Raw genomic sequence first — 57,671 nt, 5'->3', positions numbered from 1 at the left:
AACGCGACTCAGTACCGAGCTCGCGGCACAGTATCGCGAAAAATACGGCATTTCGATTGCTGAATGGCGTGTCTTGGTAAACCTCGCCTATTCCGATAGCACATCAGTGCGTGACATTGAAAAACGTGTCAGTATGGAGAAATCTAAGGTGAGCCGCGCCGTCAGCCGCCTTGAAGACGCCGGATATCTGACCAAAGCGATTGATGACAATGACCGACGGTTGTTGCAGCTTGCGCTAACCGAGTCCGGAACCGACCTTGTCCGCGATCTTATCCCCTTGGCCCAAGACTATCAGGATGAACTAGAAGCAAAACTTCACGCCAAAGTTCCCGGACTTCAGGCCGCGTTGGACGATCTCATGAAGGACGCCGACATATGATCACCCTGTTTGATTACTGGCGTTCATCCGCCAGCTATCGGCTGCGCATCGCTTTGGGCCTAACTGATGAAGCGTGGCAAAGTATTCCAGTCAACTTACTGGACGCCGAACACAAGGCCGCCGACCATTTGGCACGCAATCCTCAGGGCTTGGTGCCTGCGCTGGAGATAGATGGTCAGATGTTGACACAATCGTTGGCCATCCTTGAATACCTTGACGAAACGCGCGCTCTCGGCCTTTTGCCCGGCAACCCGCTCCGGCGTGCCAAAGTCCGCGCCATTGCTGATGCCATTGCGATGGAAATTCACCCCGTTTGCAATTTGGGGGTCGCAAAATATGCCAGCACGCAGTCAGGTGGCTCGATCACAATGGCCAGTTGGATGCAGAACTTTATTACGCCCGGCCTTCTTGCGGTTGAACAGATGGTTGATGACGGTGATTTTTGCTTTGGTGACAACGTCACATTGGCCGATATTTGCCTGATGCCACAGCTTTACAACGCCCAGCGTTGGGAGATTGATCTAACCAAGATGCCAAAGCTGCGCCGCATTGGGGCGGCCCTTGCGGACATCCCGGCTTTTGCCGCCGCGCACCCGGACCAGACCCCGCATTAACCGTCAGGGCCATTTCCCCATTCCAGCCAATGACGTTGCGATGGCGTCAATAGCTGCGAAATCTTCGCGTCATAGGCCGCTAAATCCTCGGCGTTTAAAACACCTTCCCATTTGTTCGAGCGGGCGTTGTTGAAGAAGCCGGTATCGCTTTTCCAGAACCCCTGCCCCGCAGACGGGACAAACCGGCCAGCATTGGCACGCATCTTTTCGAACCGCGCGGCCTCTATCAACGCCTCCATCGTTTTGGGCGGGTGCTGTACGCCGATATGACTCGCGATCTGGGCAAAGACCCCTGCGAGGTCACGCTGCATATCCCGATAATGCAGTTGCAAAAGGGTACTTCGGGTGCGGCGCGCCATGGATGATTTGTAGTGATCGACAACAGAGTTTAACGTCACATGACCCTTTTTGACATCCAGAAACCTATGAAAACTGTCCCGCGCTGACCCGTGGATCGCAAACTTTTCGATATCAACCTGGATATTGTTTTCGTGATTTCTAAACGAGAAATGGACATCAATTGGGTGGCGATACACCGTGATGTAGCGGCCGCTCTCCCAATATGGTAAACATGTCAAAGGCGAATGGCTTTTGAGGTGGCGGCGGGTTGTTTGGGCGTCAATATTCGACAAAAGCTCTTCCAAAGGCCGATAGATCATATCAACCCAAGGCGCGTTTACCGAAACATTGGCGTTCACATCTGGGTCGCCAGACAGCAACAGAGCCAAAATTCCCTGCACCCAAGTGGTCCCTGACTTTGGCGGTGTCGTGACGATTATGTCGTCAGAACGTGGCGTTATTGCCTGCCACCTTGTTGAATCAGAAATGAAATCTCGGTGGGTCTGTTTTGGCTCTTCGACGGCAAACGGCATGGGAAAATCCTAGGGTGAATGCTGGTACGATGCCGAACCCGGCTCATTCAATCTATAGCTTACTTGGTGTGCCGCGCGCCAACCAACTGCTCTGGCGCGTCCAATGCTTTGAGCAGTGCAGTCATACCATCTTGCAACGATTGACGGGCCGCATCGTCCATCGCACCAAGAATTTCCATTGCCCGCGCATCAACTTGAGGCTTGATTTCATCAAACAAACGGCGCCCTTCATCTGTGCTCTGGAACAGTTTTATGCGCCGATCATCTGGCGAAACTCGTCTTGTTATCAGACCTTTGTCAGCAAGCCGCTGGGACGCTCGGGACAATTGAACCTTGTCCAAAGTAGTCCTTTGAACCAATTCATTGGAAGCAATTTTTTCGGCTTGCGACAAGAGAAACAACAATCTCCATTCTTCCCGGCTTAGCCCGTAAGCCTTGCCATACACTTCCATGAGGTTACGCGAAAACCGTTCCGCAGCCACGGCAAAACGGTAGGGAAAAAAGGCTTCTATTTGGCTCAAGGCATCTGTCATTTGGCAATCCATGACATCGTTTCATCTGCAACAATTTGATCTAAGTCAAATACAGAATGCCCCAGAACGTCAATCATTGCAATTGCAACGATATTTTCAGGAGGGAAAAATGACAGCGCTATTGAAAGTCGACCAAATCCATCATGTGGCCTATCGCTGCAAGGATGCCAAGGAAACCGTCGCGTTCTACACCAAGATGTTGAACATGGACTTTGTCTTGGCAATTGCCGAAGATCACGTCCCGTCGACCCACGAACCTGATCCGTACATGCATCTGTTTCTTGATGCCGGGAATGGCAATGTTCTGGCGTTCTTTGAATTACCAACCAAGCCGGAAATGGGCCGCGACCCGAACACACCTATTTGGGTGCAACACATTGCATTTAAAGTCAAAGACCGCGCCACACTGGTCGCGTTCAAAGAGCATCTAGAAGAAAATGGTGTGGACGTATTGGGCGTCACGGACCATTCAATTTTCCACTCGATCTATTTCTTTGATCCCAATGGCCACCGGGTCGAACTTGCCTGCCCCGATCCCGAAGAAGAAGCCATGCTCGCCAAATTGGACGCGGTCAAATGGGACATGCTCGAAGAATGGTCTAAAACGAAAAAAGCTCCTCAGCACGCGGCGTGGCTGCACGCCAAGGAGCTTGAAAAAGACTAGTTGGGCGGGGCTTTAGCCCCAGTCCATCACCACCTTGCCGGCCTCGCCCGACATCATCGCAGCAAATCCGTCTTCGAACTTATCAATCGAAATACGGTGTGTGATGAGGTCGGTCAGGTCGAGCCCGGATTGGACCAAAGCGATCATTTTATACCATGTTTCGTACATTTCGCGTCCGTAGATGCCCTTGACCGTCAGCATTTTAAAGATGATTTCGTTCCAATCGACGGCAAATTCGGTTGGTGCAATGCCAAGCAAGGCGATCTTACCGCCATTGTTCATCCGGTTGATCATCTGGCGCATCGCCGGGGCCGCGCCGGACATTTCCAACCCAACATCAAACCCCTCGGTCATGCCGATCTGGGGCATCAGGTCGGCCAGCGTTTCATTGCTAACATCAACCACGTGCTGAACCCCCAAACGTCGCGCAAGATCAAGCCGATAGGGCGCAATATCGGTGATCACAACTTTGCGCGCACCGACCTTTTGCGCCACCAAAGCCCCCATGATCCCAATCGGCCCTGCCCCGGTGACCAAGACATCTTCGCCAACCAGATCAAACGACAAAGCGGTGTGAACTGCGTTGCCAAACGGGTCAAAAATCGCCGCGATTTCATCGGGAATGTCGTCGGGAATGGGGACAACGTTGCTTTCGGGAATACAGAGGTATTCGGCGAATGATCCGGGCCGATTGACCCCGACACCTAACGTATTGCGGCACAGCTGACCACGACCTGCCCGACAATTGCGACACGTCCCACAAACCACGTGCCCCTCGCCGGACACACGTTGACCGATGGAGTACTTCACCGCCGCGGCACCGGTATCGACGATTTCACCACAGAACTCATGCCCAACAACCATCGGAACCGGCACAGTTTTCGCCGACCATTCATCCCACTTCCAGATATGGACATCGGTCCCACAAATCGCGGATTTCTTAACCTTGATCAGAACTTCATCGGGGCCGGGCTCGGGCACCGGAACGCGTTCCATCCAAAGGCCCGGTTCGGATTTGGCTTTGACCAATGCTTTCATTTCATTGCTCATTGTGCCGCCTCCGCAAGAATGTTCATGTCGTGACCAACCTCGATAAACGCATCAATGGCGCGGTCTAACTCTTCGCGGCTTAGGGCGGCGGACATTTGGGTACGAATGCGATCTTGCCCCTTGGGCACCACCGGGAAACTAAACGGCGCGACATATACCCCCTTGGCATCGAGCCGTTTCGCCATGTCTTGCGCCAGTTTCGGATCACGCAGCATCACGGGAATGATCGGGTGTTCACCGGGCAAAAGATCAAAACCCGCCTCAGACATACGCGCCCGAAAATGCGCGGCGTGTTCCATTAGCCGATCCCGGCGCTCGGTCGAGGCCGCAAGCATATCCAGAACTTTGATCGAGGTCTGTGCGATAACCGGGGCAAGCGTGTTTGAAAACAGATAGGGGCGCGACCGCTGGCGCAGCCAATCCACAACCTCGCGTTTCGCACAGGTATAGCCACCCGACGCACCGCCAAGGGCCTTACCAAGGGTCCCGGTGACGATGTCCACACGCCCCATCACGTTGCAATGTTCGATCGAACCGCGTCCGGTTTCACCAACAAAACCAACCGCATGGCTGTCATCCACCATAACCATCGCACCGTATTTATCAGCCAGATCGCAAACCTGTTCGAGCTTGGCGATATAGCCGTCCATGGAAAACACACCGTCGGTGGCGATCATTTTGAACCGTGCTCCGGCGGCCTCGGCGGCCTGTAGTTGAGCTTCAAGATCGGCTATATCGGAATTCGCATACCGAAACCGCTTGGCCTTGCACAAACGCACCCCGTCGATAATCGACGCATGGTTCAAAGCATCCGAAATGATAGCGTCCTCTGGACCCAGAAGCGTTTCAAATAGCCCGGTATTGGCGTCAAAACAGCTAGCATAGAGGATCGTATCCTCGAAACCCAAAAAGGAGGATAGGCGCGCCTCCAACTCTTTGTGCTCTTCTTGGGTGCCGCAAATAAAGCGGACGGACGACATCCCATACCCATATCGGCTTAGCGCGTCGCGGCCTGTCTCGATAAGGTCGGGATGATCGGACAGCCCAAGGTAGTTGTTGGCGCACAGGTTGATCACCTCTTTGCCAGTGTCCAATGCAACGGTTCCCGCCTGTTTTGACGTGATCACACGTTCGCTTTTGTACAGCCCGCTTTGCATCAACATGTCTAGCTCACGGGTCATATGGTCAATGAAGTCTTTGGTCATCGTCGTCTCTCCGCGTGTGTTGAAAAAGCGTTGTTGATACAGCCTGCGACATCCTGACCGCAGGTCAACTGCGTCATGTCCTCTGCTCAAAATTTAGGCAAGAGTGAAATCGGCATTGGGCACCCAAAACCGATGAATTTCTGTGATCGCTTCGATAAGCGCTTTCCCCCTTGGAGCGGCGGGCAAGCAGGGGTATCAAAACCATCCGACCAAGTTGGAGAATGAGTTTTGGATCAGACCGCCACCCGTATCGCCCGCACCATCGCCACCGAAATCGGAGCGGCAGCAAATCAGGTCAACGCAGCGGTTGAGCTGCTGGATGGCGGGGCGACTGTGCCCTTTGTTGCGCGGTACCGTAAAGAGGTGACCGGGGGCTTGGACGACACACAGCTTAGAACGCTGTCTGACCGTTTGTCCTATCTTCGTGATATGGAAGCGCGGCGAAAGACGATCCTGCAATCGATCAAGGATCAAGATAAACTCACCGACGAATTGACCCGCGCCATTGCCGGAGCCGACACCAAGTCGGCGTTGGAAGACATTTACCTCCCCTACAAACCCAAGCGACGCACCAAAGCGATGATCGCCCGTGAAAACGGGTTGGAACCGTTGTTGCAGGCGATTTTGAGCGACAGGCAAGCAGACCCCGAGGTTTTGGCGCAAGGCTACCTGTCAGACGCGGTGGTCGATGTGAAAACAGCTCTCAATGGCGCGCGGGATATTTTGGCCGAACAGTTGTCTGAGAATGCCGAACTTTTGGGCCGTTTGCGAGACTACATGAAGCAAGACGCGGTGATCTCGTCACGCATCGTTGAGGGTAAAGAACAAGCCGGGGCCAAGTTTAGCGACTATTTCGACCACTCCGAAAAATGGGCCAACATCGCGCCGCACCGCGCTTTGGCGATTTTGCGCGCCTCCAAAGAGGAAATTGTTACAATCGACATCGCCCCGCCAGCCGAAACAGGGTCAGAGCGGGCCGAGGCGATCATCGGATCAGCCATTGGTATGCGTAGCGATGGTCCCGGTGACGCTTGGCTTCGCAAAGCCGCAAGTTGGACATGGCGGATCAAGCTGAGCCTGTCGATGTACATGGATCTTTTGACCGATTTGCGTCAACGCTCTCATGAAGAGGCGATCACGGTGTTCGCCCGCAACCTCAAAGACTTGCTTCTTGCTGCCCCCGCCGGGCCGCGTGCGACACTTGGCCTTGATCCCGGCATTCGAACCGGCGTCAAAGTGGCCGTGGTGGATGCCACCGGCAAAGTTTTGGACACCGCGACGATCTACCCGTTCCAACCCAGAATGGATGTGCGCGGCTCTGAGGCTAAGATTATCGAGCTTATTCAACGCCACAACATTGATCTGGTCGCGATCGGCAATGGAACGGCCAGCCGCGAGACCGAAAAGCTGGTTGGCGATACTTTGAAATTACTGCCACCGGCGGTGAAGAAACCTACAAAGGTTGTGGTCTCCGAAGCCGGTGCCTCGGTCTATTCGGCCTCTGAATTGGCGGCGCGCGAGTTCCCCGATCTTGACGTGTCATTGCGGGGCGCGGTCTCGATTGCGCGACGTTTACAAGATCCGCTTGCCGAACTGGTGAAAATCGAGCCGCAATCCATTGGGGTCGGCCAATATCAGCACGATGTTGATCAACGTCGTCTTGCAAAATCGCTAGAGGCCGTTGTCGAAGATGCGGTGAACGCCGTTGGTGTTGATCTCAATACCGCCTCCGCCCCGTTGTTGGCGCATATCGCCGGGCTTGGTCCTTCGCTTGCGCAATCCATCGTCGATCATCGGGATGGAAACGGGGCCTTTGCCTCGCGCAAGGCGTTGCTCAAAGTGGCCGGCTTGGGGCCGAAGGCATTTGAACAATGCGCCGGGTTCTTGCGTATCCGTGATGGATCGGAACCACTCGACAGTTCCTCTGTTCACCCCGAGGCCTATGATGTGGCTCGAAAAATAGTAGCGGCCTGTGGCCGTGATCTTCGCGCCATCGCTGGTGATGCCAAAGCCTTGACTGGCCTCAGGGCAGAACAGTTTGTCGACGACAAATTCGGCCTTCCTACCGTGCGTGATATTTTCCAAGAGTTAGAGAAACCAGGGCGTGACCCAAGGCCCAGCTTCAAAACAGCGAGCTTTGCCGACGGTATCGAGGACATCAAGGATCTGCGCCCCGGCATGTCCTTGGAGGGAACGGTCACCAATGTCGCCGCCTTTGGCGCGTTTGTTGACATTGGCGTTCACCAAGACGGTCTTGTCCATGTCAGCCAATTGGCGGACAGATTTGTCAAAGATCCCCATGAAATAGTCAAAGCCGGGGATGTCGTCAAAGTGCGCGTGACCGAAGTCGATGTTCCGCGCAAACGTATTGGCCTATCCATGCGCAAGGATGGTGGTCAGGCTTCACAGGGAAAAGCGCACGAAAAATCACGCTCGAATTCCGGCCAACGGCAAAACAAGACTAGTCGGACGCATGTCAAGGCGGCTCAACAAAAGTCTGCCCCGCAAAACAACGCCCTCGGTGCAGCGCTTCAGAACGCTATGAAGCGGCGTGATCCGAAATAACCCCCGGCCTCCCTTTCTTTTCGGCGACACGGGCCAAGGGAGGCTTTGCCCCGCTTTGGCATCCGATTCTCATATCGCTCCACGCATGGCGGCGATATATTGCGCATATTCCGCACCAGAGCGCCCAATTTTTCAGCAAACCAACCGAGCCAGCAATCAGGACTCGGTTCCAACCCAACCACCCGAAACCGCAGAATTAACTGTTGCTCAGGTGTCGAAACATCCGAAAAATGTTAGTATTCAGATGCCCAGCTTTGTGATGTTGCTTACCAAACAGCCGCTCAGGCAACTTCAGGACAACCCTAAGGTAAAGCTCCAAAAAACCTCTCGGCCAAAAGTAGAGACACACAGGGCTCGCGCAGTTTATAGTTAACGTATTATTAATTGACATAGGAGCCACCCGCCTACTATCTCTTGGCAGGAGTACAATTTTTTTGTTGTTTTCCTTTTTTGAATAAGTCTTTCTGGGGGCACCCAACTATGTTTGATGTTTCGTTGCTTGACTCATCTCTGAACGCGAAACCGTTCGGGTCCAATAATAAAGCTTTTGTAAGCGATTGGGCTTTTAAAATTGCCAAGCGCCTTTTCGATATCATTGTCAGCCTTGCCTTGTTGCCCGGTCTTGTAGGCGCGATTGTCGTGCTCTTAGTTCTGAACCCGTTTTTGAATCGCGGGACGATATTTTTCGTGCAGGAGCGCATGGGTCGGAATTGCAAAAGTTTCAAGGCAATCAAGTTCAGGTCAATGACAGCAACGTCGAACATCACGCGCGCTGCCAACGATCCGCTTGAAGTAGAACGGATTACACCTCTTGGACAGTTTTTACGCAAGAGCCGGCTGGATGAGCTTCCTCAAATTCTTAATGTGCTTTTGGGCGACATGAGCTTGATCGGACCAAGGCCCGATTATTACGATCATGCCATTGAGTACCTCAATACCATCCCGGGATACCGCGAACGTCACATCGTGCGCCCTGGGATAAGCGGTCTTGCGCAAACTGAGCTCGGCTACATCGAAGGTACTGACGCTACGAAGCGAAAAGTCAAAGCTGATTTATACTACATCACACACCGAAACTTCGCTCTTGAATCTTGGATTTTCTGGCGGACATTGTCTGTGGTTGCGCGTCGCGCAGGTGCCTGACCCGGCAAATCCTTGCACGGAAGTAAGTTCTCCAAACTCCTCTGGTGCCGAAAATCGGCGCGTCGTTGGCCGCTTCACCTGTTGCAGTTTTAGCTCAAGCGCGCGCAAACGTCTTTGACCTCGCACACATAATGTCGTGGCCTGCTTCGTGACGATGTATTCATGTAGACATTTACGAGCACCTTCGGACCGATTTGGTCCCTTTGGCAATGCGAACACATTTGGGGAGTTCACAGTGGTTACGCTACCGATGAATCCAAGGACCACTAAGCAGACCAGTTTTGTGAATGGGTTGAAAAACAAATTGATCCAAAGCTTTGCCTTGGTTGCAATTTGTGCGACCGCGGGTTGTGGCATCAGCTATCAAAGCCCCAAAGTGACAGAACGCGACGATGGCTCACCTGTTGATGTTGTACCGCTTTCTTCTGAAACGGTTTCTCGCGCCAACGCCTCCCCTTACACGCCGCGTGCTCTACCGGCGGTTTTCTATGCCGCCGCTGGAAACGGCAGTTCAACAACCGGGCTCGGGGCGGTTCCCTCCTCACCTTATTTGCCATCCACCACCCCCAAACGACAAGACTTCCGACCTTTGCCCGATGTCTCCCCCGAGGCGTACCGCATTGGTGTCGGCGATGTTTTGCTTTTGGCGACGCGCGGAACGGGGTCCACAGTAGAACAATTGTCCGGATTGTTGGCGGCCCAGAACCAGCGCCAAGGATATACAGTCCGTGACGACGGATCGATCGCGATTCCCGAAATCGGCCCGGTTCAGTTGTCGGGTTTAACCGTTCAAGAGGCCGAAGATCGGCTTTTCCAAGTTCTGGTTGAGCAACAAATTGACCCCTCATTTAGCCTTGAAGTTTCGGAATTTCATTCGAAACGCATTGCCATTGGCGGCGCGGTCAAGAAACCGACATTGGTCCCTATTACGCTGAGCAAACTTACTTTGTCAGAAGCTTTGACTCAGGCTGGTGGCGCGACAATTCGGGACAAACAGTTCGGTTCGATACGAATTTACCGAGATGGGAACCTATATCAAATCCCTCTCTCTTTGTACCTTGAGCGTCAAGATCTTCAAAAGAAGGTCTTGCTGAACGGGGATGCGGTCTTTGTTGACTCCAGTTACGACTTGGACCGCGCAATGGAGTTTTACAAAGCTCAAATTGACGTGATCTCTTTGCGTACATCCGCACGAAGCGCTACGCTCATGGCGCTGGAAACTGAAGTCTCTTTGCAGCGGGCCGCCCTGACGGAACGGCGCCAACTGTTCGATCTTCGCGAAAAGCTGGGCGCAGAGAAACGTGACTATGTTTACTTAACAGGTGAGGTCAAAAACCAAAGCCGGTTTGTCCTTCCCTATCAGCAACACGCGACGCTGGCCGATGTCCTGTATTCAGATGGTGGCTTTGACACCACTACTGGAGATCCAAGCCAAATCTATGTCCTTCGCGCCGAGGGCAGCGGCGAGGACGTCGGTCAAATCACAGCGTTCCACTTGAATGCAAAAAATGCCGCCGACATTACAATCGCAACACGGTTGCAGATGCGTCCAAACGATGTGGTCTTTATCGAAGAACAAGAGATTACAAAGTGGAGCCGAGCGCTCCAGCAGTTGTTCCCATCACTCATCAGAACCGTTGAAGGCGCTCTTATCCGCTAGAAGCGCGCCCGATCAGGCCGACAAAAAACTGACACGGCCCTTTTCGACGAGGGCCGCGGTCAGTCTTCCCGTCGCGTAAGCACCGGTATCTATGGAGATGCGTCCATCCTTGGCCTCAGCGGCATCAACAATCGTGTGCCCGTGAACTACCCAAACGCCATCTTGGCGAAGCTGATTGTCAAAATCGGGATGACCCCAGAGCAATTCCATTCGCTTTTGATGCGTCATTGGCAAATTGGGGTTCGCACCGGCGTGAACGACCGCAACGTTACCGGTCATCCAGTGTGCGGGCAACGTGCGCAACCATGCTTCTAAATCTTCGCCGAGGGCCTCTTTGAATCGGTCACGCAAGTCATGCCATTGCCCACCCTCCGCATTCGCGCCCGGAAGAGATGAGATCTTGAAACTGGCCAGAGTTTGCAAGCCGCCGTAGCGCAGCCATCGCGCCCCATGTTGAACAGGATCATCGAGGAAATTAATCATCATATGTTCATGGTTGCCCATCAAACAAGTCATCAGCCCACCGGCTTCGGATTGCATGGCAAACAACCGGCGAAGCACCTGCTCACTTTGCTCTCCGCGATCGACGTAGTCTCCGACGCAGATCAGAACCGCCTCAGGATGCGCAATATCTGACAACTTACCGAGAAGCGCTTCGAGGTGTTGATCGCTGCCATGAATGTCGCCAATGGCAAAGAAAGGCACCTCTGGTGCGAGTTCCGCCTTGAAAGAAGGCCGTTCAACCGTGCGTTTTCTAAATAACCTCATGCCAACTATCTAGGCTGGCCCATCCCGGTCGCCAAGGAGAAAATCCCTCATTTTGAACGGTTTCAACACTCTCAAAACTCGCAACTGTCCGACCTTTACTCCGCAAGCTTGACACCAGCATCTTTCATATCAGAAAGGGCTGCGTTCAATGACCCATCAAGATCAATGGCACGACACAAGCCCGTCTTGACAGTAACGTCAAAACCCAATTTCGCCGCATCAATGGCCGAATAGTTCACACAAAAATCCAAGGCCAAGCCGACAAGAGTGATCTGGGTGACCCCGCGCGTTCGCAGATACCCGTCTAGGCCGGTCGGGGTTTTGTGATCATTCTCAAAAAATGCTGAATAGCTATCAATTTGGGGTCGAAACCCTTTGCGAATGATAAGGTCCGATGCTTTGGTGTTCAGATCACCATGGAACGATGCCCCGCCTGTGCCTTGGACACAGTGATCCGGCCAAAGAACTTGGGGACCATAAGGCATTTCAACAAGGTCAAAGGCGGCCTTCCCAGCATGCGATGATGCAAAGGAGCTATGGCCAGCTGGGTGCCAATCTTGCGTTAGAACCACCGCATCGAACCCGTCCATAAGCGCGTTAATAGGCGCAACTATTTCGTCCCCTCCTGGAACCGCCAGCGATCCACCCGGACAAAAATCGTTTTGGACATCAATGACTATCAACCCTTGCATCACGCGCACTCCCAAATCGTTGTTGCGCTCACTTTAGGCCGATGGAAAAGGAATTGCCATGTCGCCATAGCTTGGCTATTTGAGCCCCTTTCAAAGGGGGCGCGCATGGCCAGATTGGGATTGGATTTCGGAACGTCTAACACAGCTGCCGGTGTTCTTGCCGGAAGCAACCCGTTTGCGATTCCGCTTGAACCAGATCATCAAACTCTGCCGACGGCGGTCTTTATCGACTACGCTGACAAGCACTATGTCTATGGCTCCGCGGCTGCTCGTGCGATGATGGACGGGGCCGAAGGGCGTTTTTTGCGCGCTTTGAAGAGTATTCTTGGCACGCCTTTGGCACGGGAATCCCGGTCGTTTCTCAATGAGCGGATCACTCTCATTGAGATCATCGCGCGGTTCTTGTCAGAAATCAAAACCCGGTCCGAAACCTTTACTGGTATGACATTTGATACGGCCCTTTCCGGCCGTCCGGTGCATTTTCACTCCGCCTCAACCGAACGAGACGCCCAAGCCGAACTGGATTTGCGCGATGCCTATATGCTGGCCGGTTTCAAGGACGTGAGTTTCCTTGCTGAGCCAGAAGCGGCCGCACTTGCCGTTGCGGGTCATGGGCGCATGCTTATCGTCGATATTGGCGGCGGCACGTCCGACTTTACCCTATGTGACCGCAAGGACGATAAAACCGAGGTTTTGGCAAGCCGAGGTGTGCGCATTGGTGGCACCGATTTTGACCGTGTTCTCAGTTTGCGCCATGCCATGCCGTTGCTGGGGTACGGAGCCCAAATTGGGGCCGAACTAAGCTCCAAAACACACTCTGCTCCCAAAGCCTTGTTCCATGATCTGGCCAGTTGGGAAAAGATCGCATTCGTTTATGACCCGGCATTGCTGCGCGAAGTGCGGCGCTGGGAACGCGTTGCCCAAGAACCGCTTTTGTTTGAACGTCTTGGCGAGGTCCTCGAAGCCCATTTGGGACACGATATTGCCTATGCGGTTGAGGCGGGAAAGATCGCCGCAAACGGCGCAGACTCCGGCGAAATCCTTCTCGATATTATTGAACGTGGCCTCTCGGTCGATTTACAACGTGACGCGATGCAATTGGCTTTGTCCGATTTTGCGACCGAGATCGGAACAAATGCATTGGGAACCCTCGCCGATGCGGGGTGCGCCCCAGATAGTGTCGATCAGGTGGTCTTTGTTGGTGGGTCCAGTTTGATGGCCATCATCCGAGAGCAACTTGGCACCGCGCTGCCCAATGCCCGGCATGAAGACGCCGAAGTTTTTACCGCAGTTGTCCACGGGTTGGCGATCGCCGCCGCGTAGCGCTTGCCCGTTGGCTCACAAATGCGTATCCGGGTTTTATGTTTACTGTCTGCGCCCTCTACCACTTCACCCGCTTTGAAAACCCGGACGCATTGCGCGAACCGCTTTTAGACATATGCCGTGCCCAAAGCATCACCGGCACGCTTCTTTTAGCACAAGAGGGTATAAACGGGACGATCGCCGGCCCGGCAAGCGGGATCGAAGCAACTCTGACGCATATCAGATCGCTACCCGGTTGTGACACCCTCGAATGGAAACTGTCGTCCGCCCAAGATCGCCCCTTTGCCAGAATGAAAGTTCGGCTAAAACGAGAAATCGTGACCATGGGGCAGCCAAATGTAGACCCCAAAACCGACGTCGGAAACTATGTCGATCCCGCCGATTGGAACGATCTTATCTCTAGTCCAGACGTCGCGGTTATCGACACGAGAAACGACTACGAAGTGTCAATCGGAACGTTTGACGGCGCGATTGATCCGAAAACGGCGACTTTCCGTGACTTCCCAGAATGGTGGGGACGAAACAAAGATCGCTTTCACAACAAACGTATCGCAATGTTTTGCACCGGTGGAATCCGGTGCGAAAAATCGACCAACTGGCTGAAACAGCAAGGTGTTGAAGATGTCTACCACCTTAAGGGTGGCATCCTTAAATACCTCGAAGACATTCCATCCGAGCAGAGCACATGGAATGGCGAATGCTTTGTGTTTGATGGGCGGGTTTCTGTCGGGCACGGGTTGCAAGAAGGCCCACATCAGTTGTGCCATGCCTGCCGAAAACCGATTTTGCCAGAAGACACAAATCGGCCGGAATATGAGCATGGCGTCTCTTGTCACCTTTGCATTCACGAAACTTCTGAAGACGACAAAACGCGTTTTCGCGAACGGCAAAAACAAATTGCCCTCGCATCCGCCCGAGGAGAACGGCACCTGCACGCGGATGTCACGGAAGAACCCAAAAGAAAATAGCCGTTAGCGGTAACTCTGGGTGTTTGCGTTTTGGTCTGTTAAGCCTCGGGCAAAGCCATGTGAGAGACGCCATGACCGATAAAATCCAAACTGCCGTGCTTGAAAACGATATTGCCCGGATCACGGTTTTGTCGATGGGCTGTAGCATCCAAGACTGGCGCGTTCATGGCCGCCCGGTTGTTTTGGGTTATGCGGATGTCGAGACCTATCGCACAAACCCCTGTGTCATGGGGAGTATTGTTGGTCGGATGGCCAATCGCACGGCGGGCGCTGCTTTTGAGCTGGACGGGCACCTCTGGCGCCTTCCCGCCAATGATGGGCCCAATCACATTCACGGCGGGCCAGGTGGACTCGCTTGGCGAAACTGGTGTTTGCGTCAACAAAGCGCGACGTCGGTCACATTGACGCTAAGGTCCGACCATCTGGATCAAGGGTATCCGGGTCATGTGGATTTCAAAGTTCGTTTGACCTTGGATGGTGCGGCTTTGACCTGGGATATGACCGGGAAACCCGATCGCGAAACGCCTATCAACCTTGCGCAACACGTCTATTTCAATCTAGCCGGTGCGGGTAACGTTCTCGGGCATCAAATTCAGATTGGTGCAAGTTTTGTAACCCCAACCGATCAAGCGCTGATCCCCACCGGGGACCGTTTGAACGTCGAGAATAGCCGGTTTGACTTTCGTCAGGCCCAAGTGATTTCAGAGATTGATCCTGACAATACCGGCTACGATTTGAACTTTGCCTTAGATCAAACGGATGCACCGAATGCCACAGTTGTCTCTCCAGATGGAATGCGGTTGCAATTGTGGACCGACCAACCGGGTCTTCAGCTGTACACAGCCAAGCATTTGTCACGCCACGGCGTTGCCTTACCCGGTGCAAAACACGACCCTGACTGCGGGTTTTGCCTAGAGGCGCAAGGCTTTCCCAATTGCATTAACCAATCAGGTTTTGGATCCATTCTGTGCTCACCAAAGTCACCATATCACCAAAAGACCACCATAGAAATTGCTCCGAGCGTCTAGAAGTATCCGCGAACCAAGCTGCCGGCAATGAGCGCCCAGCCATCCGCGATCACGAAAAATGCAAGTTTAAACGGTAGCGATACGATCGCCGGTGGAACCATCATCATACCCATCGACATCAATACGGCCGCGACGACCAAGTCGATAATCAGAAATGGTAAAAATATCAGGAAGCCAACTTGGAAAGCCCGCGCCACTTCTGAAAGCATAAAGCTCGGGATTAGAACCGATAACGGAGCCTCAGGTTCTAAGACAGTTTGGGCGGCATCGGGCCGTAAATCAGCCATTGCACGATATGTTTCCGGATCTGCACGCGATGCCATGAACACTCGGAATGGTTTCAAAATTTCAATTGCGGCGGCTTCGACTTCGACCTGCTCATTGATCAGTGGCTCAACCCCTGCCGTCCAGGCTTCGGTGAACACCGGTTCCATGACGAAATAAGTTAGGAATAGTGCCAGGCTGACAATGAGCATGTTTGGCGGAGATTGCTGCAAACCCACCGCTTGGCGCAGAATTGCCAAAACAGTAACCATAAATGGAAAGCAGGTGATCATAATCGCAATGCCAGGCGCGATGCTTAGCAACGTAATCAGGATTATAAGCTGAATGCTTGTTCCCGTTATCGACCCACCTTCGCCCAGATTGAGCTCAAGGGATTGCGCAGCTACTTCTGTTGCTAACACAGTTGAAAACACGGCCAATAAAACCGCCGAGATTACCGTCCGGATATTCATACCTTAAGCTGAGTTGTTGAGTTCTGAAACTTCCGTAAGACGCACGGCAAGCTGCCCTTGCCCATCCCCTTCCATCACTTCCAACACGCCAATACCAATCAGTTTTTCCCCGACATACAGCTCAACCGGATCATCCAACTGTTTGTCCAAACTGAGGACAGATCCAGCCGCCAATTGCAGCAAGTCTCGCACCAGCGGCCTAGCCTTACCTACTGAAACAGTAATTTCTATTGGAACCGATGTGAAAGCAGTAGCTGCCTCACCTCTTGTTGTTTGCGGATTATCCATTCGCCAATTTCCTCCGATTGTCATGGGAAAAACCATCAACCGCTTCGGATACCGACGCGATCAAATCCCCAAGATCAATTTGTTTTTCTGTTTGTCCCAAGCGGATGTCCGCCTGCTCGTCCGCGAGAGTATCATCCTCAATCAGCTGAATCGGGAAACTGAATTTCCCTTCTAGCAAGGGAGCAACGGATTCAGTGTTAGAGGGTGCGACAGCTACAATGACCTTAAGCGCCCCAACTTCCTGAGCCATGCTTTGCAATTGCTCTACGATGTGGTGCCCTAAGGTTTCGCGAGCTATTTGCGGCAAAAGCGCTGCCACCATTTCATCCAGCAAAGGCGTCATCGCGTTCATTACTTGGCTGTAGGCTTCGTGATAAGTAAACGATAGGTCTTGCAAATGCTGACCAAAAGCACTGGAAATCCGACTTCGGTCATCCGATTGCGCTTTGACAGCATCATCCCAACCAGCACGATAGCCGTTTTCGAATGCCTCCAGCTTCTGACCTTCTAAATCCGCTTCATTGAAAGTAACCACCGCAATATCAGGTGATTGAGCGGGGATTTCTGAAAAGTCATCTAAGAGCTGGTGCAGTGCGTTCATGACGTTTCCTCTTTGTCTTCTTCTAGCCAGCTACGTAGAATTTCCACGGTCTCTGTTTTGCGTTCCTCAATAAGGTTTCTCAGCCGATCGACTGGATCTTCGCTCCCACCGCTTCCATCGGACATATCAAAATCGACCATGCCCATGCCGCCAAACCCGCCACCATCGGACACCATTGGCAAATCTTCAAATCCGCCTGCAGGTTCAATTTCTCCTTCTAAAACGGGCGAAGATTCATCCAGCGGCGAAGGAAGAGCGCCGGCCGCCCCATCAGTCAAGGCAGGAACGCCGTTTGAAGATGCCAAAACCGGACGCACAACAAACAAACCGAGGATCAGGGCAACTACGGCTAAGACGCCCATCTGCAACAACCGCATGGTGTCAATGTTTCCAACAAACATACTGGGTTCAATTGGACCGGTACCTAACCCTTCCGGGCGTTCGAATGGCAAGGATCGAATGGTAATTTGATCACCGCGGTCTTCTTCAAAGCCGACTGCAGATGAAACGAGATCTCCCAGTGCTTCAATTTCTGGATCCGGTAATGGCACAAATGTTTGGGAACCATCTGCAGCGGCTTCATAAGTTCCATTAACCAAAACAGCAACCGTGAGACGTCTAATCGCACCTGGGACACGCGTGATTTCCCTCGTTGTTTCAGATACTTCATAGTTAACTCGCTCCCGGGTTTCTGCCTTGGAAGACGAGGAGGCGTCAGCCCCGCCACCATCGCCGTCAGGCAAATTGGACGCCACAGTCACATCACCGCCCCCATTGCTATCGGCTTTGTCATTGCGCTCCTCTGTGTCGGTTGACACAACGACTCGCCCTTCTGGATCAAAGCTGCGCTCACGGATCAGTTGGCTTTCAGTGACTGTGTCAACGCTAACTTCAACAACTGCGTTGCCAACACCCACGCGGGCTTCCATCAAGCGTTGGACGCGGTCGCGCAATTGAATAGCCTTGTCATCGGCCGTCGGACCAGTTGGACTATCGGCATCCGCGCCAATTAAACCACCTTTGCCATCAATAACCGCCACATTCTCCGGCACTAATCCAGGAACGGCTGACGACACGAGATACTTAAGGGCTCTTGCTTGTTGTGGGGATATTGCTCCCCCACTTGGTGTAACTGATATGGAAGCAGAAGGAGTAACATCTCTCTGAAATGGATTCGCACTACTGTTTGCAATATGAACTCGAGCACTGGCTACTGCGGGATTGGCAACAATTGTTCGGGCAAGTTCACCCTCTTTGGCTCTCCAATAGGCCGCATCAAACATTTGAGATGTTGTCCCAAAACCAGACAATCCATCTAACAGTTCGTAACCCTGGCCACTGTTTGCAGGCAGCCCTTCACTTGCCAATGTCAACCGCAGTGCGTCGCGTTCAGAGTCTGGAACAAAAATCGCTCCACCTCGAACATCAAACTCTACCCCATGGCCTTCCAAGGCTTTGACAACATCACCTGCCGCACCGTTCTCCAGGCCTGCATATAATAGTGACATGTTTGGCGCTGATGCCAAACGGGTCAAACCCAAAACGGCAACAATCATCGCAATTGTAGCCCCAACGACCACTATTCTTTGACGAATGCCCAAGGCACCCCAGACTGAAACAACCTGCTGCAAGACTAACCTCCGCTCCAAACATTCTGTTCGGTTGTTCTGACTTTGGCGCATTCAGCTTAACAATCAGTTAGCCCATTTCTGTCAAAACGGTTTCACGGACAGAAAAGAGGTTTAACATGTCTGATGCCACCGTTGACGATGAAAACGTCGAAGAGAAGAAACCGTCCAAACTTCCAATGATTATTGGGCTCGTACTGGCATTGGCCGGTGGCGGTGGCGGATTCTTCGCTGTTCAATCAGGTCTACTCGGAGGGACTAAAGAGAGTGCGGCGCATGATTCGGCTTCGGAAGCCCACGCAGAAGAGGAAGGTGTTGAAACCGCTCCTTTGCCAGATGTATCCTTTATAGAAGTCCCTCCACTTGTGATTTCACTAGGCCCTCGGGCCCAAGCCAGTCACTTGCGGTTTAGAGCGAGTCTGGAAGTCCCAAAGGAATACACGGTTGAAGTCGAAGGTATTCTGCCGCGAGTTCAAGACGTTCTAAACAGTTACCTTCGCGCCTTAGAACCTAGGGACCTTGAGGCTCCCGGCGCTCTTATCAAACTACGCGGACAAATGCTGCGCCGCGTCAAACTCGTGGCGGGCGAGGGGCGTGTACGCGACTTGTTGGTGCTTGAGTTTGTACTGAATTAAAAAAAGGGGACAGGAATGGAAATGATCGCAGATATTTTACTTGTCGCGGGCGCTTTGGGTGCAGGATTCTACTGCTTCATTCTTGCTCGGCGGCTCACTAGGTTTACCGATCTGGAGAACGGTGTTGGCGGTGCGGTCGCTGTGCTTTCTGCACAAGTCGACGATCTCAGCAAGACTCTTTCTAGTGCACAGAAAAGCGCGGGCGATTCGTCGAAATCATTGAGTGAACTCACTGAGCGGGCGGAGGATGTCGCCCGTAGACTAGAGTTGTTAGTTGCTTCCATGCACGATTTACCGCAATCGGGCACACCTCCTAGCGCTCATCCAACCACGACACCGGAAAATGCGGATCCAGTGTTTGTGCGCCACCCACGCAACTGAGGTGAACAATGTTTAAGAAAAAAGCTCTCGAAAAAAAGAAACGGCCTCGGCGCAAAGCCAAAGGCGCGCTCTCTGCGATCGGAGCACTGCTGCTCGCATCTGCGGCTCTTAGAGTTGGAGTTGGAGCAGGGGAGGCTCTTGCTCGCGAAGGCGGTGATGACGGCGCGCCTACAGCGGCTTTGACGGAGGTTGCTAAAGAACAGGAACCAGAGCAAGTCGCCTCGAACGAAATTGCTGACGAAGACATTTCTCCATTGCTGAGGGCGCTCAATGAGCGAGAAGCACACGTTAATAAACGTGAGCATGAAATTGCTATGAGAATGAAAACATTAAGCGTCGCAGAGCAGGAAATTGAGCGCAGACTTAAAGCTTTGAAGGACGCTGAAGAACGATTGCGGGCGACGATGTCACTAGCTCAAAGCGCCGCCGAAGACGACATCACTCGATTGACGGATGTCTATGCAAATATGAAGCCAAAACAGGCCGCAGCGTTGTTTGAAGAAATGGACCCAGAGTTTTCGGCGGGCTTCCTAGCCAGAATGAGACCAGACACGGCAGCTGGTATTATGGCTGGGCTCAGCCCCTCGGCGGCGTATACGATCAGCGTTGTATTGGCCGGTCGAAATGCTGAGGTTCCAAAAGAATAAATAATCTTTCTGGAAACTGGCAAAGTCTCGCTGGAACACGGCAACGTGACTCACCTAGTCTCGATCCCGGGATTGATTTTCAAGTGAATTTGCGCAAGATGAACGCCGTTTACCAATTTAGGAATTGTGCAGCCATGATCACTCGTCGAACTTTCGTCGCCGCCGCCGCGTCAACAATAGCGATGCCTGCGCTCGCATTCGAAGTTGATCCTGTGTTCCGCCCGCAAACTGTGGGTATCAAAAAGGATCTTGAGCCCGGTCAAATCTTAATTCTACCGCGCGCACACTTTTTGTACTTTGTGACCGATCATGGGCAAGCACGCCGCTACGGTGTCGGTGTCGGTAAGGCCGGTCTGGAATTCACAGGTACTGCAAAAATTGGCGCCAAGAAAGAATGGCCAACTTGGCGCCCCACCAATGAAATGATTGAGCGTGACCCGCAGTTGTATGGCAAGTTTGCAGGTACCGACTATGTCCAACCCGGTGGACCGGGTAACCCGTTGGGGGCTCGAGCGCTTTATCTTTTCCAAAACGGTCGCGACACTTTCTTCCGAATCCATGGTACGACCGCTCCGCGCTCCATTGGTCGCTCAGTCTCGAACGGGTGTATTAGAATGCTTAATGAGCACGTCGAAGATCTGTACGAACGGGTGCCTATTGGTTCAAAAGTAACTGTACTCTAGGCACAAGACTTGCTTGTTCATCGATTGGAAGCCGGGCCGTTTCGTCCCGGCTTTTTGTTTTAATTTTTCTTGGCGCGGCACATTTTCGCCAGCGCCACTCCACAATCCCGCCACAATCAGAACGCTTTAATCATTTGGCAAGACCTGAGGCACTATCGTTACTCAGGATGGAGGCGAGGAAATGGCAGTCGTGGCAATTCTAGTAGGAAGCGTTTTGGGGTTCTTTGGCGGATTGTTCGGTTTTTTGTTTTTCGACCTCTCGCTCGTGTCGGCTTTTTCTCTTTACCTCATGTGCGGGATCGGAACGGGTTTAGTTACAACTCTCTGTACAGTACTTGCATGCATACTGGGTTCAAAATTCCAGCTGTCTCCGGCATGAACCCTCGACTATTGTAGGCGCGACAACAAAATTTCAACTTTGGGTCCGACAACATCAACAATTTTCTTAACGCCCTCGGGGTTAGGATGAATACCATCGGTTTGCATGAAATTCGCCACCGTAACTGGCGTTCGCTCCTCTCCTAGCCCCGCAAAGAAGCTGTCCAGAAAGACTGTACCGTACTTAGTTGCAAGCTCCGGATACAGAGCATCAAATTTCAACTTGTAGTCTGTGCCAAAGTTACCGGGGGCTTCCATGCCAATTAGCAACACCTCCAAGCCATGATTTTGAGCCACTTGAAGGATCCCCTCAATATTGCGCCGCGCTTCTTCGGGGGCAACGCCACGCAGCAGATCATTGCCGCCCAAAGTGACGATTATTGCGTCAATATTTGAGGTCAATGACCATTCGACGCGCGCCAATCCGCCTGCCGTGGTATCACCAGACACACCACCATTTACGACAGTGACATCATGCCCATGATCGGCCAACCAGAGCCGCAATTGAGGGACAAATCCATCTTGCTCAAAAAGACCATAGCCCTGCGTTAGACTGTCGCCCAAGGCCAAAATGTCTATAGTTTCTGCCACAGCAGTGGTGGCCGACAGGAAAACTCCTACAATGGCGGCCTTGCAGCCTGTACTTATCAACCCATATCTGAAAAAACGCATCATCGTCGGACCCTTCCCCATGCCTGATCCCGTACTCTCTCTCCAAGATGTCACTTTGCGCCTGCGAGGCAATGCCGGAGAGGTCGAAATTCTGCATGGAATCACTTTGGATGTCGAAAAAAGCGAAAGTTTGGGGCTTGTCGGGCCGTCTGGCTCAGGCAAATCTTCGCTCTTGATGGTAATGGGCGGTTTGGAAAAGGCTTCGGGTGGAACCGTTTCTGCGCTGGATCAGGACTTGACCGCGCTAGACGAAGACCAATTGGCCAGGTTCAGACGCGATCACATGGGCGTTGTTTTTCAATCCTTTCATTTGATTCCAACCATGACTGCCCTTGAGAATGTGGCCACTCCGCTAGAGTTGGCGGGCAACAAAGATGCCTTTCAACGCGCCCAAGCCGAGCTAGAGGCCGTTGGACTTGCGCATCGCGCTGACCATTATCCGGCTCAGATGTCGGGTGGCGAACAACAACGTGTTGCCTTGGCTCGCGCGCTTGCCCCCCGCCCCGACATTTTGTTGGCTGATGAACCGACTGGGAATCTGGACGGTCAAAACGGCCAAGCCATTATGGACTTGATTTTTGGGCTCTCCGAGCGCCATGGCACCACACTTGTTCTTGTCACCCATGCGCCTGAATTAGCCGCACGGTGTGATCGAACGATCCGATTGAATGATGGTCTGATCGACCATGCTCAGAAAGCTGCAGAATGAGCTGGCGTGTTTCTGCCCGCTTTGCCCAGCGCGAGTTGCGTGGTGGGTTGCATGGATTTCGAATTTTCATCGCCTGCCTGGCCCTTGGCGTTGCGGCGATTGCGGGCGTCGGGTCGGTCAGATCGGCCATTCAGCTCGGGTTGACTGAACAAGGTGCTGTCTTGCTTGGTGGCGACGCCAAGGCAGAGTTCACCTATCGTTTCGCCGACGAAACTGAACGCGCTTGGTTGGCAAGCATCTCAGACACAATTTCCGAAGTGACTGATTTCAGATCAATGGCGGTTGTCAATCGAGATGGCGTCGATGAGCGGGCGTTGACCCAAGTTAAATCTGTCGATGATAGTTACCCGTTGTTGGGTGAGGTCGTCTTGGACCCACCTATGCCCATTTCAGACGCTATATCAGATCGAGGTGCCCTTATGGCACCCGCTTTGGCGGATCGTCTTGGCCTAGCCCCCGGTGATAGCTTTCGATTGGGGACCCAAGACTTCACCCTAAGCGCCATTCTTGTGCGGGAACCTGATGACGCTGGGGATGGGTTTGGCCTAGGCCCCCGAACAATCGTCAAAACCACGGCTCTAGAAGGGTCAGGGCTCTTGGCCCCCGGTTCACTATTCGACACCGAATACCGCATGACGCTTCCGGTGGGCACCAATCTTGATGCCCTTGCCGACAAAGCCAAGGCTGAGTTCGAGCGCACCGGTTTGAAATGGCGCGACGCACGAAATGGAGCGCCCGGAGTTGCACGATTTGTTGACAGACTTGGGAGCTTTCTCGTTCTGATTGGCCTATCCGGTTTGGCTGTTGGTGGCGTCGGGGTGTCGGCGGCGGTACGCGCCTATTTGGCTCGAAAAACCTCGGTCATTGCGACTTTGCGCACATTGGGCGCAACGCGGTCGGTGATTTTTCAGACGTATTTCTTGCAAATCGGTGTCTTAAGCTTGGTCGGCATTGTTTTAGGCCTGCTTCTTGGCGGGCTGGTCCCAATATTATTGGGCCCGTTAATCGGCGCGGCGCTCCCTATTCCAGCGGTCTTTACGCTTCATCCCGGCCCCCTCACCGAGGCCGCGCTTTATGGCGTACTGACTGCTTTGGTCTTCACGCTTTGGCCACTGGCCCGCGCGGAAGAGGTGCGCGCGGCGACCTTGATGCGTGACGCCTTGGAAGGGGCAAATCGCTTGCCTGCCCCTAGATATATCTTTGCCACGTTGGTCCTTCTTGGCCTGCTGGTTGGGGCGGCAATGCTGTTCTCCGGCAATGCGTTTCTGACCATCTGGACAGCGGGGGGAATTCTTGCGGCTCTGCTCGTTCTGACGCTGGCCGCGCAACTGATCCGCGCCATAGCGCGTCGTTCGGCGCGTCACCTGCGTGGGCGTCCGATTTGGCGATGGGCATTGGCCGCGATTGGCGGACCAGGGGAAAGCGCAGGGGCGGTTGTTATATCACTGGGGCTCGGGCTCTCTGTTTTGGCCGCTGTTGGTCAGATCGACGGCAACCTGCGCGGGGCGATTGCCCGCGATTTGCCCGATGTCGCGCCCTCTTACTTCTTTGTCGACATTCAAAAAGAGCAGATGCCTGGCTACCTTGATCGCCTAGAAAATGACCCGGCTGTTTCGCGCATTGATAGCGCTCCGATGCTGCGAGGGATCATCACTAAGATCAACGGCCAGAATGCCGTGGATGTTGCGGGTGAACATTGGGTCGTGCGCGGCGATCGCGGCATAACCTACGCTGCCGAACCGGACGACCGCTTTACCATCACGCAAGGTGAATGGTGGCCCAAAGACTATAGCGGTCCGCCCCAGATTAGCTTTGCCGCCGAAGAAGGCGAAGAGTTGGGGTTGGAACTGGGTGATACGCTCACCCTGAACATCCTTGGTCGCGATATCACGGCCACGATCACAAGCTTCCGCGAGGTCGATTTCTCGACCGCCGGTATTGGCTTTGTCATGACGTTGAACCCCTCGGCGCTGCAAGGTGCGCCACACTCCTTCATTTCCACGGTCTACGCCGAAGAAGAGGCCGAAGCGCAGATTTTGCGCGATCTGGCCAATACCTACCCAAACATCACGGCGATCCGTGTACGCGATGCCATTGATCGTGTTTCCGAAATGCTGGCCGGGATTTCCGACGCTGTGCGCTGGGGGGCCGGGGCAAGCCTTTTGACCGGTTTCCTTGTTTTGATTGGGGCCGCTGCCGCCGGAGAAGGGGCCCGCACTTACGAAGCCGCAGTTCTGAAAACCTTGGGGGCGTCGCGCCCGCGCATTTTGGCAAGCTTTACATTGCGATCGGCCCTCTTGGGTGCCTCCGCTGGGTTAGTGTCCCTTGGGGCCGGGATCGCCGGTGGTTGGGCCGTTCTCACATTTGTGATGGAAACCGAATTCACGGTGATTTGGGGCTCTGCCTTTGGTGTGATCGTGGGCGGTATTTTCGCAACTTTGCTTGCTGGCCTCGGATTTGCATGGCGACCATTGGCGCAGAGGCCTGCATCTGTGCTTCGAACGCGCGAATAGTCACCTTGAATCAGCTGGCCGAGGCTGGCAATCACTTTGCAACTGCAGCAATTACCGGACGGACCCATGACCGATTCCCTGCCTATGCCGATTACCGCCCCGCTGACCAAAGCCCAGCGTACTCAGTTGTTGAACTTGGTGCGCCGCGCGGCCAAAGCCGAAATCATGCCGCGCTTTCGCCAGCTAGGTGCCCATCAAATCGATACCAAATCCGGCCCTCAGGATTTGGTGACGGATGCCGACAAAGCCGCTGAGGCGATGATCACACGCGGCATTCTTGGCATGTTCCCGCATGCTTTGGTGGTTGGCGAAGAACACGCATCCGACAACCCCAAAATCATCGACAAGATCGCCGAGGCCGAGCTTTGCTTTACCATTGATCCCGTTGATGGCACTTGGAATTATGCCAATGGGCTGACGTGTTTTGGCGTGTTCGTTTCTATTTTGCGGTTTGGCAAGCCTGTTATGGGTCTGCTTTACGATCCTGTCATGAACGATGTGATCATCGCGGACGAAGAGACACCTACAATTCTCGTCGGCCCGCGCGGCATGCGCCGCAAGGTCAAAACGTCTGACGGTGGTCCCATTGAAACGCTCAAGGGCTACGTCCCGCTATCTCTGCTTCCAGAGGACAAACAGGCCGACATGGCGGCAACCTACCCCCGGTTTTCGCGCGTGAACACGTTGCGCTGCTCGCTACACGAGTTCCGCATGCTGGCGCAGGGCAATGTTGACTTCATCCTATCCGCCAAGCTGACCCCTTGGGATCAACCCGCTGGCGTCGTTGCGGCGCGTCAGGCCGGGGCGCATGTGGCAATGCTGGATGGCTCCGAATATCGTGGCGACACCCGCGAGGGGTACCTGTTGTCGGCATGTAATGTCGAAACATGGGGCCGGGTTCGCGACATGTTTGATTTCCTGATCGACAAACCCGTCCAAGAACCCGATGCGGATCAGGACCCAGAAGGCGACAGCGCCGATAGTTAAAGCAAAAGCCCCGGAATTCTCCGGGGCTTTCTTTTTAGTCGTCTTCGAAATCCGACATTGGCGGACAGGTACAGATCAGGTTTCTGTCTCCATAGGCATTGTCGACCCGGTTTACAGGTGGCCAGTATTTGTCGACTCGGAAGGCACCGGGTGGGAAACACCCTTGTTCGCGCGAATAGGGACGGTCCCAATCGCGCACCAAGTCTTCCATTGTATGTGGAGCAAATTTGAGAGGGTTGGCCTCTTGATCAATCTGCTTGTCTTCGATTGCGCGAATCTCTTCGCGGATCGCCAGCATCGCATCACAGAACCGGTCCAGCTCGGCCTTGGTTTCGGATTCTGTTGGCTCAACCATCAAGGTGCCTGCCACTGGCCAGCTCATGGTTGGTGCGTGGAACCCGCAATCTATTAGACGTTTTGCAATGTCTTCAACCGTCACCCCGGCGCTATCGGCAAAGGGGCGCACGTCAAGAATACACTCATGCGCCACGCGCCCGTCCGTGCCGCGATACAACACGTCATAGGAGCCTTCGAGCCGTTTCGCGATGTAATTGGCGTTCAAAATTGCCACCCGCGTCGCCTGAGTAAGGCCCTCACCCCCCATCATGAGCACATAGGCCCATGAGATTGGTAACAAGGACGGCGACCCAAACGGAGCCGCGCTCACTGCGCCGTTTTCAGTTTGCGGATCACCCGGAAGATGCGGCACCAAATGCGCCTTGACCCCGATTGGTCCCATGCCGGGGCCCCCGCCGCCATGCGGAATGCAGAACGTCTTGTGCAGGTTCAGGTGACTCACATCGCCCCCCAGATCACCGGGACGGGACAGCCCGACCATGGCGTTCATATTCGCGCCATCGATATAGACCTGACCGCCATGTTCGTGGGTGATCTCACACACTTCGGTGACGGTTTCCTCAAACACACCATGGGTGCTGGGATAGGTGATCATGCAAGCGGCAAGGTTTTCCGAATGCTTTTCCGCCTTGGCGCGGAAATCGGCAACATCAATGGAGCCGTTGTCGTCGCATTTCACCGCCACAACTTTCCAGCCAACCATATGCGCGCTTGCCGGGTTGGTGCCGTGGGCGTTTGTCGGGATCAAACAAACATTGCGATGCCCTTCGCCGCGTGCGGTTTGCCAATCACGAATGGTCAGCAACCCGGCATATTCTCCCTGCGCACCAGAATTCGGCTGCATGGAAAAGTCATCATAACCGGTAATCTGGCATAGCTTATCGCTTAGATCGCCAATCAACTCGGCATAGCCCTGCGCCTGATCCAGTGGAACATAAGGGTGGATCATCGAAAATTCACGCCAGCTCACTGGCATCATTTCCGCCGCCGAGTTGAGCTTCATCGTGCAAGACCCAAGTGGGATCATTGCCCGATCCAACGCCAAATCGCGGTCGGCGAGGCGACGCATATAGCGCATCATCTCGGTTTCAGCGCGGTTCATGTGGAACACATCGTGCTGAAGGTAATCCGTTTCGCGGATCAGCCCTTGGGGAAGCATATATTCGGCGGTGTAATCGTCATCCTTGCGCACAAGGCCAAAGGCCCGCCAAACTGCTTCGATGGTTTCGGGGCGGGTGCGTTCGTCCAAAGTGATGCCCACTTTGGTTTTGCCGACACGACGCAAGTTAATGCCTTCGCGAACTGCAGCCTGAAGAACGCCGCGCTGGAGCAAGCCCACATCAACGGTGATCGTGTCAAAGAACGCTTTGGGTTCCACGGCGAAACCTGCGGCCTCAAGCCCTTTGGCCAGTCGAACCGTTTTGCGATGAATACGCTGCGCGATGGCACGGAGCCCTTGGGGCCCATGAAACACCGCGTAAAACCCGGCCATAACAGCCAACAATGCCTGTGCGGTACAGACATTCGACGTCGCTTTTTCGCGGCGGATGTGTTGTTCGCGGGTCTGAAGCGATAGGCGATAGGCCCGGTTGCCATGGCTATCAATCGACACCCCAACAATCCGCCCCGGCATGGCGCGTTTAAAGGCATCGCGACAGGACATATAGGCCGCGTGCGGGCCACCATAACCAACAGGAACGCCAAATCGCTGGGTCGATCCAACAGCGATATCCGCGCCCATCGCACCCGGTTCTTTCAACAGACACAGGGCCAGCGGATCAGCAGTGACAATCCCAATGGCCTTGTTGGCATGCAAAGCCTCCATTTCGGCCGTGAAATCACGGACCTGACCATGGGTACCCGGATATTGGAAGATCGCGGCGAAAACCTTATCGGCCTCAAGGTCATCAGGCGATCCAATAATCACCTCAATGCCTAAGGGTTCGGCCCGCGTTTTCATCACGGCGATGTTTTGCGGGTGGCAGTTTTCGTCAACAAAAAACGCCTTGGCTTTCGACTTGGCCACGCGCTGCGACATAGTCATCGCTTCGGCACAGGCTGTGGCCTCATCCAACAACGACGCGTTGGCAATTTCCAAACCGGTCAAGTCGCTGACCATGGTTTGATAGTTCAACAACGCCTCTAGGCGCCCTTGTGAAATCTCGGGCTGGTAGGGCGTATAGGCCGTATACCACGCCGGATTTTCCAGAATATTCCGCTGAATCGCCGGAGGGGTCACTGTGCCGTGATAGCCTTGACCAATCAGCGACGTCAGAACCTTGTTCTTCGAGGCTGTGACCCGCATCCGGTGGATCAATTCCCGTTCGGACAACGGGCGGCCAAAGTCCAGAGGCTCGGTTTGGCGAATGTTTTCAGGCACAGTTTGCCCAATCAGCTCGTCCAAATCACGAACACCTAATTCGTCAAACATTGCCTCCATTTCAACAGGAGACGGGCCGATATGACGCCGGTTGGCAAAGTCATAGGGCAAATAGTCAATCGGATCGTAGGTCATAGCGTCCTCCTCCAGTGGGCTTGCACCCCTGGTTTCTTCTTTCCCAAAATATCCCGGGGGAACACCCGAATGGGTGTGGGGGCAGCGCCCCCAGTTCCGCGTTACGTCAACCGATAAAGTTCTTATAGGCCGCTTCATCCATAAGCTCGTCGAGCGCGCTCATGTCTTCCAGCTTCATCTTAAAGAACCACGCTTCGCCCTCGGGATCTTCGTTCACCTTGCTCGGCTCATCCACGATAGGAGAGTTCACTTCGACGATTTCGCCATCTAGCGGGGCAAGAATATCAGACGCCGCCTTGACCGATTCGATCACCACGACCTCTTCGTCTTGGCTGACTTCGGTACCAGCCTCGGGAAGCTCCACAAAGACCACATCCCCTAACTGTTCCGCCGCATGGTTGGTGATCCCAACCACAACAACATCACCTTCTACCCGCAACCATTCATGCTCTTCGGTAAATTTCATCACGCTCTCCCTATTCAGCGTTTGAAGCCTGGTTTGACAAACGGCAATGCAGCAACCTGAACCGGTTGACGCTTGCCGCGTAATTCTCCGTACACAACCGTGCCCGGTTCTGATTTCTCGGTGGGTACATAGCCCATCGCCACTGGGCCACCAACTGTTGGGCCAAAGCCACCCGATGTGACCTTGCCGATCGGATCTCCGCCCTCGGCCTCGGCAAATAATTCCACGCCTTCGCGCATCGGGGCGCGACCTTCGGGGCGCAATCCAACTCGGGCGTTTGCAGCGCCCTCTGCGAGTTCCTTTAAGATGATGTTGGCACCGGGAAATCCGCCTTCGCGGTCTCCGCCGGTGCGACGAATCTTTTGAATGGCCCATTGCAGACGCGCCGCCACAGGGGTCGTTTCGGTATCAATGTCATGACCATAAAGGCAAAGCCCGCCTTCAAGCCGAAGGCTATCGCGGGCACCAAGACCAATTGCCTCGACACGCTCATCGGCCAGCAACGCCTCGGCCAAGGCCACAGCCGTCTCGTTAGGCACCGAAATTTCGTATCCGTCTTCGCCGGTATAGCCAGAGCGCGACACCCAACAGGCGGCCCCCAGCAAGTCGACCGTCGCGACATCCATGAATTTCATGTCCGCAACCGTTGGGTTCAGCGCCGCCAGAACCGCTTCGGATTGTGGCCCCTGCAAAGCAAGCAAGGAGCGATCATTGATGTGCTCGACGGTGATGCCTCGTGGCTCTAGCGTCGCACGCATATGGGCAATATCGGCGTCTTTGCACGCCGCATTGACCACAACAAACAAGTGGTCACCGCGATTGGCAATCATCAGATCGTCTTCGATCCCACCGGCATCATTTGTGAAAAAGCCATATCGCTGACGGTTTTCAGCCAAGCCAGCAACGCTAACGGGAACCAAGGTTTCTAGCGCCAAGGCCACATCCGGCCCGCGCAGAATCACTTGCCCCATATGGCTGACATCAAAAAGACCCGCCGCCGCGCGGGTGTGCAGGTGCTCCTTAAGAACCCCTGCCTTGTACTGAACCGGCATCGAATAGCCGGCAAACGGCACCATCTTGGCCCCAAGACCAACATGCAGATCGTTCAGCATGGTTGTTTTTAAATCGTCGCCCATAACGTCGCCCAAGCGCCCCCAATTGGTTCCCCGAACCAACGCGCGCGTGGTCAGGCATCACCGACACGAGTCATCCGTGCCGCTCATGCCCCCTCTGTCCTGACGCCTGAGATCGCTATCCCTTCGGCGGACGCTTGCGCGCCTCTCTCCAGAGTGTGTACCCCATGGCGGTCCTGAAGCCTGAGAGTTTCCGGGGCGGTTGCTCCTTCGGCACTGACCTTTCGGCCAGTTCTCCCGTCATGGTGGGTATCTCTTAGAGGATTGCCTGAGCCTTCGCAACAGAATCGTCAGAATGCGTCACATTGCACCGAATTTCCGGTGCCATGATCTCTAGTAGACCAACATTGTCGCAAACCAAGGCGTCCAACGTGATCGGATCCAACGTTTCATAGAAGGCATTTGACGCATCGTGTAGCGCGCTGCGCAACCGGCACGATTCTGTCAAAGGACAGGTGTTATCAACATCGGCAAAGCATTCAGCAATCGGCACCGGTGCTTCAAGCGCACGGAATATATCGCCAATCACGATTTCACTGGCAGAACGGCCAAGCTCAAGCCCGCCATTGCGGCCACGCTGGGTATGTAGATATCCCATCTGCGCCAGCTGATTGATCACCTGAGCCAAATGGTTCTCTGATGCATTGCATCGAGCGGCAATTTCGGATTTGGTCACAAGGCGACCAGTGTTTGCGGCGCAATACATCAGCACCCGCATGGCAATATTGGTTCTTTTGGTTACGCGCACAACGGATACTCCGGGCTGCTTCAGTTAGCGTCGTTATGACATTCTCACCAAAAGATGGGTTTGACTTACGTCAATCAGAGGAAATAATTGCGATATGACACATGCATATTTCTTTGGTTATGGGAGTTTGGTTGATCAACGCACGCATGATTACACCCCAACCCACCCAGCAAAAGCCAAAGGGTGGGCCCGCACATGGTGCGCCACACCGGACCGAGATCTTTGTTTCCTATCCGCGATTCGCGACACCAACTGTACGATCTTAGGCCTCGTCGCCCCGGTACCGGGTGCCAATTGGGACCTATTGGACGAACGCGAACAGGCCTATGAACGCCATGAGACACGCGATGACATTGATCATCCTGACGCCGGCTCATCGGTCGCTATCTATTCAGTCGCCGACCATCGCAGATCAAAACCAACGGACAAAAATCCAATTTTGCTTTCATATCTCGATGTGGTTATCCACGGCTACTTGCAGGAGTTTGGCCAAGATGGGGCCGCGCATTTCTTTGCCACGACCCAAGGCTGGGAGGCCCCCATTCTCAATGATCGACACGCCCCAATTTATCCGAGATCGCAAAGCTTGGGGGACGTCACACAAGCAACGGTCGACAGAGCCTTAGCTGCATTCCGCAGCACCATCCTCACCGCCTAGCCCCACGCCAAGGTCTTCTTCTTTCACAAAATATCCCGGGGAGTCTCAGCCATGCTGAGACGGGGCAGCGCCCGCCCCCGGTCCAAATCGCGCCTTAGCTGGCCAAAGACCGCGCAGGGACCTTTTGCAAAAGCTGCATCACATCGGCCATTTCTGGCCCACGTTCCTGCCCGGTCATCGCCTTGCGAAGCGGCATAAATAGACCTTTGCCTTTGCGACCCGTGGCCTCTTTGACCGCCTTGGTCCAATTGCCCCAGGTGTCGCCGTCAAATGGCCCTTCGGGCAACAAGGACATCGCTTGCGCGATAAACTCTTTATCCTCATCGGCAACCAGAGGTTCGGCACCGTCACTGAACAATGTCCACCATCCTGCTAGATCACCTCGCACGGTGATGTTCTCACGGCACACCTTCCAGAACAGCTCGGCTTTTTCGGCCGGAACACCCGCCGCCGCGACATCATCTGCAACATCCGACAATGCCAAACCATGCAGCTTGCGCGCCGTTAGTGGGAACAAATCCTGGACATCGAACTTCGTCGGAGCGGAGCCAAATTGCGTGGTTTCAAACCCGTCGGCAATGTCTTCGAGAGACAGGCGTAGCTCAACCGGCTGGCTCGACCCAAGACGCGCCATCAGGCTCAGCAAGGCCTCGGGCTCGACCCCTTGTTCACGCAGATCGCGAAGCGCCAGCGTTCCCAACCGTTTGGACAGCGATTCGCCCTGTGGCCCCGTCAGCAATGAGTGATGGGCAAATTCCGGCGGAGTTCCACCAAGCGCGCGGATCATCTGAATCTGCGTTGCGGTGTTGGTCACATGGTCATTGCCGCGCACCACATTGGTCACGCCCATATCCATATCGTCACAAACCGAGGCAATAGTGTACAAAACCTGCCCGTCGGCCCGGATCAGGACCGGATCAGAGACCGATGCCGCATCAATTGACACATCGCCCAGAATACCATCGTTCCATACGATCCGCTCGTGATCGAGCTTGAACCGCCATACGCCGTTACCACGCTCGGCGCGCAGCGCTTCTTTCTCGTCTTCTGACAGATCCAAAGCTGAACGGTCATAAACCGGTGGCTTGTGCATGTTCAAAAGCTTCTTGCGCTTGAGGTCCAGTTCGGTCGGCGTTTCAAACGCCTCATAAAACCGACCCATCTCGCGCAGCTTATCCGCGGCATCGGCATAACGATCCAACCGGCTAGATTGGCGCTCAATCCGATCCCATGTCAGGCCGAGCCATTCCAGGTCCTGTTTGATCGCATCCACATATTCTTCTTTCGAGCGTTCAGGATCAGTGTCGTCGATACGCAAGATGAATTGCCCGCCGGACTTGCGGGCAAGCAGATAGTTGAAAAGCGCGGTGCGCAGGTTGCCCACGTGGATATAGCCGGTGGGCGAGGGTGCAAATCTTGTAATGGTCATGAGCGGCCTCCTGTCAGGGGCGTGGTTTCAGGGGCAATGTTTCAGGCGCGTGTGTTTTCACAGGTGCACGGGTTTGTCCAGTTCTGCCTGACACCTATACCGGGATTCTAGCCTTTCCTGTGCGCGCTTGTCTTGGCATGTTGGCGTTAACAAAGAGGTTACCATGACTGCGATTCTCACCGTTACGCTCAACCCTGCCCTCGATCTTGCCACATCCGTTGAGCAGGTGGAGCCCAATCGCAAACTGCGCTGTGGACCGGAAACGGCGGAACCGGGTGGCGGAGGTGTAAACGTTGCCCGCGCTGTCATGCAGTTGGGTGGTCAGGCCCGTGCCCTGGTGGCTTTGGGTGGTCATACCGGCAAGGCGTTGGGCTCCTTGCTGGCGGAACAAGGGCTCGACACAATCCGAATCGAAGCCCCCGCTGAAACCCGTCACAGCTTTGCCGTCACCGATAAAAGCAGTGGTGAGCAATTTAGGTTCGTCTTGGCCGGGCCAAGTTGGAGTGATGCCCAGCTGGATCACATGCTTGATCAACTCGACAGGGTCGCACCGCAAAACGCCTATGTCGTTCTGTCAGGAAGCATGCCCCCCGGCGCAACTCCGGGGTTTGTTTCACATGCCTGCGTGCGGCTTGGTACGGGCCGCAAATTGGTGGTTGATACATCCGGTGCGCATCTCGAAGCCCAAGCCAAAGGCCCAAAACCTGCGCCTTATGTCCTACGGATGGATAGCCATGAGGCCCAAACCTTGTCTGGTCTAACCCTCGAAACCCAAGCCGAAAGCGCCGCTTTCGCCGAAGAACTGCGGCAACGCGGGGCTGGCACGCTGGTGATCATCGCGCGGGGCAAAGACGGGTCGGTCATGGCCGATGGAACCGGGCTTTGGCATGTGAATGCGTCAAACGAAACAGTGGTGAGCGCCATTGGTGCCGGTGACAGTTTCGTAGGAGGCTTTGTCATGGGGCTGGCGCAGGGAGAAACGCCCCCCGAAGCCTTGCGGTTTGGAGCCGCCGCCGCATCCGCCGCCGTTATTAGCGAAGGCACGCAGCTTTGCCGCCAGAGCGATTGGGATCGCCTTTTGCCACTAACCACAATTACCAAGCTCTGACACGGTCGCTTTTCGCTCAATGCTATCTGAGTAAAAATGGTCGGAGTGAGAAGATTCGAACCTCCGACCCCTGCCTCCCGAAGGCAGTGCTCTACCAGGCTGAGCTAAACTCCGAAACCGGCTGCGAGATAGACCGCTACCGTTGAAATCGCACGACTATTTCGGGTCTTTTGTGGACGATTTCATAAGACTCCCGACCCTCGGGCCAGCAGGCAAACCAATCCTTGTCCGCGTCCTAAGAACAGGCCTATTTGAGGATACATCGCTGTCGGATTCTCTGCGCAAAATGTAGAGCCCGCTTAGGATGATAATACCTGCACCGATAAAGGTCGCTGTGTCGGGAACTTCGTCAAAAAACAACGCGCCAAACAACGCCGCCCACAGGATTTGCGAATACTGCATAGGCGCAACCATGACAGCCTCGCCACGTTGGTAGGCCATAATGAGCAGAAACATCGCGACCAATACCATCGCGGACACAATCGCCATCAACCCTAAATCACCAATCAAAACAGGACGGTACACAAAGGGAAGCGCAATGGCCATGAGCACAAAATTGGTCATCATCGGGTAAAGAATCATCACCACGGTCCGCTCATTCGCGCCAACTTTGCGCACAACGATTGAGTTGAGGGCACCTGTGATTGCAGAAATCAACGCCGCTGCATGGCCAAGGCCAAATTCAGCCCCACCCGGTCGCAGCACAACCATAACCCCACATAACCCAGCCAAAACAGCCAGTCCGCGGCGCAAGCGGACTTTTTCACCAAGGATCGGAATTGCCAGGACCGTGATCAATAGCGGAGCCGCAAATAGGATTGCATAGACTTGCGCGAGAGGAAGGACCGAGAACGCGTAAAACGCCCCAAGGGCCGCGAATGACCCCGACACACTGCGCAACGCGATCCAGCCAGGGTGGTTGGGGCGCAACGTTCCGGGCTGCACATCGCGCATCATGATGACGCTGATGATTGGAAAGCTGAACAGCGCGCCGAAAAACAGGATTTGAACAGCCGAATAGCTACCGCCCAAAAGCTTGATAATGACGTCATGCGTGGCAAACACGGCAAAAGCAGCCAGCCCCAAAAGGGCGGCATGCAGCGACGAATTTGAAGAGGCAGTTTGTTGAGACATGGCAGACCTGAGACAAGACCGTTACCGCAAACTGGTTACAGTGTTCTCGTTGTCACCTGCAAGAACAATACGAGGGTTCAGCAATCTATTGCTGGGTGTGTGCGGGTCGCCGCCCCCCGAATTCACAAAAACGGGTGCCCAAGTCAGGCACCCGCAAAGTGTTTTCGTTGTAAGACTGAGCTTACAGGCTCGCATCCAATGCTGCGATGATAATGTCGCCCATTTCGCTGGTAGAGACAGGTGTAACACCCTCTTCACCAAGAAGATCCGCGGTACGCACACCATCAGACAGGACTTTTTCAATCGCAGCCTCAAGGCGGGCCGCTTCGGCCCCTTGGTCAAAGCTATAGCGCAGTGCCATGGCAAAGCTGAGGATACAGGCGATTGGGTTGGCTTTGCCTTGACCGGTGATATCCGGTGCGGAACCATGTACCGGTTCGTACATCGCTTTGGGGCGACCATTGGCCATCGGCGCACCGAGCGAGGCCGACGGCAGCATGCCCAAAGAACCGGTCAGCATTGCTGCGCAATCAGACAGGATGTCACCAAACAGGTTGTCGGTCAGGATGACGTCAAACTGCTTTGGGGCGCGGACCAACTGCATTGCGCCGTTGTCGGCATACATATGACTTAGCTCGACCTCAGGGTAATCAGCGGCAACGCGACTAACCACTTCGCGCCACAAAATGCCCGATTCCATAACGTTGGCTTTTTCCATCGAGCACAGCTTTTTGTTGCGGCGCATGGCAAGCTCAAAAGCACTTCGGGCGGCACGTTCGATTTCGGATTCGGTATATCGTTGGGTGTTGATGCCGACGCGCTCGTTGCCCTCTTCAAAGATGCCACGCGGCTCGCCGAAATACACGCCCGAGGTCAGCTCGCGCACAATCATGATGTCGAGACCGGCAACAATATCGCGCTTTAGGGAGGAAAAATCAGCCAAGGCGTCAAAGCATTGGGCCGGGCGTAGGTTGGAATACAGGTCCATTTCCTTGCGCAGGCGAAGAAGGCCGCGCTCTGGCTTGACGCTAAAGTCTAAGTCATCATATTTCGGGCCGCCAACCGCCCCCAACAGAACGGCGTCAACGTCCTGTGCTTTGGCCATAGTGTCGTCGTGCAATGGCACGCCATGCGCGTCATAGGCGGCACCACCGACCAGATCTTCGCTCACATCAAAAGCCAGATCACGCTTGTCGCCAAACCATGTGATGATCTTGCGTACTTCGGCCATTACTTCGGGGCCAATCCCGTCACCGGGGAGGATAAGAAGCGAGGGGTTGGTCATGAGAGCTGTCCTTTGTCCTTTAAGTTGCCAAGGGCCTAGCCCGCAGCGCCCGCAGGGTCAAGAAACGCTGGGCAAAAGGCCGACCGCAAGGGCATCCCAGACACGTTTTATGCGCGGAGTAGAGCGAACGGCCTCATGTGCAGCGAGCCACAAAGGCAGGGTCGGCAACGGAAATTCGGCAAACAAGCGCTCCACCTCTGGTTGCGTTTCGCCAATGCAGACCTGAGCAAAGCCAACACCGCACCCCGCCCGGATCAACTCCCAATAGGCTGCATGATGGTCACACCGTGTTGTAAACCATTCGCGCTGCGCCTCAAAACCAAGGTCGCGCATACCACGCAAAATATCATCACTCTGGTCATATCCAACAAGATCGAATTGAAACATATCTTCAAAACTGCGCGGTCTACCGACGCGTTCGAGGTAAGTTTTGGCGGCATAAATCCCCAGCTCCAACTCACCCAAATGGCGCGTGATAATGTCAAGCTGGGTTGGCTCATACATGCGAACGGCGATATCGGCTTCGCGGTACAAAAGATTTTCGGTCCGGTCTGAGGCCACAAGGTCAATGCTAATGTCGGGCTCTTCGGCGCGCAGCTTGGCCAATATTGGCGGCAATTGATACTGGGCCGTAAACACGCTGGCTGTGATACGCACTGGTCCAGAAAGCTTTTCTGACCGCCCTGCCGCCGTCAAACTAAGCGCACGAAGACCATCCGCCATGATTCGTGCATGAGGAAGCAAAGCAGAACCGGTATCCGTCAATGCTAAGCCTCGGGGTTGTCGGGAGAAAAGCGAAACTTCGAGGTCGGTTTCGATCTGCCTGATTTGGCGACCAACCGTGGGTTGAGACACGCCAAGCTGACGCGCCGCCCGAGATAGGGAACCGGTTTCCGCGACTGCGAGAAAGGATTGGATCAATGACCAATCGAGATTTGAAAGCGCTGCATCCATTCATCCATGAATACATGCAATACGAAAATTGGCAATTCCCCATTTAAAATGAATAGGCCACGCTAGGGCAGCGACAGAAAATGAGGTCATTGTGATGGGAACGGTTTTGATATTGGGGGCCAATGGCCGGTTTGGTCGCCATGCCGCCGAGGCATTTTGGAACGCTGGCTGGCGTGTGCATCTTTTTGACCGCGGACGGGACGACCTTGCCCTCGCATCAACCGGTGTGGATGTCATCGTCAATGCTTGGAACCCTCCCTATACGGACTGGGCTGCTCAACTGCCTGAGCTGACCGCCGACGTGATTTCCGCAGCAAAAGCAAATGGTACAACGGTGCTTTTGCCCGGAAATGTGTATGTTTTCGGTGCGGGCACATCGCAAAAAATGGATAGTCACTCTCCCCATGAGGCAACCAATCCATTGGGTCTACTGCGCCGTCAAATGGAAGAAGCATATAAGACTTCAGGGGTCCAAACCATTATCTTACGCGCAGGGGATTTTCTTGACACAGAAACTTCCGGGAATTGGTTCGACAAGGTCATGGCACCATCATTGCGCAAGGGCGTTCTTACTTATCCCGGCGCGCAGGACGCTCCTCATGCCTGGGCCTATTTGCCCGATCTTGCACGCGCAGCAGTTGCGCTGTGCAATAGACGCGCCGATTTGCCCAGCTTTTCAGATGTCCCTTTCCCGGGATACACCTTGACCGGCAAAGACCTTGCTCGCCTATGTTCATCTGCGATGAACTCAGAGGTTCGCGCCGGCAAGATGAGTTGGCTGCCGCTTCAGCTTGCTCGACCGTTTTGGCCCTTGGCCAAACACATACTTGAGATGAGGTACCTTTGGGATATGCCCCATCATCTTGACGGGACGGAGTTTGAAACACTGCTTCCAAATTTTACAGCAACTTCACCAGAGGCGGCTTTGCAAAAGGCGATTGCACCTTTCAATCCAGTGTCACATCCACCCAAACAAGACGATGAGGGCCTGCATTCGGTTCCGGCGGCGTAACCTCTGCATTCACGACCGCCAGCGCTTTGTCAGGCAAGACATAAGACACGCGCATTTCCCCCACCCGTTCCCAAGCAACCGTCGGAAAATCCGGAAGCGGATCTTGGAAACGCGCATGTGAGAGCACTTGCTTGACGGCGGCACGAAGCCCGTCGCCCCGATCAGGATCAAGATTGAAATTGCCCGTTAAAACAACCGGGTCTTCAAACATACCCGTGTCTTGAGCTAAGGAATGCATCCACAGCAGCACTTCGTCGTGATTTCGGCGACCATTTCGATCTTCGGGACCGTCAAAAACGGGAGGAGTCGCCGCAAGAGTAAGCAAAGTAATTGCGCGATCATTCACGCTCACCTTAACGGCCCAATGAGCCGAAGACGAAAGGCGTTGGGCTTTGCCGACCGGATCGTCCGGTAAGATCAAACTATGAGGCACGTCGCCCCATGCGAGCTTGGATTTGTCAGCGGTTAGCTCTAAGGGATAGCGCGACAAGATCGCTTGTCCGCCTTGACCGGAAAAATACCCAAACCCTTGCGCGTCGCGTGGCCCGCCCCGTCGTCCATCACCATCAACGTCGACCCCCGTTGGCAGGCCAGTGTTCGGCTTGTTAGCGAACAAATAGTCTAGTGAAACGCCTGCCTTGGCGAGCCGTGCTTGCAGCGCTTTGAGAGCAACTTGCCCGGCATCATAGTCGATATTTGTCAAATGCAAGATATCGGGTTTTGCTCGAACAATAGTCTCGATTCCTGCCACCGGCTCATCGCCAACAAGTTCGCGAAGCATAAGGCCCGGCCCCTTGCGGCTAAAGTCACCATGCCATGTGGCTATTCTAATCGGGTCTGCAAATGCGGCCGCGGCAACCAACAAGTAGCTGGCAAGCAGGATTAGGCCACCTGCAATTCGGCCTGCGCATAAGCGCGTCTGCGCTTTTCTTCGATCAGGTCGGCGATGCGCATCAAGGCAACCCCTCGCATGATCAAACTTACCGGCAAGAAGGCCCATGCGCTCATTGTCCAGATCAGTGTTTGCGGGTCGGTCAATGACAGAGACACCGCAAAGACCGAAGCGGCTTTGAGCACCGCTGGGATTAAAAATGGCAGAAGAAAGCCTAAAGCGACGTTAACATGGCTATCTCTTTTCAGCCGTCGGAGCACGTCGCCCCCTGCAGTTGGGTCAAACAACGGCAAATTCACCCAAAAGTTAAAGGCCCCATGACCGAGTGGCCAGTCCATCACCCGCACTAGGACCACGAAAACCAGCAACATCAACAGGGAGGTCAAATAGGAAAACCCAGCATGCATGCGCACCTGATCGAGTTCAGGCGGCGTCGCTGCATCCGGGGCCAATAGCACCATAAGACGAACAGGCGAAAACGGGAAATCCATCGCGTGGCCAACCCCGTCGCCCAGCGTCGTTAGCAACAAGCTAACAGGGGTTGGAACCACCTGTCCGCGCGCAATCAGTGACAACAATAGAACCGTCAGGAACAAAGCAAGAAAGCGAATACGGTTAAAGGGCGGGGCATCTCTGAATTCGATCAAGCTCGGATACTCCGAACTGTATTCGACAAAGACCAACAAGGCCGCAACCAGCGACAGCAACACGACCATTTGGACCGTGTCGGCCGATGTGCCGGGCAATAAAATTGCAGGCAACGAAAACACCGATGCCACAAGAGTCGCCCGAACGGCTGCGCCGAACATACGTTTGATCACTTAATCTGCCCTTTCAGTCCGGACGAAAACGATACGATGCCGTTTCCTTGTTCCATCCCGATGCCGTCGTTTGTGACGGCCTGCCTCATTGTTGCCTTAGTTTTGCCCCAGTTCGGTTTCGGCGACAACCTGCCGATTGCCCTTACCCTCATTTTGCGGCAACTTCGCAAAGCAACTGGTGCGAGAATGCATCATCTTTATTAAGAGATGCTTACAACCCACTGGAAAATCGCAATATCTTGGGGGCTTAGACTGAAAAGGCACAAGCCCGCTGGCGAATGAGCCTAATCGACACAATCAGACCTAGACATAAAAAAAACCCGGCCCAAACCGGACCGGGTTTCTCAACTTAGTCAGTAAGAGACGTTAAACCCAAGGGCGCGCCTGTGCTGCTTGTTCTTCGAAACTGTCGATTGAAGCGACTTTTTCAAGCGATAGGCCGATGTCATCAAGGCCATTCAACAGGCAATGTTTCTTGAACGCATCAACTTCAAAGGCAATCGCTTCGCCATCCGAAGTGGTCACAGTTTGCGCCTCAAGGTCGACGGTCATGCGAGCGTTTTGCCCTTTTTCCGCGTCCTTCATCAGCACATCAATCTGTTCCTGCGGAAGAACAATCGGCAAGATGCCGTTTTTGAAGCAGTTATTAAAAAAGATGTCGGCAAAAGACGTGGAGATCACACATTTGATGCCGAAATCCTTGATCGCCCAAGGCGCATGTTCACGCGAAGATCCACAGCCAAAGTTATCACCGGCAACCAAAATCTCGGCTTCGCGATATTGCGGTTTGTTCAACACAAAATCCGCGATCTCGGTGCCGTCACGGTTGTAGCGCATTTCGTCAAACAAATTGACGCCAAACCCAGAGCGCTGGATCGACTTCAGGAAAACCTTGGGAATGATCATATCGGTGTCGATATTGACCAGCGGCATAGGGGCCGCGACGCCCGTGATTGTTTGAAACTTTTCCATTAGATCATCTCCCGAACGTCGGTGAGTTTGCCGGTGAGCGCAGCCGCAGCCGCCATGCCAGGCGAGACAAGGTGTGTTCGGCCTTTGTAGCCCTGACGCCCCTCAAAGTTACGGTTCGACGTCGATGCGCAGCGCTCGTTCTCAGCAAGCTGATCCGGGTTCATAGCAAGGCACATGGAACACCCGGCAAGGCGCCATTCAAATCCAGCATCTTCGAAAATCTGCGCCAGACCTTCTTCTTCGGCCTGAGCACGGACAAGACCAGAACCCGGCACGACCATAGCGCGCATGCCGTCCTTGATTTTTTTCCCTTTCAGGATTTCAGCGGCAGCCCGCAGATCTTCGATGCGCCCGTTGGTGCACGACCCGATGAACACGGTATCGATCTCAATGTCAGTTAGCTTTTGACCGGGCTCAAGCCCCATATATTCGATCGACCGGCGCGCGGCTTCGACTTTACCGCCTTTGAAATCATCCGGGCTCGGCACGGTGGCCGTAATCGGCAGCACATCCTCGGGCGAGGTGCCCCAAGTCACAACCGGCTGAATGTCTTCACCTTTCAGGGTGACGACCTTGTCGAAATGTGCACCTTCGTCGGTGAAGAGTGTTTTCCACCAATCCAAGGCGGCCTCAAACTGGGCACCTTTGGGGGCGTGTGGACGGCCTTTGACGTACTCAAAAGTCTTCTCATCAGGCGCAATCAAACCGGCGCGGGCGCCGCCTTCGATAGCCATGTTACAGACGGTCATACGACCTTCCATCGAAAGATCACGGATCGCTTCGCCACAATACTCGATGACATAACCGGTACCGCCACCGGTGCCGGTTTCACCGATCACCGCAAGTGTAATGTCCTTGGCGGTCACACCGGGTTTAAGCTTGCCGGTGATCTCAACCTTCATGTTGAGCGACTTTTTCTGGATCAGCGTCTGGGTGGCCAAAACGTGCTCAACCTCAGACGTGCCAATACCATGTGCAAGCGCCCCAAAGGCACCGTGGGTCGCGGTGTGGCTGTCGCCACAAACAACGGTCATCCCCGGAAGGGTCCAGCCCTGTTCAGGACCAACAATATGAACGATGCCCTGACGCACGTCGGTCACCGGATAATAATGAATACCAAATTCCTTGGCGTTCGTATCCAATGCGGCAACCTGAACGCGGCTGTCTTCCGTCATTGTCTCAGGGTTTTCGCGCCCAGCCGTTGTCGGAACGTTGTGATCCGGAACCGCAATGGTTTTGTCAGGCGCACGCACAGTGCGGCCCGCCATACGCAGCCCTTCGAAGGCCTGCGGAGATGTCACTTCGTGAACGAGGTGACGGTCAATATACAGAAGGCTGGTGCCATCGGCATCTTCGTGCACGACATGGGCATCCCAGATCTTATCATAGAGCGTTTTGGGGGACATTCGGTCCACTCCCGTATTGTTTGCTATTAGGTATGGCTGTTTCGGGAGGCGTTTTCACGCCGTATATTTATAGTCGGGCCAGAACCGTGAAGGTGGCACCGTAAAAGCGTTCACGAAGGCGCGCGCGGTCGCCGAAGTCGAAAAGCGGAAACATGAGATGCGTGTACCGGCAGCAGGTCTTGAAATCAAGTGAGTCGAGATGATCCTGTATAGGGCCTATAAGGCACGCCAGTCAGCACTTGCCATCAACGGCTCCGAAACGAACCGCCATTGAGTCACCTACGACCAGCAAAACTTGTGCATTTGAATCACTACCAGTCACAAAGCTCCTCCGATCGTTCTAGTATCGGATAAAGAGTTTTTAAAATGCATCATTTTGTTACTTTTTTCCGCACCAAAGCGCAAGAATAGGCCAAATCCAAGCGTTTGCTCTTTTGTCGCATTGTAGGAAAGAGGCCGAGCGACTTGATAAGAGCTTTGCAACAACCCGACTTGGGTGACGAAGGTAAGTATGATGCGTAGCGGTCTCAACATGTTAAACTTGGGCTTAATGGCGGTGCTTTTGGTCGCTGCTATGTCTGTACATGCGCGAGGAATGACCCCGACTCATGGTATTCAGACGGATTTGGTGCGTCCCCCCATCTTGGACCAAGATCAAATCTGGAATTAACCAAATTGTAAGCTGCGCCATGGCATGTTTTGACCATGACGCAGACCAAAAACAACTCTTCACGCGAGACTTGGCACGATGTGGCCCGCCGCCCCTATGATGTATCGCCGGGGCCACATGTTCCACAGCGCGGAGCACGCACTAACGGAGTACCTTCTCCCGGAAAACCATCGGTGTGGCGCGAATTGTTGCAGCTTTTAAAACCATCTGTTGGAACCAAACCCCACTCGGTGAAAACGGCCTATGGTCGCGACAAATACGATGGTACCCGTTACTAACGAAAATTAGCTATCCCGCGACCTCCCCGATCAGGATATCAGGTTGCACATTTGTAAATTTTGGGATGTCTTCCATCACCGGACCTGCCGCTTGCATTGCAGCGTCCATCTTACCCTGATCGGCAAAGACAATTGACGCAATCGCGTAATAGCCAGCAGCCGTATCAGGCCCCCCTGCGATCCCTTTTGTAACGAGAGTCTTATCGATATGTGGACCCATATGTTCGCCAACCAGCTGCATATGTTTTGAAAAATAATACTCGTAGTCGAATGTTGTGCCGACACCGATGGGGTACAGCACCTGAAGAGAAACGCTCATCTCAGTATCCTTTTATGAATAGAGTGTCAGCCTACTTCAAAATTCCATTTACCCCTAAGGATTCGTGACGGGACGTTGTGGCTGACATGCCGCGGCGCAGCACGCATAGTTGCTGCAAACCTGTGAGGAGGACAGACATGAGCGACGATATCGTCATTTTAAGCGGTGTGCGTACCGCAATTGGAACGTTCGGCGGTAGCTTGGCCAACACAACCCCGATTGATCTCGGGGCAACGGTGGCCAAAGCGGCGATAGAGCGCGCCGGAGTTGACGCCGAACAGATCGGACAAACCGTTTTTGGTCACATCATCAACACCGAACCCCGCGACATGTATCTGTCGCGTGTCGCGGCAATACAGGCCGGTGTGCCGGATGTTGTCCCCGCAATGAACGTGAACCGACTATGTGGCTCGGGCGTTCAGGCGATCATTTCAGGCGCTCAATCTTTGATGCTGGGGGATGCGGATTTCGCCTTGGTTGGTGGCGCGGAAAACATGTCGCGTAGCCCCTACATCGTGCCAAGCCAACGTTGGGGAGCCAAAATGGGGGATATCAAAACGCTCGACATGATGCTGGGTGCTTTGAACTGCCCCTTTGGCACCGGTCACATGGGTGTGACGGCGGAAAACGTTGCGGCGGAACATGACATCACCCGAGATCAACAAGATGCCTTTGCACTGGAAAGCCAAAACCGCGCTGCGGCGGCAATAGAGGCCGGACATTTCAAAGATCAGATCGTTCCGGTTGAGGTGAAACGCAAGCGTGAGATGGTTGCCTTTGACACAGACGAGCACCCAAAGGCTACGACGCTTGATGTTCTGGGTGGGTTGCGCACCGTTTTCCAAAAAGATGGCACTGTCACCGCAGGGAACGCCTCCGGCATCAACGATGGGGCTGCGGCACTGGTGTTGGCGCGGGCAAGTGCGGCGGATGCCGCTGGCCTGAAACCCCGCGCCCGTATTATCGGCTATGCACACGCCGGTGTGCGCCCAGAAGTCATGGGCATTGGCCCGATCCCAGCTGTGGAAAACCTGCTCAAGCGCACTGGGCTAACTGCGTCCGATTTCGATGTGATCGAAAGCAACGAAGCCTTTGCTAGCCAAGCGCTTGCAGTGAACAAGGGCCTTGGGCTTGATCCGTCAAAGGTTAACCCAAATGGTGGGGCCATTGCGTTGGGTCACCCTGTCGGGGCGACCGGTGCCATCATCACTGTCAAGGCGTTGTATGAACTGGAGCGGATTGGTGGTTCCAAAGCCTTGATCACTATGTGCATCGGCGGCGGTCAGGGCATCGCCTTGGCGATTGAACGCACGTAACATCGGCGGGACGGTGGGTGGGGCGAGGCTCGGTTACGAGCCAGCGACACCCCCGTCCCTATAGGCCCGTGCCAACCAACAATTGTTGCGGGCCGAACGTACATCGACAAACGCCACATCTGCCCTGTTTAGACGCGCGAAAATTGCAATCTCCACCTCTGCTTGCGCAACAACCTCACCCGTACCATACAAAATCCGCTCATCTGACGTATAGGCTTTGATCAAATACTGCGGCGACAAGGTCAAAACCTCAGGCACCCCATTACCCGAATAGCCCTCACATGCCTCGGCGCACAAAAATATCGGACCTGTCTCGGCGTAGGGTTGCAATGCGCCAAACGGGCGGTGGGCCAAGATCAACATGCCTTGCCCTTCGCGAACCGGTTTCAAACAATGACGACACGGGTTGCCGCTCCCTTCTGCAATCACGCGTTCCGGTTTCAACCCATAGGCATCTGCCCCGCCCTGTTGATAGTGGCGTGCTTGATCTTCGGTTAACCCATTGTAGATTGTCATTACATGTCTCCCTTTGGACCTAGGGAATAAGCCATTGGTGCCTTTCTGAGCGATCCGAAGCTTGCGGTTTCAACGCAGTTCGATCGACACCCGACCAGAATTTCCAAGCGCATCAATGACCGAAAGCGTCGAAAATCCCCGCCCCTGAACCGGTGCAAAAAATTCCGCGCGGCGCAATCCTGATGCCGACACAGCTCCGTCGACCAACAAGGAGTATGGCGGGACGCCACCGCGTATCTTGACGGGTATGCCCCCGGCCTCCAATGCCAAGCGCGCTCCATCAGGTGGAAATGTCACCTGCAAGGCAGGGGCCTTTTCGCGCGGCCCAAACCTCTGCAACGTAACGGGAAGCTGTGCCCGAGAGATCAATAGCGTTTCGGGCGGTGGCGGGGCCAAGGGTACAGGGGTCATCCGCGCGCGCTCCAGGGCCTGAAACAAAACCGGCGCGGCGTCTGATCCGCCAAAGGCCCCCGGAACCGGAGTACCATCAGGCCGACCGATCCAGACGCCAGCCACAAATTGCCCATCCCAGCCCAGCGCCCAAGCATCCCGATGGCCGTAAGATGTTCCGGTTTTATAGGCAACACGACCTGCGGGCCCCGCTGTGGGCGGCGGGCTTAACCCCGCCAAAATATTCCCAATCTGCCAGGCCGCTGTACCGGATAAAACAGGCTGCGGGGCCTGCTCGTCGACATCACGGTTCCATCGCAGGGGCACCGCATCGCCACCGCGTGCGATAGCCGCGTAAAGCTGCACCATATCCTGTAAAGTGACACCAACACCACCAAGGCTAAGCGCCAATCCCGGCGCACCTCCTTGCATTTGCGCCTCAACATTCGCGCGCTTTAACGCGGCCATAACATGCGCGGGTCCCAAGGCTTCGGTCAGGCGGACCACAGGAATATTTAGCGACAATTGCAACGCCTTGCGCACCGACAATTCGCCGCGAAAAAGGCCGTCAAAATTTTGCGGAGCGTAGCGCCCGAACTGCACCGGGGTGTCGAGGATCAAGGTCTCAGGATGCGCCAAACCGCGATCAAATGCCAGCCCATACACCAATGGCTTCAATGTCGATCCGGGCGAACGGATCGCTTGGGTCATGTCAACAAACCCCTGGCCTTGTGTTTCGGCATACTGCGGTGATCCGACCGAGGCCAAAATCTCACCTGTGTGATGATCGGCCAGAACAATTGCCATCGACAGACGCGGATCACGCCCGGACATGTGCTGGGCCACCATTGTTTCAAGGCTGCGCTGCACCTCTGCATCGAGGGTTAAGTCATGCCGCCCGGGCCCAAGCGCGACGGCACGATCCGCCATATGTGGGGCCAATTGCGGCACTGGCTGACGAGCAATCGGTGCCGGATCGCCTTGGCCGGCCAAAGCGGCCTCCATGTCGATTACCCCGGCCCCCTGCATCCGCATCAAAACCCGATCCCGCGCCAATTTTGCCGCCTCGGGATGACGATCTGGGCGGCGGCTTTCGGGAGCTTGTGGAAGCGAAACAAGAAGAGCGGCCTCGGCCGGGGTGAGGCGCGTTGGTTCCTTCCCCAACCACGCCAAAGACGCGGCGCGCAGCCCTTCGATATTACCACCATACGGCGCAATTCGCAGGTAAAGCGCCAAAATCTCCTGTTTGCTTAATCGCCGCTCAAGTGCCAGCGCCAAGCGCATCTGGCGAAGCTTCCCGGCCCATTTTCCGGTCGACCCATCCTCAAGCAGACGCGCAACCTGCATTGTCAAGGTCGACGCCCCCGACACAATACGGCCATGACGCACTGCTTGACCAAAGGCGCGAGCCGTGGCCACCGCGTCGACTCCCTGGTGCTGGTAAAACCGTTTGTCCTCATAGGCGACCAGCATCTTGTAAAACAGCGGGTCAACTTGGTCCGGCGACAGCTCCATCCGCCACAACCCGCCATCAATCATATAGGCCCGTAGCAAAACGCCATTGCGGTCACGGACTTCGGGCGAAGTTACATGCACCAACACCGGCAATTCGGTCGCGTCGACATAGGCATCCAGTTGGTCCCGCACCAACGCGACGCTCCAAAGCAAGACGACCAGTGATACCAACCAGCGCATCAGGGCAATATCACAACCCGAGCAGACGCAGTGTTGGAACGGTAATCCGGGCGATACATATCCTCGACCAAGGCCGCTGGATGATGGAATTCACCCGGTGAGACGGCCCTGAGGATATAGGCCAATTGGATCGTATTGTCGCCTGATTGGTTAACAGCCGCCAAGAACCGATCCGACCGGAACTCGGAATGCTCCGTTTGGGATGGCTTTAACCAGTCTAGGCCGCGCAAATCTCCGGCTCGCAAAAGATTGGGATTGTCGATTTCAAACCCGGCGGGCAGCGGATCATTGATCATCAACCGAGCATTGGTTTTGTCGGCCGGGCGCACCGTCAGAACCGCGACCAAGCGGTCACCGGCATGGATATCGCCGTCAATCCTATCACCCTCCATCGAGTAATACTCACGCGTGATGCCATAGCCATATCCCGTCGCATCAACCGCACCCTCCGGAATACCAAGCGTTGTTAACGTAATGTCGGTTGGACGATCAGAGGTGTTGGTGATCTCCATCGGGTCCAAATGCGCCCCATCAATCCGGCGTACAAAGGGGCCAGACAAGGGGGCACCATCGACGTTTAGACCGGAAACCGTTGGGTCCTGAACCATCGCATGCGCAGCAAGCAGCGTCCAACTCTGCTCTTGCGTTGAAAGCGGACGGTTCACATCGGCAATCCGCCCGGTCAATGCATTGCGATCAACGGCATCGCTGCGGGCTTCGACTGCAAGCGACAATACCCCGGCCGCGTCGCGCACCGCGCTGCCATAGTCGGCGCGATAAATCCGCTCTTTGCCCCAGACCTGCTCCGGGATTAGCCCCGCCGCACTGGCAAACATCAGATCAGCGCGTTTTTGATCCCCATACGACGCCAAGGCAGCGCCAAGCTGGGCTCGGGCCAAGGGCGTGGCAAAAGCGGTTGCACGTTCATCCGCGTAATAGCGTAGGTCTCCCATTGCGGCTTCGCCCTCGCGGGCGAGTACCATCAAGGCATAGGCGATATCTTCTCCGCCTTTGTCAAAATCAGGAGCATAAGCAATACGATTGCGTAAGTTATCCAAGGCGTTGCGCCATGCCAGCGCAGGCACATCATAGCCAGCAGCACGTGCACGACCAAGGAAGTCGGTCACATAGGCATCCAGCCAAAAATCACCGGAATACGCGCCCCAAAGCCCAAAGGCTCCATTGGGTGCTTGCCGTGTCAGAACCCGAGTGATCGATTGTTTGATCCGTAGCGAGATGCGATCCGTGTCGCCTAGGCCAAGAGGTTCGGCAATGGAACTCATATAGAGCAAGGGCAGCGCTTGCGATGTCACCTGCTCCGTACAGCCATAAGGATAGCGATCCAACGAGGCCAGCAAACCGGGTGCATCAAAACGCGCCAAAGGCCCGGCCGAAACCAGCGCCGAGGCGCTTTCCATCCGCAAGCCGGAGAACACATCGCGATTCAACGTAAAGGTTTGACCGGACGCCAATGACAAACGCCGGGTCGCACCGATCGCCGGATCATTTGAGCGCACGCCCAAGGCCAGAGTTTTCGTTAACGTCGCGCCATCAGGGGTCGTCAAAGCGATATCGATCTTGTGATCCCCAACCAAATCCGCCCGAATGGGCAGGTCAAAGGCCAGCTTGCCGCCTTCCTTTAACACGACATTTGCGGGGACGATCGTCGTGTCCAGCGCCACACCCGTCGCCGAAAAGGCAAGCGGCATCTCGCCCGTAGCGCCTTTGACATGGGTAAGTTCAAGATGCAGGCGCGATGTGTCGCCGGGGGCAAGGAAGCGCGGCAGAGACGCGCTCATCACCACCGGATCACGCACCAAAACATCGGCTTCGGCCTGCCCAACACCTTTGTCGGACCACGCCACCGCCATCAAACGTACAGTGCCGTTGAAATCCGGCATGTCAAAACTTATCTCGGCTTTGCCTTCGGCATTAACGCGTACTGGACCGGTGAAAAAGGCGACGAGGTCTTCGGTTGGTGGCGGGCTTTGCATCCGCATCCCGGCGGCATAATCCCCCCCCGATCGCACCGCCCCCATCGCGCCATTCATCCCATCAATCAAACGCCCGTAAATGTCGCGAATTTCGACACCCAAGCGACGTTGGCCGAAATAGTGGCCCGCCGGATCGGGCGATTGAAATCCCGTCAGGTTCAAAATGCCGAGATCAACCGCCGCGACCGTCACATGCGCGGTGTCGCCGTCATTCAGCCCGTCAATTTGCACAATCGCCGACAGTGGCCCGCGCGGGGCAACCTCTTCTGCCACGTCAAAGGAGACATCCAACTTGCGCGCCCCCGGATCAACCGAGGCATGGGCAAGGCCCAGCGCGCGCGCCGGATTTTGACCGGCGACAACATCCATCGGGCGAATGACCTGGGCGGTGACATACACGCCCGCGCCCCAATCGTCGGTGACGGCTAGGTCCAGTGTTGTCTCGCCTTCGGACACATCAACCGCCTGCATGGAAATCACCCGATCCGACAAAACAGTGACCAAAGCTTTGCCAGCATAGCGGGGGGCCATGCGAAGACGCGCTGTTTCACCGGGTTTATACGCGGGTTTGTCGAGCGATAGCTCTAACATGTCGGGCGTATCCGTTGTGTCCGCCGCCCCATACCAACCGGCATAGAAATCCATTGAGGCCGCGACATAGCTGCCGTCTGTACGTTCGACCACAACCTCATATTGGCCCCAATCGACATCGGCGCTTAGCTGCATCGGCTCCTGCCCCAAAAGGCCCGTGCCGCGTGCAACCGTTTTGCGCGTGGTGATCGGCTCCCAATGCCAATTGCCGTATTGTTGATACCATTGGTAGCGCGTGCGCACCCGGTTGACCTGCCAGCTGACTTCCATCACCTGCGGGGTCAAATCCGGGCCAAGCGCAACAACGTCAAACATGGCCTTGGCCCCTTCGGGCAATTCATCGTCAAAGGCCGGGCGGATGCCGATCATCGGTGTAGTCGGCAGCACGGCGCGCGAAATCTCGCGCTCAACCGGGCGGCCCGAGGCTTCGGAGAGTCGCAGAGTTGCCCGTGCCGTCATTGGCCGCCCTTTTGCATCAACATCGGGCAATGGCAGGTCCAAAGACGCTTTACCCACCGCATCGGTAACCAAATTGGCTGCAAAACTGTTGGTGCGCACAATGCGCCCGTCGTCGTGACGACCAAACCGATAACGCGGGTAATCCTTGAGGGTCGTCTGGCTTGATAGCTGCACCTCACCTTCGATTGGTAAATCTGCCCCAACGGCCCCGAACAAATACCGTGCGTCGACCGCAAGTTTCGGCGGATCAAGCGGATTGATCGCCCCATCCGGCAGAGTCAGATCGAAATCGATCCGCTCGGGTACAAAATCCTCAACCAAGACACTGGTTTTGGCTACGGCGCTGGCGTCCGGGTCCGAATAAACCGCAATCTGCCATGTGCCGCGTGGAACAGATAGGGCAAGAGGCAGCGTATAGACATGCCCCCCACCGGTCCCACCATCGGAAATGTGGCGCGAATACTCGACACCATCAGGCCGGGTCAAAACCGCCGTCAGCGGCAGGTTTTCAATCGCCGATGCATTGTCATCACGTAACAGTGTGGTGACATAAATCACCTCACCGGCGCGATAAGCCCCGCGATCCGTGGTCATAAACGCATCAATGGGGCCGGAGGGATCCCGCCCTTCGACACCTCGATCTGACAGGTCAAACGCCGGGTCGGTCAGGGATAGAAAGGCCAAATCCTCATCACCGCGCTTGGCAGTCACCAAAGCGGCTTTGGTGCCGCCCTTGCCGCGCAACAGACCCGGAGCAAAATGCGCCATACCGTTCGCATCCGACAAAACCGTCGCCAAAACGCGGTTGGCCGATGACATGAGAGCCACCTCGACCCCTTCAAGCGGGCTTGCGTCTCCTAGACCTCGGGCAAATACAGTCAGGCCATCGTTGCCTTGCAGAGTGGTCAGGCCAATATCCGAAAGCAAAAACCATTGCGTCGCACGGCCGTCGGCGAACTCATCCTTGCCGGGAACCGCAGCCGTCAGGGCATAGACCCCCGCAGGCAAATCACCAACAACATCACCCATCGGAAGGCGGGTGGTGATATCGGCGTTCAGCTGGTTTTCAACCTCACCTTTGCCGCGCCAAATCTCTTCGGCAATGTCACGGCTGAAATGCTGTTCTTCCCATTTTGACAGGGGTTTACCGAAATAGCTGTCTTGAATGGCGCGTAGCAAATTGCGATCCGACACGCGTCGCAAGACGAGATCAACTTCGGCCAGATTGACGGTTTCGATCGGTAAGCCAGCATCAGCAGAGCGCGGCAAAACATAGGCCCGCCCCGTAAAGCCAACCTTTGGTGTGCGATCGCGGACATAGGCGGTGATATCGGTGTTGCGGATGAGGCTTTCGCCATTGTCTGCCGGCAAACCAGATCGGAAGGTCAGCGTATAGCGCCCCCCGTGTTGCAGCCCGGAAACGCAAATACGTTGATCATCCGCCGTCACCGCCATCCGCGGATCGGGAAGACGGACATAGGGGCTATAATCAACCCCCGCCCGGACCAGCTTTTCCGAAAACTCAACGCAAATACGCGGGTCGGCGCTATCGGCTTCGACGGTGTGTTCCCGAATACGGAACCCATATTTGCCAATCGCTTTGTCCAACAATGCGGTCACATCATACCGCGTGCCGTAAAATTCAGCCAAACGTAGCGCCGGGATCATGTCGCGCCCGCGTCCCAACGTCTCTAACACCAAAGCCATATCATGAAGCGCATCCATCAATTCCGTGGCGTTTTCGCCGCGCAAATAGGCGTTGATCGCTGCAAAATAGGCGCGCTGATTGTATTTACGCTGATCCGATCCTTTGACCTCAGTGGCGTAACGCGCCGAAAGCTGGCCGTAGTGCAGCCAATCTTGTGCCGTATCGGTTTGTGCTACGGCCGCCGCCGCCCAATGAACAGCATCTCGCAACTTGCCGGAATTTGCGCTGTTTTCCGCCGCATCCAAAAGGGCGCGCGGGCTCCATTGGCCGCCGGAATGACGCGAACCCAATGCCGCCGCTTCGGATTTGGCACGTTCTAGATCAATGTCGTTCAAGAACCCCAAATCCAAGCGGCGCTCAGCTGCGCGGGCCAAAATATCGGGCGTCGTGTTACGAACCAAAGCCGACAAAGCCCCTTCGTAGGCTTGACGGTCTGTCACCTCGGTTTTGGGAAAACAGGAATTTGACCGGGAGTTAAACGTAAAAGCCTGGCAATCAGGGTTGTCCAAACACAGCTTTTGGCAGGCATCCAACGTCGTATCAAAAAGCGATTGTAGGTCAGATCCAAAGAAATCCACATCGCGGGTTACAATCAGCCGCCGCTCGGGCATGGCCCCATCGTCACCACTTTGGGCAAATGCAGAATGAGCCATCGGAGAACCGAGAACAGCCACAATCAAGGCCAGCACAAAACGTCGCATGAAAAATGCTCCTTTTCGGTCAATACCTTCATGCTGCCACGCCCCTTGGATTCGGACAAGGCTGGCATTTTAAACTGATCTTCACCCCCTGCGCGCAACAGTGCCCTGCACGCAGGAGGATATGGAATGAGTTTGGCCTCACGTCTGGCCGAGGAACGACGCGCGCGGTTGGCAGCGGAACGCTTGCTAGACCTCAAACAAGCTGAGCTGTTTGAGGCGAACCGCCGTTTAGGGAAGCACGCCAAACAGCTGAGCAATGAGATCAAAGAAACCCGGACTGAGGTGGCTCAGGTCCGGCAACGCCACCAGCGTGTCGTGCACGAATTGGGCGAAGCCACACAGCGTATTGAGGTTGTAACCGACCAGTTATGGAAGGCGCTGAAATCCATTCAGGACGGCTTTGCGCTCTTTGACCCCAATGGCAGCATTGAACTGGCTAATGAGGCTTATCTGGCGGTCTTTGATGGAATCGACGACATTGGCATCGGCGCAAGTTACCTTGATGTGCTTGAAGTCCTCTCCCAAGAGGGGCTTGTCGACCTTCAGGGCGAATCAGCCGTCGCGTGGCGGGATCGCATGCTGGCCCGATGGGAAGAACACCCCATCCCGGCCCAAACAATTCGCCTATGGAACGGGCGTTTCATTAAAATCCAAGACAAAAGATTGCCCGATGGTGGTGTCGTCAGCCTTGCCATCGACATCACCGAACTTGCCCGTATGTGGTCAGCCGTTGAAGAGCTGCCCGATGGGTTCGTGATGTACGACCCGGAAGACCGGCTTCTAATGTGCAATGAGCCTTACAAACAAATCTATCAGGCTTCGGCCCCGGCCATGGAACCCGGCACATCATTTGAAGACATTCTTCGCTATGGGTTGGAACGCGGTCAATACACCGAGGCTTTGGGGCGGGAGGAAGAGTGGATTGAGGAACGTCTCAAAACCCATCGTGCAGCCCGATCGCAAATCGAACAGCGTCTCGAAGATGGCCGTTGGATTCGGGTCTATGAAAGTGAAACCAGTGATGGTGGCCGCGTTGGACTTCGTATTGATGTCACGCAGATCAAAGAAGATCAGCAGCGCCTAAAGGAGGCGATGAATCGGGCCGAGGCCGCGAACCGTGCCAAATCTGCCTTTCTTGCCAACATGAGCCACGAAATCCGGACCCCCATGAACGGCGTCGTCGGCATGGCCGATCTTATGATGGAAACCGAGCTTTGTGAGGAACAGCGGCTTTATGTTGATACAATTCGCAGCTCTGGCGAGGCGCTGTTGGTTATCATCAACGACATTCTCGATTATTCCAAAATCGAGGCGGAAAAGCTTGTTCTCCATCCTGAACCCTTTGATTTGGAACGCGCAATTCATGAAGTTGTGATGTTGTTGCAACCGACGGCGCGCGACAAAGACATCGCTTTGCTGGTCGACTATGACATGTTCCTATCGACGCGGTTTATCGGCGATGTCGGCCGCTTCCGTCAAATCCTGACAAACCTGCTTGGCAATGCGGTCAAATTCACCGTCGAAGGGCATGTTCTTGTTCGTGTTGTTGGGGTTGGTGATGACGAGGGTGAAACCGCAATTCACCTCACGATTGAGGATACCGGGATTGGCATTCCTCCGGACAAGGTTGATCACGTTTTCGGCGAGTTCAATCAGGTCGAAGATGAACGCAATCGCAAGTTCGAAGGCACGGGCCTTGGTCTTGCCATCACACGTCGATTGGTCGAACTGATGGGGGGCGAAGTTTGGGCGGAATCCGAACTTGGCAAAGGCAGCTGCTTTGGTTTGCGCGTGATCCTTCCTGCGGAAGAACCCGTTGTTTTTGAAACGGCCAAACTACCAGACTACCTCAAGCGCGTGCTTGTCGTTGATGACCACAGCGCCAACCGCACAATCATGTCCAAGCAGCTCGAGGTTTTAGGGCTCAAAACCGAGTATTGCAAAACGGGATCTGAAGTGATCGACAAGATGATCAACCCACCAGATTTGATGATTTTGGAGCAAGAACTTCCAGACATGGACGCCGAAGAACTTGTCGCGCATCTCAAAGGGGCCGGTCACCGAATTCCCGTTATTGTCCTGTCTGATAACCCCGGTCAGGTCAAAGCCGATGAAGCCAAGGGCATTCATGCGGTTTTGCAAAAACCAGTTCCCCGACGCATGCTCTTTAGCACTCTGGAAAAAGTGGGTCCGGCTCAGCGTGCTGAAAAGGTACCCGAATCCGACAAGCCCCAACAAAAACCAACTGAAACGAGCCAACCCGAAATCATTCTTGATGTCATTGTCGCAGAAGACAACAAAACCAATCAGCTTGTTTTCAAGAAAATGGCTGCCGGGTTCAACGTTGAACTGCGCTTTGCCAACAACGGGCTTGAGGCTGTTGAAGAGTATCAAAAACAGCGACCAGACCTTATTTTTATGGACATTTCGATGCCTCAGATGGACGGCAAGCAAGCCACCCGAGAAATTCGCCGCCTAGAGGCGGAAGACGACCCGGTGCCAATTGTTGCCGTTACCGCCCACGCCATGAGCGGCGACAAAGAAAGCATCCTAGAAGCTGGGCTTGATGACTATCTCACCAAGCCGTTGCGCAAAGCTCATCTGGCCGAAAAAATCGCCTATTACACCAAGATCATTCTGGCCCAACGCGGCGATTGACGCCGGTTACCCTGCTTCAGGGCGCCGAACAAAAACCGGCTTATCGACCTCTGACAAATCCGGGCGGTATTCATACCCACCAACATCAAATCCGGTAATTGCATCAGCATCGACCAAGCGGTTTTGTACAATAAACCGCGCCATGGCCCCACGGGCGCGTTTGGCAAAAAAGCTGACAATCTTCGGCGTGCCGTTTTTGTCTTCCATAAATTGCGGTGTGACAACTCGCAGTTTCAATGGCTTGAGCGGCACCGCACCAAAATACTCTTGGCTCGCACAATTGACCAATACATCCGCTCCGATCTTGTCCGCCTGCGTGCGCAGCTCGTTTGAAATCTGATCCCGCCAATAGTCGTAAAGGGTCTTGCCCCGTCGCGTTTTCAGCCGAGAGCCCATTTCCAATCGATAGGCCTGCATTGCGTCCAATGGGCGTAACACCCCATAAAGACCTGACAAAATGCGCAAATGATCCTGCGCCCATTCCAATTCCGCACCATCAAGCGACGCGGCTTCGAGGCCCAAATAGGTATCCCCAGCAAACGCCAAGGCCGCAGGACGGATATCTTCACCCTCTGGGGCTTCCGAAAAGGCGCGGAACCGGTCGCGGTTTAACCGTGCCAGATCGTCACTCAGATCCATCAACCCCTTGAGGTCCCCTAAGGTCAGATTGCGCATCGTCTTGGCCAACCGATTGGCATCGGCCGTCATAACCGGTTCGGTCATCTCGACCTGACGCTCTGTCCAATCCAGCCGTTTGGCCGGTGAAATCACCACCAACATGCGCACTCTCCCTTGCTTTGTTCTTGATTTAGTCCACGACCTGCCAAAGGTCCAGCGCCGCGAAAAAGTACGAGCATTTTTGCCAGCGTTCTCCGAATCGCGATGATGCGTTACCCTTGGGGCACTTTTTGAAGTCTTTTGGAGAAAACCCATGTCGATTTTACGACTGGCCACGCTGGCCCCTTTTGCAATTGTTGCAGCAACTTCATCCGCGTCTGCTTGGCAGGACACATCCCATCCCTACCCTTGGGATCGCGGTTGCGACAAGGACAACTGCTTTGAACCCTATACCGCCTATCAGCATGGGCATTATTCGTATTTGAAATGCAAAGACCCGTACAAATACCTGACCTATGTCAGCGGGAAACTGGCCTGCGTGCCAC

50 protein-coding genes, 1 tRNA gene and 2 riboswitches (2 of these 53 cut by a window edge) are annotated in these 57,671 nt (G+C 54.7%); of the genes, 22 read left to right on the top strand and 29 right to left on the bottom strand.

From position 1 onward, the window contains the following. Both AC5EFR_RS10385 and maiA read left to right on the top strand, forming a co-directional pair. A protein-coding gene (locus AC5EFR_RS10385; protein WP_493575756.1) for a MarR family winged helix-turn-helix transcriptional regulator crosses the window boundary here: on the top strand, positions 1-379 show its 3' portion. Its footprint begins 65 nt before the window's first position; the window shows 379 of its 444 coding nt (coding positions 66-444); its start codon lies off the left edge, out of view; its stop codon occupies positions 377-379. After that, positions 376-993 carry a maleylacetoacetate isomerase gene (maiA, locus tag AC5EFR_RS10380; RefSeq protein WP_493575755.1) on the top strand — a complete coding sequence of 206 codons (618 nt, stop codon included), beginning with the start codon at positions 376-378 and terminating at the stop codon, positions 991-993. The genes AC5EFR_RS10385 and maiA overlap by 4 nt, the downstream gene beginning before the upstream one ends. Here the strand turns inward: maiA and AC5EFR_RS10375 are convergent. Together AC5EFR_RS10375 and AC5EFR_RS10370 are read right to left on the bottom strand one after the other, a co-directional pair. Next, positions 990-1,865, bottom strand: coding sequence for a sulfotransferase domain-containing protein (locus AC5EFR_RS10375; protein WP_493575754.1), 876 nt, complete (start codon positions 1,863-1,865; stop codon positions 990-992). The genes maiA and AC5EFR_RS10375 overlap by 4 nt on opposite strands. A gap of 59 nt (positions 1,866-1,924) precedes the next feature. Further along, positions 1,925-2,398: a MarR family winged helix-turn-helix transcriptional regulator gene (locus tag AC5EFR_RS10370; protein ID WP_493575753.1), complete on the bottom strand. Its 474-nt coding sequence runs from the start codon at positions 2,396-2,398 to the stop codon at positions 1,925-1,927. Positions 2,399-2,519: 121 nt separating this feature from the next. On the opposite strand from AC5EFR_RS10370, the gene AC5EFR_RS10365 reads away from it, so the two are divergent. Further along, on the top strand, positions 2,520-3,062 hold the full coding sequence (locus AC5EFR_RS10365; RefSeq protein WP_493575761.1) for a VOC family protein: 543 nt from the start codon (positions 2,520-2,522) through the stop codon (positions 3,060-3,062). Positions 3,063-3,074: 12 nt separating this feature from the next. On the opposite strand, the gene tdh is transcribed toward AC5EFR_RS10365, so the two are convergent. Both tdh and AC5EFR_RS10355 read right to left on the bottom strand, forming a co-directional pair. Next, on the bottom strand, positions 3,075-4,112 hold the full coding sequence (gene tdh, locus AC5EFR_RS10360) for an L-threonine 3-dehydrogenase (RefSeq protein WP_493575752.1): 1,038 nt from the start codon (positions 4,110-4,112) through the stop codon (positions 3,075-3,077). Next, on the bottom strand, positions 4,109-5,317 hold the full coding sequence (locus AC5EFR_RS10355) for a glycine C-acetyltransferase (RefSeq protein WP_493575751.1): 1,209 nt from the start codon (positions 5,315-5,317) through the stop codon (positions 4,109-4,111). Before AC5EFR_RS10355 ends, tdh begins: the two co-directional genes overlap by 4 nt. Positions 5,318-5,545: 228 nt before the next feature. On the opposite strand from AC5EFR_RS10355, the gene AC5EFR_RS10350 reads away from it, so the two are divergent. The 3 genes from AC5EFR_RS10350 (at position 5,546) to AC5EFR_RS10340 (ending at position 10,685) form a co-directional block, all read left to right on the top strand. Beyond that, complete coding sequence (locus AC5EFR_RS10350; protein WP_493575750.1) at positions 5,546-7,882, top strand: Tex family protein; 2,337 nt, start codon at positions 5,546-5,548, stop codon at positions 7,880-7,882. A 480-nt stretch (positions 7,883-8,362) separates the two neighbouring features. Beyond that, positions 8,363-9,025 carry a sugar transferase gene (locus AC5EFR_RS10345; RefSeq protein ID WP_493575749.1) on the top strand — a complete coding sequence of 221 codons (663 nt, stop codon included), beginning with the start codon at positions 8,363-8,365 and terminating at the stop codon, positions 9,023-9,025. 292 nt (positions 9,026-9,317) lie between these two features. After that, a complete protein-coding gene (locus AC5EFR_RS10340) occupies positions 9,318-10,685 on the top strand; it encodes a polysaccharide biosynthesis/export family protein (protein ID WP_493575748.1) in 1,368 nt (455 codons plus the stop codon). Between the two features lie 12 nt (positions 10,686-10,697). Here AC5EFR_RS10340 and AC5EFR_RS10335 read toward each other — a convergent pair whose 3' ends face one another. Both AC5EFR_RS10335 and pncA read right to left on the bottom strand, forming a co-directional pair. Then, positions 10,698-11,453, bottom strand: coding sequence for a metallophosphoesterase family protein (locus AC5EFR_RS10335; protein ID WP_493575747.1), 756 nt, complete (start codon positions 11,451-11,453; stop codon positions 10,698-10,700). 95 nt (positions 11,454-11,548) lie between these two features. Beyond that, on the bottom strand, positions 11,549-12,145 hold the full coding sequence (gene pncA, locus AC5EFR_RS10330; protein WP_493575746.1) for a bifunctional nicotinamidase/pyrazinamidase: 597 nt from the start codon (positions 12,143-12,145) through the stop codon (positions 11,549-11,551). 105 nt (positions 12,146-12,250) lie between these two features. On the opposite strand from pncA, the gene AC5EFR_RS10325 reads away from it, so the two are divergent. The 3 genes from AC5EFR_RS10325 to AC5EFR_RS10315 all read left to right on the top strand — a co-directional run bounded on the left by AC5EFR_RS10325 (position 12,251) and on the right by AC5EFR_RS10315 (position 15,464). Continuing rightward, complete coding sequence (locus AC5EFR_RS10325) at positions 12,251-13,468, top strand: Hsp70 family protein (protein ID WP_493575745.1); 1,218 nt, start codon at positions 12,251-12,253, stop codon at positions 13,466-13,468. A 38-nt stretch (positions 13,469-13,506) separates the two neighbouring features. After that, positions 13,507-14,436, top strand: coding sequence for an oxygen-dependent tRNA uridine(34) hydroxylase TrhO (trhO, locus tag AC5EFR_RS10320; RefSeq protein WP_493575744.1), 930 nt, complete (start codon positions 13,507-13,509; stop codon positions 14,434-14,436). 71 nt (positions 14,437-14,507) lie between these two features. Beyond that, positions 14,508-15,464 (top strand): aldose epimerase family protein, encoded by a 957-nt coding sequence (locus tag AC5EFR_RS10315; RefSeq protein ID WP_493575743.1) that lies wholly within the window; start codon positions 14,508-14,510, stop codon positions 15,462-15,464. Here the strand turns inward: AC5EFR_RS10315 and fliP are convergent. From fliP to fliF, 4 genes are read right to left on the bottom strand one after another with little or no spacing between them, the layout of a single operon-like run. Further along, the gene (fliP, locus tag AC5EFR_RS10310; protein WP_493575742.1) at positions 15,461-16,201 is read right to left on the bottom strand and encodes a flagellar type III secretion system pore protein FliP; all 741 of its coding nucleotides are present in this window, start codon (positions 16,199-16,201) and stop codon (positions 15,461-15,463) included. The genes AC5EFR_RS10315 and fliP overlap by 4 nt on opposite strands. Positions 16,202-16,204: 3 nt before the next feature. After that, a complete protein-coding gene (locus AC5EFR_RS10305) occupies positions 16,205-16,489 on the bottom strand; it encodes a FliM/FliN family flagellar motor switch protein (protein ID WP_493575741.1) in 285 nt (94 codons plus the stop codon). Next, positions 16,482-17,090, bottom strand: a complete 609-nt coding sequence (locus tag AC5EFR_RS10300; protein WP_493575740.1) for a FliH/SctL family protein — start codon at positions 17,088-17,090, stop codon at positions 16,482-16,484. The genes AC5EFR_RS10305 and AC5EFR_RS10300 overlap by 8 nt, the downstream gene beginning before the upstream one ends. Continuing rightward, on the bottom strand, positions 17,087-18,721 hold the full coding sequence (gene fliF / locus AC5EFR_RS10295; RefSeq protein WP_493575739.1) for a flagellar basal-body MS-ring/collar protein FliF: 1,635 nt from the start codon (positions 18,719-18,721) through the stop codon (positions 17,087-17,089). The genes AC5EFR_RS10300 and fliF overlap by 4 nt, the downstream gene beginning before the upstream one ends. Positions 18,722-18,837: 116 nt before the next feature. Here fliF and AC5EFR_RS10290 point away from each other — a divergent pair, with 116 nt between their 5' ends. The 4 genes from AC5EFR_RS10290 to AC5EFR_RS10275 all read left to right on the top strand — a co-directional run bounded on the left by AC5EFR_RS10290 (position 18,838) and on the right by AC5EFR_RS10275 (position 21,064). After that, complete coding sequence (locus AC5EFR_RS10290; RefSeq protein WP_493575738.1) at positions 18,838-19,353, top strand: flagellar basal body-associated FliL family protein; 516 nt, start codon at positions 18,838-18,840, stop codon at positions 19,351-19,353. Positions 19,354-19,368: 15 nt separating this feature from the next. Next, positions 19,369-19,734 (top strand): hypothetical protein, encoded by a 366-nt coding sequence (locus AC5EFR_RS10285; RefSeq protein WP_493575737.1) that lies wholly within the window; start codon positions 19,369-19,371, stop codon positions 19,732-19,734. 8 nt (positions 19,735-19,742) lie between these two features. Continuing rightward, complete coding sequence (locus AC5EFR_RS10280; RefSeq protein ID WP_493575736.1) at positions 19,743-20,381, top strand: MotE family protein; 639 nt, start codon at positions 19,743-19,745, stop codon at positions 20,379-20,381. A gap of 134 nt (positions 20,382-20,515) precedes the next feature. Continuing rightward, on the top strand, positions 20,516-21,064 hold the full coding sequence (locus tag AC5EFR_RS10275; protein ID WP_493575760.1) for a L,D-transpeptidase: 549 nt from the start codon (positions 20,516-20,518) through the stop codon (positions 21,062-21,064). 387 nt (positions 21,065-21,451) lie between these two features. Here AC5EFR_RS10275 and AC5EFR_RS10270 read toward each other — a convergent pair whose 3' ends face one another. Continuing rightward, a complete protein-coding gene (locus AC5EFR_RS10270) occupies positions 21,452-22,117 on the bottom strand; it encodes an arylesterase (protein ID WP_493575735.1) in 666 nt (221 codons plus the stop codon). Between the two features lie 16 nt (positions 22,118-22,133). Between AC5EFR_RS10270 and AC5EFR_RS10265 the strand changes: the two genes are divergently transcribed. From AC5EFR_RS10265 to AC5EFR_RS10255, 3 genes are all read left to right on the top strand, one after another. Further along, positions 22,134-22,823: an ABC transporter ATP-binding protein gene (locus tag AC5EFR_RS10265; RefSeq protein WP_493575734.1), complete on the top strand. Its 690-nt coding sequence runs from the start codon at positions 22,134-22,136 to the stop codon at positions 22,821-22,823. Beyond that, positions 22,820-25,336, top strand: coding sequence for an ABC transporter permease (locus AC5EFR_RS10260; RefSeq protein WP_493575733.1), 2,517 nt, complete (start codon positions 22,820-22,822; stop codon positions 25,334-25,336). The genes AC5EFR_RS10265 and AC5EFR_RS10260 overlap by 4 nt, the downstream gene beginning before the upstream one ends. Positions 25,337-25,402: 66 nt before the next feature. Beyond that, positions 25,403-26,323: an inositol monophosphatase family protein gene (locus AC5EFR_RS10255; RefSeq protein ID WP_493575732.1), complete on the top strand. Its 921-nt coding sequence runs from the start codon at positions 25,403-25,405 to the stop codon at positions 26,321-26,323. 34 nt (positions 26,324-26,357) lie between these two features. Here AC5EFR_RS10255 and gcvP read toward each other — a convergent pair whose 3' ends face one another. The 4 genes from gcvP to AC5EFR_RS10235 form a co-directional block, all read right to left on the bottom strand. Continuing rightward, a complete protein-coding gene (gene gcvP / locus AC5EFR_RS10250; protein WP_493575731.1) occupies positions 26,358-29,195 on the bottom strand; it encodes an aminomethyl-transferring glycine dehydrogenase in 2,838 nt (945 codons plus the stop codon). Between the two features lie 106 nt (positions 29,196-29,301). Beyond that, entirely contained in the window at positions 29,302-29,661 is a 360-nt protein-coding gene (gene gcvH / locus AC5EFR_RS10245; RefSeq protein WP_493575730.1) for a glycine cleavage system protein GcvH, read from the bottom strand. Between the two features lie 14 nt (positions 29,662-29,675). After that, positions 29,676-30,797: a glycine cleavage system aminomethyltransferase GcvT gene (gene gcvT, locus AC5EFR_RS10240; RefSeq protein WP_493575729.1), complete on the bottom strand. Its 1,122-nt coding sequence runs from the start codon at positions 30,795-30,797 to the stop codon at positions 29,676-29,678. 84 nt (positions 30,798-30,881) lie between these two features. Next, positions 30,882-30,955: riboswitch (glycine riboswitch) on the bottom strand. Next, a riboswitch (glycine riboswitch) is annotated at positions 30,956-31,044 on the bottom strand. It lies immediately after the preceding riboswitch. 6 nt (positions 31,045-31,050) lie between these two features. Beyond that, positions 31,051-31,542, bottom strand: a complete 492-nt coding sequence (locus AC5EFR_RS10235) for an RrF2 family transcriptional regulator (RefSeq protein WP_493575728.1) — start codon at positions 31,540-31,542, stop codon at positions 31,051-31,053. A gap of 94 nt (positions 31,543-31,636) precedes the next feature. Here AC5EFR_RS10235 and AC5EFR_RS10230 point away from each other — a divergent pair, with 94 nt between their 5' ends. Then, positions 31,637-32,200, top strand: coding sequence for a gamma-glutamylcyclotransferase family protein (locus tag AC5EFR_RS10230; RefSeq protein ID WP_493575727.1), 564 nt, complete (start codon positions 31,637-31,639; stop codon positions 32,198-32,200). A gap of 94 nt (positions 32,201-32,294) precedes the next feature. Here the strand turns inward: AC5EFR_RS10230 and gltX are convergent, their stop codons facing one another. After that, a complete protein-coding gene (gene gltX, locus AC5EFR_RS10225) occupies positions 32,295-33,629 on the bottom strand; it encodes a glutamate--tRNA ligase (RefSeq protein WP_493575726.1) in 1,335 nt (444 codons plus the stop codon). A gap of 163 nt (positions 33,630-33,792) precedes the next feature. On the opposite strand from gltX, the gene AC5EFR_RS10220 reads away from it, so the two are divergent. After that, positions 33,793-34,737, top strand: a complete 945-nt coding sequence (locus AC5EFR_RS10220; protein ID WP_493575725.1) for a 1-phosphofructokinase family hexose kinase — start codon at positions 33,793-33,795, stop codon at positions 34,735-34,737. A gap of 37 nt (positions 34,738-34,774) precedes the next feature. Here AC5EFR_RS10220 and AC5EFR_RS10215 read toward each other — a convergent pair. The 4 genes from AC5EFR_RS10215 to AC5EFR_RS10200 form a co-directional block, all read right to left on the bottom strand. After that, positions 34,775-34,851 (bottom strand) — tRNA-Pro (locus AC5EFR_RS10215). A gap of 42 nt (positions 34,852-34,893) precedes the next feature. Further along, positions 34,894-35,871, bottom strand: a complete 978-nt coding sequence (locus AC5EFR_RS10210; protein WP_493575724.1) for a DMT family transporter — start codon at positions 35,869-35,871, stop codon at positions 34,894-34,896. Between the two features lie 181 nt (positions 35,872-36,052). Next, positions 36,053-37,156 (bottom strand): 3-isopropylmalate dehydrogenase, encoded by a 1,104-nt coding sequence (gene leuB / locus AC5EFR_RS10205; RefSeq protein WP_493575723.1) that lies wholly within the window; start codon positions 37,154-37,156, stop codon positions 36,053-36,055. Between the two features lie 57 nt (positions 37,157-37,213). Beyond that, positions 37,214-38,110: a LysR family transcriptional regulator gene (locus AC5EFR_RS10200; protein ID WP_493575722.1), complete on the bottom strand. Its 897-nt coding sequence runs from the start codon at positions 38,108-38,110 to the stop codon at positions 37,214-37,216. A 94-nt stretch (positions 38,111-38,204) separates the two neighbouring features. Here AC5EFR_RS10200 and AC5EFR_RS10195 point away from each other — a divergent pair, with 94 nt between their 5' ends. After that, complete coding sequence (locus AC5EFR_RS10195) at positions 38,205-39,122, top strand: NAD-dependent epimerase/dehydratase family protein (protein ID WP_493575759.1); 918 nt, start codon at positions 38,205-38,207, stop codon at positions 39,120-39,122. Here the strand turns inward: AC5EFR_RS10195 and AC5EFR_RS10190 are convergent. From AC5EFR_RS10190 to AC5EFR_RS10170, 5 genes are all read right to left on the bottom strand, one after another. Next, positions 39,058-39,903 carry an endonuclease/exonuclease/phosphatase family protein gene (locus AC5EFR_RS10190; RefSeq protein WP_493575721.1) on the bottom strand — a complete coding sequence of 282 codons (846 nt, stop codon included), beginning with the start codon at positions 39,901-39,903 and terminating at the stop codon, positions 39,058-39,060. The genes AC5EFR_RS10195 and AC5EFR_RS10190 overlap by 65 nt on opposite strands. A gap of 101 nt (positions 39,904-40,004) precedes the next feature. After that, positions 40,005-40,835 (bottom strand): hypothetical protein, encoded by an 831-nt coding sequence (locus tag AC5EFR_RS10185; protein WP_493575720.1) that lies wholly within the window; start codon positions 40,833-40,835, stop codon positions 40,005-40,007. A gap of 366 nt (positions 40,836-41,201) precedes the next feature. Beyond that, positions 41,202-41,807, bottom strand: coding sequence for a 3-isopropylmalate dehydratase small subunit (gene leuD, locus AC5EFR_RS10180; protein ID WP_493575719.1), 606 nt, complete (start codon positions 41,805-41,807; stop codon positions 41,202-41,204). Next, entirely contained in the window at positions 41,807-43,213 is a 1,407-nt protein-coding gene (leuC, locus tag AC5EFR_RS10175; protein WP_493575718.1) for a 3-isopropylmalate dehydratase large subunit, read from the bottom strand. Before leuC ends, leuD begins: the two co-directional genes overlap by 1 nt. Before the next feature lie 958 nt (positions 43,214-44,171). Then, entirely contained in the window at positions 44,172-44,480 is a 309-nt protein-coding gene (locus tag AC5EFR_RS10170) for an EthD family reductase (protein ID WP_493575717.1), read from the bottom strand. Between the two features lie 137 nt (positions 44,481-44,617). On the opposite strand from AC5EFR_RS10170, the gene AC5EFR_RS10165 reads away from it, so the two are divergent. Continuing rightward, complete coding sequence (locus tag AC5EFR_RS10165; RefSeq protein WP_493575716.1) at positions 44,618-45,796, top strand: acetyl-CoA C-acyltransferase family protein; 1,179 nt, start codon at positions 44,618-44,620, stop codon at positions 45,794-45,796. A 33-nt stretch (positions 45,797-45,829) separates the two neighbouring features. Here the strand turns inward: AC5EFR_RS10165 and AC5EFR_RS10160 are convergent, their stop codons facing one another. The 3 genes from AC5EFR_RS10160 to AC5EFR_RS10150 all read right to left on the bottom strand — a co-directional run bounded on the left by AC5EFR_RS10160 (position 45,830) and on the right by AC5EFR_RS10150 (position 53,850). Continuing rightward, positions 45,830-46,312, bottom strand: coding sequence for a DUF1203 domain-containing protein (locus AC5EFR_RS10160; protein WP_493575715.1), 483 nt, complete (start codon positions 46,310-46,312; stop codon positions 45,830-45,832). A gap of 69 nt (positions 46,313-46,381) precedes the next feature. Next, complete coding sequence (pbpC, locus tag AC5EFR_RS10155; RefSeq protein ID WP_493575714.1) at positions 46,382-48,397, bottom strand: penicillin-binding protein 1C; 2,016 nt, start codon at positions 48,395-48,397, stop codon at positions 46,382-46,384. Beyond that, complete coding sequence (locus AC5EFR_RS10150) at positions 48,397-53,850, bottom strand: alpha-2-macroglobulin family protein (RefSeq protein WP_493575713.1); 5,454 nt, start codon at positions 53,848-53,850, stop codon at positions 48,397-48,399. The genes pbpC and AC5EFR_RS10150 overlap by 1 nt, the downstream gene beginning before the upstream one ends. Positions 53,851-53,976: 126 nt before the next feature. Here AC5EFR_RS10150 and AC5EFR_RS10145 point away from each other — a divergent pair, with 126 nt between their 5' ends. Then, a complete protein-coding gene (locus AC5EFR_RS10145) occupies positions 53,977-56,508 on the top strand; it encodes a response regulator (protein WP_493575712.1) in 2,532 nt (843 codons plus the stop codon). A gap of 6 nt (positions 56,509-56,514) precedes the next feature. Here the strand turns inward: AC5EFR_RS10145 and yaaA are convergent, their stop codons facing one another. After that, on the bottom strand, positions 56,515-57,288 hold the full coding sequence (gene yaaA, locus AC5EFR_RS10140; protein ID WP_493575711.1) for a peroxide stress protein YaaA: 774 nt from the start codon (positions 57,286-57,288) through the stop codon (positions 56,515-56,517). Positions 57,289-57,439: 151 nt separating this feature from the next. Here yaaA and AC5EFR_RS10135 point away from each other — a divergent pair, with 151 nt between their 5' ends. Continuing rightward, positions 57,440-57,671 carry the 5' portion of a hypothetical protein gene (locus AC5EFR_RS10135; protein WP_493575710.1) on the top strand. It continues 20 nt past the right edge of the window, so the window shows 232 of its 252 coding nt (coding positions 1-232); its start codon is at positions 57,440-57,442; its stop codon lies off the right edge, out of view.

Source organism: Pelagimonas sp. (assembly GCF_058892305.1).
The sequence above is the reverse complement of the archived record's forward strand: the minus strand, read 5'-3'. Positions and strand labels throughout refer to the sequence as shown.

What these genes read in the sequence shown, in the direction of transcription:
- maiA (WP_493575755.1), top strand. Translation starts at nt 376, where the DNA reads ATGATCACCCTGTTTGATTACTGGCGTTCATCCGCCAGCTATCGGCTG.
- AC5EFR_RS10375 (WP_493575754.1), bottom strand. Translation starts at nt 1,865, where the DNA reads ATGCCGTTTGCCGTCGAAGAGCCAAAACAGACCCACCGAGATTTCATT.
- AC5EFR_RS10370 (WP_493575753.1), bottom strand. Translation starts at nt 2,398, where the DNA reads ATGACAGATGCCTTGAGCCAAATAGAAGCCTTTTTTCCCTACCGTTTT.
- tdh (WP_493575752.1), bottom strand. Translation starts at nt 4,112, where the DNA reads ATGAGCAATGAAATGAAAGCATTGGTCAAAGCCAAATCCGAACCGGGC.
- AC5EFR_RS10355 (WP_493575751.1), bottom strand. Translation starts at nt 5,317, where the DNA reads ATGACCAAAGACTTCATTGACCATATGACCCGTGAGCTAGACATGTTG.
- AC5EFR_RS10345 (WP_493575749.1), top strand. Translation starts at nt 8,363, where the DNA reads ATGTTTGATGTTTCGTTGCTTGACTCATCTCTGAACGCGAAACCGTTC.
- AC5EFR_RS10335 (WP_493575747.1), bottom strand. Translation starts at nt 11,453, where the DNA reads ATGAGGTTATTTAGAAAACGCACGGTTGAACGGCCTTCTTTCAAGGCG.
- pncA (WP_493575746.1), bottom strand. Translation starts at nt 12,145, where the DNA reads ATGCAAGGGTTGATAGTCATTGATGTCCAAAACGATTTTTGTCCGGGT.
- AC5EFR_RS10325 (WP_493575745.1), top strand. Translation starts at nt 12,251, where the DNA reads ATGGCCAGATTGGGATTGGATTTCGGAACGTCTAACACAGCTGCCGGT.
- trhO (WP_493575744.1), top strand. Translation starts at nt 13,507, where the DNA reads ATGTTTACTGTCTGCGCCCTCTACCACTTCACCCGCTTTGAAAACCCG.
- AC5EFR_RS10315 (WP_493575743.1), top strand. Translation starts at nt 14,508, where the DNA reads ATGACCGATAAAATCCAAACTGCCGTGCTTGAAAACGATATTGCCCGG.
- fliP (WP_493575742.1), bottom strand. Translation starts at nt 16,201, where the DNA reads ATGAATATCCGGACGGTAATCTCGGCGGTTTTATTGGCCGTGTTTTCA.
- AC5EFR_RS10305 (WP_493575741.1), bottom strand. Translation starts at nt 16,489, where the DNA reads ATGGATAATCCGCAAACAACAAGAGGTGAGGCAGCTACTGCTTTCACA.
- AC5EFR_RS10300 (WP_493575740.1), bottom strand. Translation starts at nt 17,090, where the DNA reads ATGAACGCACTGCACCAGCTCTTAGATGACTTTTCAGAAATCCCCGCT.
- AC5EFR_RS10290 (WP_493575738.1), top strand. Translation starts at nt 18,838, where the DNA reads ATGTCTGATGCCACCGTTGACGATGAAAACGTCGAAGAGAAGAAACCG.
- AC5EFR_RS10285 (WP_493575737.1), top strand. Translation starts at nt 19,369, where the DNA reads ATGGAAATGATCGCAGATATTTTACTTGTCGCGGGCGCTTTGGGTGCA.
- AC5EFR_RS10280 (WP_493575736.1), top strand. Translation starts at nt 19,743, where the DNA reads ATGTTTAAGAAAAAAGCTCTCGAAAAAAAGAAACGGCCTCGGCGCAAA.
- AC5EFR_RS10275 (WP_493575760.1), top strand. Translation starts at nt 20,516, where the DNA reads ATGATCACTCGTCGAACTTTCGTCGCCGCCGCCGCGTCAACAATAGCG.
- AC5EFR_RS10270 (WP_493575735.1), bottom strand. Translation starts at nt 22,117, where the DNA reads ATGATGCGTTTTTTCAGATATGGGTTGATAAGTACAGGCTGCAAGGCC.
- AC5EFR_RS10265 (WP_493575734.1), top strand. Translation starts at nt 22,134, where the DNA reads ATGCCTGATCCCGTACTCTCTCTCCAAGATGTCACTTTGCGCCTGCGA.
- AC5EFR_RS10260 (WP_493575733.1), top strand. Translation starts at nt 22,820, where the DNA reads ATGAGCTGGCGTGTTTCTGCCCGCTTTGCCCAGCGCGAGTTGCGTGGT.
- AC5EFR_RS10255 (WP_493575732.1), top strand. Translation starts at nt 25,403, where the DNA reads ATGACCGATTCCCTGCCTATGCCGATTACCGCCCCGCTGACCAAAGCC.
- gcvP (WP_493575731.1), bottom strand. Translation starts at nt 29,195, where the DNA reads ATGACCTACGATCCGATTGACTATTTGCCCTATGACTTTGCCAACCGG.
- gcvH (WP_493575730.1), bottom strand. Translation starts at nt 29,661, where the DNA reads ATGAAATTTACCGAAGAGCATGAATGGTTGCGGGTAGAAGGTGATGTT.
- gcvT (WP_493575729.1), bottom strand. Translation starts at nt 30,797, where the DNA reads ATGGGCGACGATTTAAAAACAACCATGCTGAACGATCTGCATGTTGGT.
- AC5EFR_RS10230 (WP_493575727.1), top strand. Translation starts at nt 31,637, where the DNA reads ATGACACATGCATATTTCTTTGGTTATGGGAGTTTGGTTGATCAACGC.
- gltX (WP_493575726.1), bottom strand. Translation starts at nt 33,629, where the DNA reads ATGACCATTACAAGATTTGCACCCTCGCCCACCGGCTATATCCACGTG.
- AC5EFR_RS10220 (WP_493575725.1), top strand. Translation starts at nt 33,793, where the DNA reads ATGACTGCGATTCTCACCGTTACGCTCAACCCTGCCCTCGATCTTGCC.
- AC5EFR_RS10210 (WP_493575724.1), bottom strand. Translation starts at nt 35,871, where the DNA reads ATGTCTCAACAAACTGCCTCTTCAAATTCGTCGCTGCATGCCGCCCTT.
- leuB (WP_493575723.1), bottom strand. Translation starts at nt 37,156, where the DNA reads ATGACCAACCCCTCGCTTCTTATCCTCCCCGGTGACGGGATTGGCCCC.
- AC5EFR_RS10200 (WP_493575722.1), bottom strand. Translation starts at nt 38,110, where the DNA reads ATGGATGCAGCGCTTTCAAATCTCGATTGGTCATTGATCCAATCCTTT.
- AC5EFR_RS10195 (WP_493575759.1), top strand. Translation starts at nt 38,205, where the DNA reads ATGGGAACGGTTTTGATATTGGGGGCCAATGGCCGGTTTGGTCGCCAT.
- AC5EFR_RS10190 (WP_493575721.1), bottom strand. Translation starts at nt 39,903, where the DNA reads ATGCTTCGCGAACTTGTTGGCGATGAGCCGGTGGCAGGAATCGAGACT.
- leuD (WP_493575719.1), bottom strand. Translation starts at nt 41,807, where the DNA reads ATGGAAAAGTTTCAAACAATCACGGGCGTCGCGGCCCCTATGCCGCTG.
- leuC (WP_493575718.1), bottom strand. Translation starts at nt 43,213, where the DNA reads ATGTCCCCCAAAACGCTCTATGATAAGATCTGGGATGCCCATGTCGTG.
- AC5EFR_RS10170 (WP_493575717.1), bottom strand. Translation starts at nt 44,480, where the DNA reads ATGAGCGTTTCTCTTCAGGTGCTGTACCCCATCGGTGTCGGCACAACA.
- AC5EFR_RS10165 (WP_493575716.1), top strand. Translation starts at nt 44,618, where the DNA reads ATGAGCGACGATATCGTCATTTTAAGCGGTGTGCGTACCGCAATTGGA.
- AC5EFR_RS10160 (WP_493575715.1), bottom strand. Translation starts at nt 46,312, where the DNA reads ATGACAATCTACAATGGGTTAACCGAAGATCAAGCACGCCACTATCAA.
- pbpC (WP_493575714.1), bottom strand. Translation starts at nt 48,397, where the DNA reads ATGCGCTGGTTGGTATCACTGGTCGTCTTGCTTTGGAGCGTCGCGTTG.
- AC5EFR_RS10150 (WP_493575713.1), bottom strand. Translation starts at nt 53,850, where the DNA reads ATGCGACGTTTTGTGCTGGCCTTGATTGTGGCTGTTCTCGGTTCTCCG.
- AC5EFR_RS10145 (WP_493575712.1), top strand. Translation starts at nt 53,977, where the DNA reads ATGAGTTTGGCCTCACGTCTGGCCGAGGAACGACGCGCGCGGTTGGCA.
- yaaA (WP_493575711.1), bottom strand. Translation starts at nt 57,288, where the DNA reads ATGTTGGTGGTGATTTCACCGGCCAAACGGCTGGATTGGACAGAGCGT.